We start from the raw sequence: 57,671 nt of genomic DNA, 5'->3' as shown, positions 1-57,671 counted from the left end.
CGATCCGGTGGTCTCGTTGTCGATGATGCCGTTGCTGGAGCCCGGTGCGGCCCCGGAGTTGAATGAGCCTCCGGCGCCTGGATCCATCACCGACGGGCACGTGGCTTTTGGGTTGTTGATGACGTCGCCGCAGCTATCACTTGTCGTTTGCGCCCAGCCCGCGCTGGCGCCGGCAATCAGCATGGCTGTTGCCATAAAAAGTGTTTTCATCAGAGCCTCCTAACGCTCTCACATGGCCACCAAGGACCGCTTATGGAGGCAACGCGTCAGGGCAGGCTTGGTTTCGGGCGAACTCAGCTTCGGTAGATCACTTGTCTGACATCGATATATTCGGCGCGGAAGCCTGCCTCGCAATAGTGCAGGTAGAATTCCCAGAGGCGGCGGAAACGCTCGTCGAAGCCGAGCGGCACGATGCGTTCCCAGGACGACAGGAACCGGTCGCGCCATTCCGCGAGCGTGCGTGCATAGTCCTGCGCAAAGATGCGCTCGCGCGCCAGCCGCAAGCCTTGCTCCGCGCCGAGCGACTGGAGAATGCGCGGGGTGGGCAGCATGCCGCCCGGAAAGACATAACGCTGGATGAAATCCGGGCGGCTGCGGTAGATCGGATAGGCGGCCTCGTTGATGGTGATGATCTGCATGCCGGCGGTGCCGCCAGCCTTCAGGCACTGCTTCACCTTCGAGAAGAACACCGGCCAGTATTTTTCGCCGACTGCCTCGAACATCTCGATGGAGGCGATGCGGTCATAGGTTCCGGTCTCGTCGCGATAGTCCTGAAGCTTGATGGTCACCTTGTCGGAAAGCCCTGCGTCGGCGATGCGCTTTTGCGCGAAGTCGTGCTGCTCGCGGCTGATGGTCAGCCCGGTGACGCGGCAGCCAATCTCGCGAGCCGCGTATTCGGCGAAGCCGCCCCAGCCGCAGCCGATCTCCAGCACATGGTCCTTGCCGGTGATGCCGATGTCGGTCGCCAGCGCCCGGTATTTCGCGCGTTGCGCGCTTTCGAGATCGTTGGCGCCCTCGGAGTAGATGGCCGACGAATAGGTCATCGTCGGATCGAGCCACTCGCTGTAGAAGGCGTTGCCGAGATCGTAGTGGGCGGAAATATTGCGCTTCGACCCTTTTCGCGTGTTGGCGTTGAGCCAATGCCGGAAACGATAAAGGGTGGAAAGTATCCGGCTGGCGCCGCCAGCGACCTTTTCGCCCATATCCATGTTGACGACGAAGAGTTCAAGGAAACTGGTCACGTCCGGGCTGTCCCAGTCGCCGTCGAAATAGGATTCGGCGACGCCGATCGTGCCGCCGGTGAAGGCGCGGCCGGGAAGGCGCCAATTGTGCAGGGTCACCTCGGCCGCCGGCCCTTCCACCTTGCCTTCGATCTTGAAGCGCCGGCCCTCCGGCGTGTTGATGACCAGCGATCCCTGCGGCAGATGCAGGGCCGTCGCCAGAACACGGCGCGCCTTGCCCGGCAGGCTGCGGGCTATCTCCGAAAAATTGCGTTCCGTCAGGGCGACCACGTCGCCGACCATTCCGCGTATGTTGCGTTCCCCGCCCATCGTCTGCCCTTGCGCCGAACTTGTAGCCTGAATGCCTCTCCGGACGCACAATGGTATGAGACCAGGATTCCTGCAACCTCGTCTTGCGTCTCAATCATTCGCCGGCTTCGATGGATTCGTCGTCAAGATAATTTGCCGTAGGGCTGGTGACGGACTGCGGGGAATTCGCGCCTTTCAGCCAGCGTCTCAGCGCTTTCCAATGAATGGCTCACTACCTACGGCGTCTGTGAATGCGAACCTCATGCCGTCCTGTCTGGCGGCACCAATACGAACGTTTTGGTGCGTTTCTATTTCGAATGGCAGGTGATGACGGATGCTTTACCCTTGGCATGGCATGATCCGGCTGGCCTTGCTTTGGCCCTGTCGATTCGTCGGGAACGGATATGCGTTACGTGATCGGTATTTGCATTCTCACCGGTCTCATCATCTGGGATGGGTTCAACAATGAGGGCCGCTATCTCGATATCGCGCTGCGCTCCGTAAGCTCGCTGATCCGCTCCGTTGTCGGTTGACCTTCCGCATCGCTGCGCCTCCGCGCAGGATAGCGACGATCCGCTGCATTGACCCCGTTCGTCCTGCGCAGCAAAAAGCCGCGATTGACGATCACGGAGGCCGGGTTGATCCGACACATCGTATTTTTCAGCGCCGGGCGTCCGGAAGATGTGGCTGCGGTTGAAGCCGGCCTGCGCAAGCTGGCTCGCATTCCGCATTCAAGCCTGTTCGAAGTCTCCCGAAACATGAAAGTCGACCCGCTTGGTGATGCGGTCGACGTCGTTGTCTATGCCGAGTTCAAAGACGAGGCGGCGCTCGCTGCCTACAAGGCGCATCCGCTTTATGCCGAGACGACCCGCGAGGTCAGACCGTTGCGCGAGCTGCGGTTTTCGGCCGATGTCGTAGCGGCCGGATCAGTGAACGGAGCTATCGCGGGATAGCAATCGACAGCCGCCGCTGGGAGTTCGAAATGGTGCGTTACCACAGCGGGACAGGCGTGCGGTACCCGGGATAGGGGCAGAACCCGGCGTCATAGGCTCTGTCGCCACAAGGCGGTGAATAGGCTTCTCCGCTCTGTTCGGTGACGCAACCGGAGAGTGCCGAGACGATGGCCAGCATGGCGAGGAACGTGGTGCGCATCCGGCAGGCTCCGTTCGATTCCATATAATCATCGTCTTTCCGAAACCGCCGGCATGGCTGAGGCGACGGTGGCCAATCCGCGTAACGTAGGTTAGCGGCCCGTGCATGACCATGATGGCGGGAGGTCATCACGACAGCTTGAGACACGACTTGCAGCATCGCATCGAGTCACAATCTTCGCCGTCAAGGCAAGGCGCCCAGGTGCGGTAAATCGTGCGCCGTGCAACTCGCGTTTCTGTTGGTGGCTAAGCGCCGCCTGTTGCTTCCGAATCCCTCCGTTATGATGCCCGGCAGGCCTTTCGCGACGCCCAAATTGACCTTGGGGAAGCTTGAGAAACGTGCGTTGTCACGCATGCGAGTTCGGCAAAAACGCCTCCACCAGACTCTCAAAAAGATTACAGAACATACAGGAATCATAAGATTTTTTCCGTATCTTGACACAGGTGGACGCTGGCGAAATTGCATACCTAATTTGCTTGTCATGCAAACCGCTCGTCTATACAAATTTGGCCAGAGGGAACATTCGGCCTCCGGCTCGCGGAAGTTGAATGGGTGCCACTCCGATGGGGTGTCGGGCTTCGGTGTGGCCGAAAAAAACGTCCAACCAAAAGAATGGGACACCCAAATGCCTGTAGAAAATCTCGAATGGATGAATATCGACCAGACGCCGGACAATCCGTTCGGCAAGAGCACCGATTATGAGGCGTTTCTCGATTATCTCGGCGCCCTCAATCGCGATCTGACGCCGGAAATGGCCCAGAGCCCGATCCGTGTGAACGTGTCGGAACTGAATGACCATCCGGACTACAAGGCAGCCGCCATCGGAGCGCTGCAGCAATGGTCCAAGACGACGCCGCTGCAATTCGAGATCGTCGACGACCGGCCATTCGACCCGGATCTGGACTATCTGGAAGTGGTGAGCCCCGAACTCGGCGAGGAGGACGACGGCAGCGCCTTTTCGGCCGGCCGCTATGTCAGTGTCGGACAGCGCTTTCACGATACCGAACCGAACAGCAGCGAACCCGGCGGCTATCTCTTCAACACCTTCGTCCATGAATTCGGCCACGAATGGGGCCTGAACCATCCGGGTGTCTACAATTATGGCGGCCCCGGCGGCGACCAGATCAACTTTCTCAACGGCGCGACCTGGATCTACGACCAGCAGCGCTACAGCATCATGTCGTATTTCGATGGCATCGACGTCGGCGGCACCACGCGCTGGACGTCGACCACCCCGTCGGTCGGCGACATCGAGGCGGTCATCCGCCATTATTTCGCCACCGTCGACGCGAACGGCGACCGAACCTACCAGGACATCCAGCTCAACACGGGCAATGACCGCTACGGCTTCGGCAGCAACAAGCTGGGCTACGAACTGACAGCGGATGGACCCGGGCACAATATCGGCTTCGTCATCCACGACACTGGCGGCACGGATACGATCGACTTCTCCGGATCGACCGCAGGCACGCTGCTCGATCTCAGGGCGGGGCACTGGTCGAGCGTCAACGGCCATGAATACAATGTCACCATCTTCGACGGCCACAACGCCGACGCGACCGAATATTACATCGAAAAAGGCATCGGCAGCGCCTTCGCCGATATCATCATCGGCAATGACGGCGACAACGCCCTGGTCGGTGGTGACGGCGCCGACAAGATCGCCGGCCTCGGCGGCAACGACAAGATCAATGGTGGCAACCAGACCGACGTGATCTATGGCGGCACCGGCGACGACTACATCATCGGCGGCCTCGACACGCTGGACAGCCGCGACCGCAACAACACGCTGCCGCCCGTTACCGGTCCCGAAACCAAGGACGGCAACGACCGCCTCTACGGCGAAGAAGGTAACGACACGATCGACGCCGGCGCCGGCGACGATATTCTGGACGGCGGCGACGGCAACGACATCCTGCGTGGCATGGCCGGCGTCGACGTGTTCAAGGGCGGCGCCGGTGTCGACACTGTCGACTTCAGCCGCGAGAGCCCGTTCCAGTTGCTGGTCAATCTCGAGCTCAACATCGCCAGCGGTGGCACGGCTTCGGGCGATACGTTCTACAGCATCGAGAACCTGATCGGCTCGGACGACCGCATCGACCGCTTCATTGGCACTGGCGACGCCAATTATTTCCGCGGCCTTGGCGGCGGCGACGTCTTCAACGGCGGCGGCGGCAACGACGTGCTGGACGGCGCGCGCGACGGCGACGTGCTTTACGGCGATGCCGGCAATGACCGGATCATCGGCGGAGCGGGCCAGGACTACATCAATGGCGGCGCCGGCAGGGATACGGCAGACTATACGACCGGTTCGGACTCCAAGGCGATCTCCGGCGTGACGGTCAACCTCGCCACCGGCGTGGCCAGCGGCGGCGACGCAGAGGGCAACACCACGAAGGGCGTCCAGGGCGACCTCCTCGTCTCGATCGAGAACCTGACCGGTTCGAAATTCGCGGACGTGCTGACCGGTGACGACGGCGTCAACATCATCCGTGGCGCCGGCGGCAATGATTCGCTCTCCGGCGGTGGCGGCAAGGACCTGCTCGACGGCGGCGACGGCATGGACATGGTCGCCTTCTACGACAGCACGGTCGGTGTCACCGCCGATCTCACCCAGCCGGGTGAGGACACGCTGGTCTCGATCGAGGGATTTGCGGGTTCGGCCTTCGACGACAAGTTCACCGGCGACGCCGGCGCTAACGCGCTGGTTGGCCAAGGTGGCAACGACACGTTGATCGGCGGCGACGGCGATGACGTGCTCGACGGCGACTTCACCCCGATCCCGCCCACCGGCATCGGCATGGGCAGCGGCTACGCCACGCTCGATGGCAAAGCGAAGAACAACTCGCTTGCCACCGCCTATGACATCACCAACAACTTCACCGCAGCGGCCGATCCTGACATCTTCGATTCCGACACGGTTCCGCACACCACCGTGAACGCCACGGGCAATGGGCAGTCGGGCTTCTACAAGCTGACGCTGGAGAAGGGCGCGACGCTGTCGGTCGACATCGACCACATCGCCGATCCCGACGTGCACGACAGTTGGATTCTGCTTATCCGCGACAACGGCGCAGGCGGCGTGCTTGTCGCCAACAATGACGACAATGGCGGCGATCCGGGCTCGGTCTCAGGACGCGATTCGGCGCTGAACTACACGGTCACCCAGGCCGGCACCTACTACATCCAGGTCGGCGCCTGGGTCGACGGCGCTTCGCCGAGCGGCTTCTCGCCGACGGTGCCGGTGGGATCGACCTACGAGATCAATGTTTCGGTGGCGCCCGCCGATGTCGGCATGCCGAATGTCGGCTCGGCTGGTAACGACACGCTGTTTGGCGGCGACGGCAACGACACGCTGCTCGGCCGCGCCGGTGCGGATGTGCTGAACGGCGGCAACGGCGCGGACACCGCGTCTTATGCCGGGTCGCTGGCAGCCGTGGTCGCCAGCCTCGTCAACCCCGCGATCAATACGGGCGATGCGAAGGGCGACAGCTACATCTCGATCGAGCACCTGACTGGGTCGAGCTTCGACGACACGCTGCAGGGTAATGACAGCCGCAACATTCTCATCGGCGGCGCCGGCGACGATGCCCTCAAGGGCAATGGCGGCAACGACACCCTGGCCGGCGGGCTCGGCCAGGATACGCTGCACGGCGGCGCCGGGTTGGATGCGTTCCTGTTCGATACCGTGCCCGTCGAGCCCGCCAATGTCGACCGCATCCTCGACTTCGATGCGGCCGACGACGCGATCTGGCTGGATAACGCGGCCTATACCGCGCTGACCGCGCTGGGTGGTCTTGCGGCGGCGTCGTTCAAGGATACCGCCGACGGCGCCAAGGATGCAAACGACCGCATCATCTACAATTCGGCCAACGGCAATCTCTATTACGACGCCGATGGTTCGGGTGATGCATTCGGCAATATCAAGATCGCCAGCCTGACCGGTACGCCCGGCCTGACCGCGGCCGACTTTATCGTCGTCTGAGATCATCTCGACAAAGGAAGCCGGCGCCTCGCGCGCCGGCTTTCTGCCAACCCGCCAAGGACAAATCTCCGGCCGTGGCGGGCTATTCTCAATGCCGACTTGTACTTGCTGGTCCCGGCTATCGGTAAAATCGCCAATCGAGATTTCCCGCGCGAAGCAATTAGCCGCGCCAGGAGCGAGACGGGTGGACGCGGCAGGGGCAGTGCACGCATCAGGCGTAACGCCGAGGAGACAGATGGCCCCGCACACCACAGGTGTCTCCGTGTAACTTACACTTTCGGCGCTGGCCGCATCATCGCGCAGCAGGCATCATAATCTCATACCAATGCCGCCGTTCTGCTCATGCGCAGGCGGATCGCCGATCGCAGAGAAAAACAATGACCGACGAAGTTCGCCACGAAGCGGCCGACAGACTGGTCTACGTGCAGGCCATGCTGCTGGACCTCAAGGCGATCTGCGATTCGGAACGGTGCACGTTTCTCGCTCATCTGCTCGAGATGGCATATATCGAGGCCAGCGACGGCCTGCGCCACGTCGGAACGCAATCCAGCGGCCGCATTAAAAACTGAGCATTGGTTCAATTCCATCGACAATGCTTCGTTTTGTCTATACAAGAATCACGTCTAGCCTTGGCCAGAAGGCATCGTGATGATTCCCAAAACCGAGACCGGTCTGATGCTGAACCGCGCCTTCTTCGAGGGCCGTGGCGACGATTTCCTGAACATCTTTGCCGAATGCGTCGGGCGGCAGGAAATTGCCATAAGCGAGGAAGCGGTAGTCAATCTGCTGGAAACGGTCAGAAGCATCTCGCATACGAAGGCAAGGGCCGCAAGATTCGGCTGCTGACAGTCGGCTTGGCTATACCTGTCGGCATCGACCGGCAAAAAGCCCCGCCGCGGGGCTTTTGACGTTCTAGAGATCAGACTCCCACCAAAATCGACCGTCGCCATCGACGCTGCCATCCGGCCCGGATGTATGGCGAGAATCAGCTTACCGCCACGGAATCTTCGCGTCACAGAGCCCCGAAGAGGAGCAATGTCTGCAGCGGTTCGAGCGCACTCATGACATCCTCGCGGGGAAGCGGCAACGCGGAAACCTGCGTTCGAAACGTGACCTGCATGCCGTCGAAAAGCGGAGCTTTCGTAAGAAAATTATTTTTATGTGACTTGAAAGTTATAAAATTTGCTTTTATATCGAGTCATCGCCTGAAGGGAGGACGCTTTGGCCGAGATTGCGAGCGCTGAACGGCCCGTCGATCGGATACTGCCAGTCATCGCCGCCGGCCGGCTGTTGCCGGTGGTGGTTCTGGAGCGGTCGCAAGACGCGGTGCCGCTTGCCAGGGCGCTGGTCGAAGGCGGGCTTCTGGCCGCCGAGGTGACCTTTCGCACCGCTGCCGCCGCCAAATCCATCACGGCGATCCGCGAGGCGGTTCCCGAGATTCTGGTCGGCGCCGGCACGGTGACCTCGCTCGCCCAGCTCAACGAAGCGGTGGCGGCAGGTGCTGCCTTTGTGGTGACGCCCGGCTTCAACCCGCGCATCGTCGGCCGCTGCCTGGAGATCGGCATGCCGGTGGTGCCAGGCGTCAACGCGCCCGGCTTTGTCGAGATGGCGATGGAGTTTGACGTCGACCTGTTGAAATTCTTTCCCGCCGAAGCGTCGGGCGGCCCGGCCTTCATCACGGCCCTGGCCGGACCATATCCCGGCATCCGTTTTATCCCGACCGGCGGGATCGGCAGGAAAAACCTTTCGGACTATCTCGCGGTGAAGACCGTCATTGGCTGCGGCGGCTCATGGATGGTCGACCCTGCACTGACCGCCGCCGGAGACTTTGCGGCCGTCGCGCGGCTGACGCGCGAAGCGGTGGGGCTGGCCAAGGCGGCGCGACCGTAGCGCACGGCTGACGGCAGAAATTCCATCCCAGGATACTGAAACACTTCCAGGAGCAGGACATTATGAACAGCGGCAAGGAACTCAGCGGCAGGGTTGCGATCATCACCGGCGCCGCCTCAGGTATCGGAGAGGCTGTCGCGCGCATCTATTGCGAGAACAAGTGCAAGGTGCTGGGGGTCGACATCGACGCCGCGAGGCTCGAACGCGTCGCCGCGGAAATCCAGGCGGCCGGCGGCGAGTTCGTGCCTGTCGTCGCCGACGTGACCGGCGAAGAAACGGTGATGGCGTTCTTCAAAAAGGCGCACGACCTCTGGGGCAGCATCGACCTCTTGGTCAACAGCGCCGGTCGCGACTCGCTGGCGCCGCCCGTCACCCAGGTGACGCTGGAAGAATGGAACAAGACCATCGGGCCGAACCTGACGGCGGTGTTCCTGTGCTGCCGCGAGGCCTTCCGCTACATGGAAAAGCAGGAGAATGGCGGCCGCATCATCAACATGGGCTCGTCCTCGACCAGGGTGGCTTCCGGCCCCGGCCACAGCCCGTACCGCGCCTCGAAACACGGCATGCTGGGCTTTTCCAAGAACATCCTGCTCGAAGGCAAGGACAAGAAGATCGGGGTCACGGTGCTGAACCCGTCACATGTCAAGACGCCGATGACCGAGATCATCGACAAGGGCCTCTATGACGGCGACCTGCCGGCCTATGTCGACGGTTGGCTCGACGAAAAGGAGATGAAGGAGGGCATCCACGCCTCTTGCATCGAGGTCGACAGCGTCGCCTGGCTGGCGCTGTTCGTGGCCACCCGCACGCCTGACGTGACGATTCCGACAATCGCGCTCTATCCGACCCACAAGGCCCACCGCTACGGCATGGAAGTTTAGGGCACCGGACGGTTCGAGGATCAGCCATGAAAGCCGCAGTCTACCACAAGCCGGCCGACATCGCCGTCGAGGAACGCGATGTCTACGACATCCTCGACGACGAGATGCTTTTGAGGACACGGGCGGCTTCGATCTGCGGCACCGACCTCAGGATATTCAAGGCCGGTCATTTCAAGATACCTGGCGGGTCGAGCCGCGTGCTCGGCCATGAGGTGTCGGGCGAGATCGCTAGGGTTGGCAGCCTGGTGCGTGGCTTTCGCGAAGGCATGCGGGTGTCGTTCACACCCAATATAGGCTGCGGCCGCTGCGAGATGTGCCGGCAAGGCTACAACAACATGTGCCCCGACTACGAGGCTTTCGGCATCAGTGTCGACGGCGGCTTCCAGGAATACATGGTCGTGCCCAATATCGCGATCCGCGGCGGCAATGTGTTCGAGGTTGCAGAAAACCTGTCATTCGAGGAAGCCGCGGTCGTCGAGCCGCTGTCGTGCTGCTACAACGCCTTTTCCGGGCTGAAAGTGACGCCGGAAGACACCGTCCTCGTCATCGGCCCCGGACCGATCGGCGCCTGTTTCGTCCAACTTGCGAAAGCCTCCGGCGCGCGCAAGATCATCGTGGCCGGACGTCGCGACGAACGTCTGCGCGAGATGGAGAGGTTCGGCGCAGACATTACGGTCAATTCGCGCGACAAGGACCTCAAGGCCGAGATCGACAGGATCACTGCCGGACGCGGCGTCGACGTGGTCATCACCGCCGCTTCGTCGCCGGAACTGCAGCCGCTCGCCGTTGAATTGCTCGCCACGCACGGACGGGTGAATTTTTTCGGCGGCCTGCCCAAGGGCTCGCTTGCCGAGATCGACACCAACCGCGTCCATTATCGCGGCCTGACGCTGACTGGCACGACCGGCTCGTCGAACGAGGATTACTACCGCTCGATGCAACTGGTCGCCAACGGCCAGATCAACGTTCGCGACATCGTCAGCCACCGCTTCCCCATCGACGACATCGGCGCTGCCTTCGCGCTGGCGCAGACCGGGACGGTGATGAAGTCGATGATCGTCCACCACTGAGAGGCCCAGACGCGATGAGCGCAACGATCAGCGACTTCATGCAGGCGGCGGTACTGCATGCGCCCGGCGATCTTCGCGTCGAGCAGGTTCCGCTGCCGAAGAACCTTGGTGACGACGAGGTGCTGGTGCGGGTGATGGCGGCGGGCATCTGCGGCTCTGACATCGCCCGCGTCATGGTCACCGGCACCTACCGTTTCCCGACCATTCCAGGCCACGAGTTTTCTGGTATCGCCGAGGAGATCGGCCGCGGCGTGACCTCGGTGAAGAAGGGCGACCGCGTCGCCGTCGCGCCGCTGATGCCGTGCTTCGAATGCGACTCCTGCCGGCGCGGCAACTATTCGCTCTGCGACACCTACAACTTCCTCGGCTCGCGCACCGATGGCGGCTTCGCCGAATTCGTCAAGGCGCCTGCCAGCAACGTGATGAGGTTTCCCGACAATATCGGCTTCATGGAGGCGGCGACCATCGAGCCGGCCGGCATCATCCTGCACGGCATCCACAAGATCGACCTCAAGGCCGGGGATTCTGTCGCGGTGATCGGCGTCGGCGCGCTCGGTTATTTCGGCGTGCGCTTCGCAAAACTGTCCGGCGCCAAACCGCTGATCGCCATCGACATAGATGACGCCAAGCTGGAACTGGCGAAACAGGCAGGAGCCGACGTCTGCATCAATCCGGGCAGGGAGGATGCGGTCGCCCGGATTTTCGAGGAAACCGGCGGGCGTGGCGTCGACTTGGCGCTGGAGACGGCTGGCAACAATGCCGGGCGCGAATTGTCGATCGCAGCAGTGAAGAAGCAGGGCATGGTGCTGGTCTACGGCTCGGCGCATCACGACGTCGTCTTCAAGCCGGAACTGTTCGAGAAGATTCTGCGCCGCGAAATTCATGTTCTGGGTTCGTGGAATTCTTACTCCGTGCCGTTTCCAGGCAAGGAATGGTTCGACATCGTCAACTTTATCGCGGCGGGCGACCTGTCCAGCACGCCATTGATCACCCATGTGCTGCCGTTGTCGGAAGCGCCGGAGACGTTCAGAAAGCTCGCGGACCGCAGTTTTGGTCCCTACGGAAAGATCCTGTTCGCGCCGAACGGCGTGGACGCACTGAAGCAATGACGGCTGCCGGGAGGAGCCTGCACGCGCAGGCCGGCGGACAGGACGGGAGGGACGGATGCCCCAGAAGAAATATGTGATGGCCTTCGATGCGGGAACGTCGAGCAGCCGCGCGATCATTTTCGACCGGCAGGGCGACATCGTGGCCATCGGGCAGCGCGAGTTTCCGCAGATCTATCCCAGGCCGGGTTGGGTCGAGCACAACCCGATGGACATCTGGCACACCCAGCTTTCGGTCGCCGCCGAAGCGCTGAAGAAGGCCGATATTCGCCCCGACGAGATCGCGGCGATCGGCATCACCAACCAGCGCGAGACGACGGTGGTCTGGGACCGCGCCACCGGCAAGCCGCTGATGAACGCCATCGTCTGGCAGGACCGGCGCACCGCCGGCTTCTGCGACGAGTTGAAGGCGAGGGGGCTGGAGACCTATGTCCGGGAAACCACCGGGCTGGTCATCGACGCCTATTTTTCCGGCACCAAGATCAAGTGGATACTCGACAACTTGCCCGGCGCCCGCGAGCGGGCGGAGCGCGGCGAACTAGCCTTCGGCACCATCGATTCCTGGCTGATCTGGAACCTGACCGGCGGCAAGGCGCATGTCACCGACCACTCAAATGCCTCGCGCACGCTGCTGCTCGACATCCGCTCGGGCACCTGGGACGACCGGTTGCTCCGGGAGATCGACGTTCCCCGGCAGGTGCTGCCGGAGATCAGGAACTCCAGCGAGATTTATGGCGTCACCGACCCCGATCTGTTCGACGGCGTGAAGATTCTCGTGGCGGCGGCGATCGGCGACCAGCAGGGCGCGCTGTTCGGTCAGTCCTGCTTCGAGGGCGGCATGGTGAAAGTGACCTACGGCACTGGCGGGTCGCTGCTGATGAACACCGGCCCCAGGCCGATGCCCTCGACCAGCGGCCTGCTGACGACCATCGCGTGGAGCCTCGACGGCAAGATCGAATACGCGCTGGAGGGCCTGCTGTTCACCGTCGGGTCGGTTGTCCAGTGGCTGCGCGACGAGTTGCAGATCATCCACGATGCGGCTGAATCCGAACACAGCGCCAGCCAGGTGCCCGACACCAACGGCGTCTATGTGGTGCCGGCCTTTACCGGCCTCTCGGCGCCTTATTGGGACCAGTATGCGCGCGGAACCATCGTAGGCATCACCCGCGGCGCCAACCGCGACCACCTGATCCGTGCCGCGCTGGAATCGATGGCCTACCAGATCCGCGACGTCATCGGCTGCATGGAGGCCGATTCGGGCATCCGCAACACGGAGCTTAAGGTGGATGGCGGCGCGGCGATGAACAATTTCATCCTGCAGTTCCAGTCCGACCTGCTCGGCGTCAACGTGCTGAGGCCGAAGATCGTCGACACGACGGCCAGGGGCGCGGCCTTCCTGGCCGGCCTGGCGACCGGATTCTGGAAGAGTCGCGAAGAGCTCTCGCACGCTTTTTCGCTCGACCGCGAATTCACCCCGGCAATGTCGCGCTGCGATGCCGACCGACTCTATGCCGGCTGGCGGCGCGCCGTCGAACGCTCCCGCGACTGGGAAGAGCACGCATAGAAGGATTATTGGCCGCATGACCGCCAATCAGCAACAAACGCTCTATTTCGTCGGCGTGACGACCGGGCAATCGTCGATCCTGAAAGTGTTTCCGCGCTGGTGCCAGGCGTTGGGTCTCGACGCGGCGATCAAGGGCATCGACATAGCGCCCAATTCGGCGCCGGAAATCTACCGCGAAGCAATCATGCGCATTCGCGACGATGTCCGCTCGCCGGGCGCGCTGATCACCACGCACAAGCTCAACGTCTGGCAGGCGGCGCGCGACCTGTTCGACGACGTCGACGACACGTCGCAGACGCTGGAGGAGATCAACAGCGTCTCGAAACGCGGCGGCAGGATGATCGGCCACGCCAAGGACCCTATCACCGTCGGCTTTGGTCTGGAGGCGATCGTCGAGGCCGGATACTGGAAGAGATCCGGCGGGCACATGCTGATCCTCGGTTCGGGCGGATCCGCGCTGGCGCTGACTCTTTATCTGCACAATCGCAGGGCGGCGGGCGGCGACGTGCCGGAAAGAATCGTGGTGACGGCGCGCCGCCAGCTTAGGCTGGACGAGATGCGGGAGGTCCACCGCCGCATCGGTTTCTCGATCCCGATCGACTATCGGCTGGCGCCGTCGGCCGAGGACGGCGACGCGGTCGTCGCGGAGCTGCCGGAGGGATCGATGATCATCAACGCCACCGGGCTCGGCAAGGACGCGCCGGGATCGCCGCTCTCCGATGCCGTGGTCTTTCCGCGGCATGGCATCGCCTGGGAGTTCAACTATCGCGGCAACCTTGTCTTTCTCGATCAGGCGAAGCGCCGCGCCGCCGCCGACGAACTCAGGGTCGAGGATGGCTGGGTCTATTTCATCCACGGCTGGACGCGGGTCATCGCGGAAGCCTTCGACATCGACATCCCCGTTGCTGGGCCGGAATTCGGCCGGCTCAGCCGGATCGCCATGGAAGCCACAAGGAGCTGAAAAATGTTCAACGTCGCCAACGTCAAATCCACGCTCATCGACTTCGACCTGGTCTCAGGCCTGTCCAAGGGCAAGGAGCCGATCCGCCGCAACCTGTCGAAGATGAAGGGCATCTTCTACGACCGCGACGCCTTCGATGCCGAGGTCAGGAAGGACGACCGGCTGGTCTACGAGTTCTTCGATATGGGCGTTCCGGAAACCTCGGGCGACGTCGCCTACGGCACAAGCATCACCTATCCCGGCAAGATCGGCGACGAGTTCCACATGACCAAGGGACATTTTCACACCGTGCTCGACACCGCGGAGGTCTATTACTGCCTGCGCGGCCACGGCCTGATGATGATGGAAAACCCGGAGGGCGAGGTCGAGGTGCAGGAACTGGTGGCCGGCAAGGCGGTGTATGTGCCCGGCCGCTATGCCCACCGCTCCATCAACGTTTCGGCGAACGAACCGCTGATCACCTTCTTCGCCTTTCCGGGGCATGCCGGCCACGACTACGGCACCATCGAGACCAAGGGATTCCGCAAGCTGGTGGTCGAGCGCGACGGCAAGCCGACGCTGATCGACAATCCGCGCTGGCAGAGCTGACCTCTTCATCCGGAGCGACGATCATGAAGGGGCGGGTCGCGATCACGCCGCGCTCGATGTCCGAGGCCGGGCATCCGGCGCTGGGGCTCCTGTCGCAAAGCGGCTACGAACTGGTGTTCCCGGCGCCGGGACGTCAGCCGACCGAGGCCGAGTTGATGGCCTCGCTGCCTGGCTGCGTCGGCTATCTGGCCGGTGTCGAGCCGGTGAGCCGAAAAGTCATCGAGATGAGCCGCGACCTTCGCGTGATCAGCCGCAACGGCGTCGGCATCGACAATATCGACCTCGATGCCGCCCGCTCCCGGGGCATCGTTGTGGAGAAGGCGCTCGGCGCCAACACGCGTGGCGTGGCCGAACTCGCCATGGCTCTGATGATGTGCGGCCTGCGCCATGTCTCCTGGTCTGACCGCGTGCTGGGTGCGGGAGAATGGAAACGCAGGAAGGGCCGCGAGGCGTTCGGCCGGACGCTGGGCATCGTCGGCTGCGGCGCGATCGGCCGGGCGCTGGCGCAGATGTGCCTGTCCATCGGCATGAAGGTGCTGGGCTACGACCCGGTTTGGAAGAACGACGGTTCGCTCGGCCCGTATTTCAGGCTGGTTGGGCTCGACGAACTGTATGCGGAGGCGGAGATCGTCTCGCTGCATTGTCCGCCCGGCGCTCGACCACTGGTCGACGCGGCGGCGATCGATGCGATGCGTCCGAACGTGCTGCTGATCAACACGGCGCGGGCCGAACTGATCGACGGCGAGGCGCTGCTTGCGGGGTTGAATTCCGGCAAGGTGGCAGCCTTCGCCACCGACGTCTACCAGACCGAGCCGCCGATGCTGAACGACCTGCTCCGGCATGAGAACGCGATCCGCACGCCGCATGCAGGCGGGCTGACCGAGGAGAGCGTGGATCGAGCCACACGGATCGCGGTGGAGAACCTGCTGCGGGTGCTGGAAGGGCATGGAAGCGCATAGCTGACCAGTCGGTGATGTAGCGGCCGCACTACGGGCTTCGGTTTGCTTGAAGCGGCGAGGGCGCACCCCAATCGAGAACGGAACCACCATGGCAGTCACCAAAACGCCGATCGAGGACGTTGCCGGGGATTTCCACCGGCCCGCCGAGCACGACGGCGTCGCGCTGTGGTGGCTGGGACAGGCCGGTTTTCTGCTCCGCCACAATGATCTCAGACTGGCCGTTGATCCCTATCTTTCGGACTCGCTCGCCGAAAAATATCGTGGCACGCCGTTTCCGCATCGCCGCATCATGGCGGCGCCGGTGGCGGCGGGCGCGCTGACAGAACTCGACTTTGTGTTCTGCACGCATAGTCATACCGACCATATGGATCCCGGCACCTTGCCGGACATGGCGCGGGCCAGCCCGCGCTGCCGTTTCGTCGTGCCAGCGGCCGAACGCATGAAGGCGATGGAGCGTGGGGTTCCGCCGGACCGGCTGATACTGGTCGCTGCCGGCGACGTGGTCGTCCTGTCCGGAAATTTTTCGGCCGCGGTAGTACCCGCCGCGCATGAAGAGCGCTGGCAGGACGGGGAGGGGCACGACTTCTTCCTCGGCTACAAATTCCGGGCGGGCGAGAAGGCCGTCTATCATTCCGGCGATTGCGTTCCGTTCGACGACCTGGGGGATTGGCTCGGCGTCGACTCGATCGACGTCGCGCTTCTGCCGGTCAACGGCCGCGACGCGCGCCGCAAGGCGAACGGCATTCCCGGCAATTTTCACCTTTTGGAGGCGATCGCCCTCTGCCGGAACGCCGCCATCCCGCTGCTACTCGGGCATCATTTCGGCATGTTCGATTTCAACACGATCGAAGTTGAGGCCGCCCGGTCTGAAATCCGGTCGCTCGGTGCTTCATCGTATGCCGAACTCATCCAGCCGATGACGCGATACGACATCCGGTAACTTACGATCACTCGATACAAAAGTTAATTTTATTCCTGTTGACAGGTAAGGAAGTTAATTTCATACTGATGCCGACTGATGAAAGTCCGGCCCGGGAGACGGCCGATCGCGGAGGAGATGACAGTGAAACGAGCTACCCGATTCCTGGCCCTTGCGGCCTTCCTGGCAACGTCGACCGCAGCGCTTGCTCAGACGGCATGTGACTATACGGCGCCGACACCGCTCAAGGCTGGCGCGCAGGCGGATATCGCTACGGCGAAATATGACGGCGGCAAGATCAGGATCGCCTATCTGCCGATGGGCACCGAGTTCAACTACCACGTCGCGCTGAGCGAGGGCATCAAGAGCGTCGCGGCGGCCAGCGAGGGTGTCGAATCCTTCCTGCTGTCACCCTATTCGGGATCGGACCTGGCGGGCCAGATGGGCATGCTGCAGGACGTGACGGCCCAGGCCGATGTCGACGCCATCATCCTGATCAGCTTCGACGAGCACGCGCTGGCCCCTCTGGTCAAGGAAGCGGTCAACGCCGGCAAAGTGGTGGTCATCATCAATTCCGACATTCCGGATTTCCCGACCCCGGTGCATGGCGTGATCGGCGTCAATCAGCGCAAGGTCAACGCTGAACTGGCAAAATGGGCGCAAAAGCGCGACGGCGGCGAAGCCCGCAATGTCGGCATCCTTGACGGCGAGCCCGGCTATCTCGCCACGGAGCGCGCCGGCGGCTTCACCGATGGCATCGAGGGCAGCAACTGGACGGTCTCGGCGCGCATCAACGGCGGTTGGAGCGTCGAAAAGGGCAACACAGCCGCCATGGACCTCATCCAGGCCAATCCCGGCGTGCAGGTCATCTATGCGTCGAACGACTATATGGCGCTGGGGGCCGCCCTTGCCGCGAAGGCGCTCGGGCGGAGCGATCTCGAAATCTACGGGTATGACGGCGACACCGGCGCGCTGGAGAATGTCGCCGCGGGCGAAGGGATAACCGCCACGACCGATACGTCGCCGGTCATCATGGGCCGGCAGGCCGCATGCTTCGTCATAGATCTGCTGCGCAACAGGAAGCAGGGCGGATACGTCAACACGCCGACCCGCATCGTCAGCAAGGACAATGCGGTCGAGGTGCTGAAAAAGGCCCAAGACCTCTTCCCGCAGCCGGCCAAGGCTTACTGATTTCTCCCAGGCAACTCGGGTGGCCGATCTTCCGGCCACCGTCTTTTCCAGTCGGGCTGAGGAGGGCCGGACCATGCAGACGGTGCAAGCCCCGCTCTGGGAACTGGTCGGCATAACCAAATCCTATCCGGGTGTGCGCGCCAATAACGGCATCTCGATCACGCTCCGCTCGGGCGAGATCCATGCGCTGCTCGGTGAAAACGGCTGTGGCAAGTCCACGCTGATCAAGATCCTGTCCGGCGTCGTTCAGCCGGACGGCGGTGAAATCCGGCTGCGCGGCAGGCCGGTGACCCTGGCCAATCCCATCGCCGCGCGGCGCGACGGCGTGGCGACGGTGTTCCAGGAATTCTCGCTGGCGCCGACGCTTTCGGTGGCCGAGAACATCTTCCTTGGCTGCTACCCGAAGCGTGGTCCGCTGATCGATTGGAAGAGGATGCGCGGCGAGGCGCGCCGCATCCTCGACGGCCTCGAGATCGGCATCGACCCTGACCGGCTCGTCGCGGAGCTTTCGGTTGCGGAGCAGCAACTCGTCGAAATCGCCAAGGCTGTGTCGATCGACTCGACGCTGCTGATCCTCGACGAGCCGACCACCGCCCTCGGCCAGCAGGAGATCGCCGCGCTGCACGTGCTCCTGCGCCGCATGAAGGCACGCGGCGTCGCTATCCTCTACATCTCGCATCGCCTCGACGAAGTCATCGACCTGGTCGACACGGCGACCATTCTCAAGGACGGGCGCGTCGTCTGCTCGGCCGCGGAATCGACGCTCGACATTGGCGACATCGTCGAAAAAATGATCGGGCACGACGTCAAAGAACACTATCCGAAGCAACGCAACGCGCGGCAGGCGATCACGCTCGAGGCGCGCGGCCTGAGTTCGGACCGCGGCGCGCGCGACGTGACCTTCTCGCTGAAGCAAGGCGAGGTCTTCGGCCTTGGCGGCGTCATCGGGTCCGGCCGCACCGAGATCGCCCGGGCGCTGTTCGGCGCCGACCGGATCACCGGCGGCGAGATCGTGATCGACGGCAAGCCGATGGTGCCGCGCTCCACCCGCGATGCGATCGCCGCGGGCCTGGCCTTCGTGCCGGAGAACCGAAAGTTCGACGGCCTGTTCTTCAACTTTTCCGGCGGCCCCAACATCACCTCGGCGCGCCTCGCCGCGATCTCGAAAATGTTCCTGCTCGACAAGCGCAAGGAGCGGGCGGCCGGCCGGCGCTACATTGAGGAGCTGGAGATTTCGCCGCTCGCCGCAAGCAAGTCGGTCGGCCAGCTTTCCGGCGGCAACCAGCAGAAGATCGTCATTGCGCGCTGGCTGTTCGCCGGCTCGAAGGTGCTGATCCTCGACGAACCAACGCAAGGAATCGACATCGGCGCCAAGCTCGCGGTCTACCGGCTGATCAACGAACTGACGCGGCAGGGCCGCTCGGTGATCCTCATCAGTTCCGACCACGCCGAGCTGATCGCCATGAGCGACCGCATCGGCATCGTGCGCCACGGCACCATCATCGACATCCGTGACGCCGCCGAGGTCGATCATGCGATGCTTGTACGCGCCTCGACGCATTCATCCAGCCACGAAATGCAATTCGAGGAGGAGCCCGCATGAAACGCCGCTCTGTGCTGAGCCGCATCGCAGGCCAGGATTTCATCGGCCCGCTGCTGGCGCTGCTGGTCATCGTGGCGATCGTCGCGATCACCACGCCGGCCTTTCTCGAGTTGCAGAATTTCCGCAACATCGCGCTGCAGATCTCGATCCTGTCGATTGTGGCGATCGGCTCGATCATCGTCATCATCACCGGCGGCATCGATCTCAGCCCCGGTTCGATGATCGCGTTCCTGACCATGTGCCTGGCGGTCTTCATCAAGAACCAGGATATGGATTTGGCGCCGGCGATCGTTCTCACCATCCTCATCGGCTGCGCGCTCGGCCTGCTCAACGGGTTCCTGGTGGCCTATCTCAGGATTCCTGCCTTCATCGTCACGCTGGCCGGCCTGTCGGGTTTCAAGGGTCTGGCGCTGATGCTGAACGGCGGCACGCCCGCCTTCTCATTGTCCGAGCAGCTTGGGCAGGTCTTTTACGGGACGTTCCTCGGCCTGCCGCTGCCGTTCTATTATGTCGTTGGCTGCTATGCGCTGTTCACCGTGATCATGGAGCACACAAAACTCGGCCGCGAGATCTACGCCGTCGGCGGCAACGAGTCGGCGGCGCGGCTCTCCGGCATCAATGTGTCACGGGTGCGGTTACTGGCCTTCGTGTTCGCCGGCGCCTGCACCGCCTTCGCCGCCGTGCTGCTCGCCTCGCGCCTGAACTCCGGCTCGCCCAACTATGGCAGCCTGATCGAGTTGCAGGCAATCGCGGCCGCCGTGGTCGGCGGGGCGAGTCTTGCCGGCGGCCGCGGCCGTGTCGTCTCCACGCTGATCGGCGCGCTGATCATCATCATCGTGCAGAACGGCCTCAACCTCAACGCCGTCTCGACCTCGATGCAGAGCCTGACCATCGGCCTGATCATCCTGATCGCCGTCGGCCTCGACGTCTGGCGCGGGCACCTTGCGCGCTACATCAGGCCGGGAAGCCTGGCCTGAAGCCCCAAAACGAAGGAAGCAAAAGATGGATTTCGGCATCACCGGCAAGGTGGCCATCGTCACCGGCGGCAGTTCGGGCATCGGCAAGGCGATCGCCCAGGCCTTTCACGACGAGGGCGGCATCATCATCATCAACGGCCGCGACGAGGCCAAGCTCATGGCCGCCTGCGCCGACATTGGGCCGCGCGCCCACGGCATCGTCGCCGACCTGGCCAAGCCGGACGGTGCCGGCATACTCAACGCCTTCGCCAAGAAATTCGGCGACGTCGAGTATCTGGTCAACAACATCGGCATCTTTGAATCCCAGGATTTTTTCGAGATCCCCGACGCGCGCTGGCACGAGTTCTTCGAGGCCAATGTGATGACCGGCGTGCGCATAACCCGCGCCGTGATGAAGGACATGCTGGCGCGCGATTCCGGCTCGATCGTCTTCATCTCCTCCGACGCCGGCGTCCGGGGCATTCCGTGGATGGCGCACTATGCCATGACCAAGGCGGCGCAGTTCGGCGTCTCGCGGTCGCTCGCCGAACTCGCCAAGGGCACCAATGTCCGCGTCAACAGCTTTCTGCCGGGGCCGACGGCGACCGATTCCGTGCAGACCTATTTCGGCGGCATCGCCGAGCAGGAAGGCAAGACGGTCAACGATGTGATGACCGGCTATTTCAGGGACCATGAGCCGAGTTCGCTGATCCAGAGGCTGATCGATCCGGCCATGCATGGCCGCGCCGTGGTGGCTCTGGCGGCCAACCCCGCCATGACCGGCACCGCGCAGCGCTGCGACGGCGGCATCATCCGCTCGTCGATCTAGAAGGAGAGGGCTGCATGACCAACAAGCTCGGCGTGCACGGCCTGGTTTTCACCGACGACTGGAGCGAGACGAATGCCAAGGCGGCGATCGATGCCGCGGCGCGGATCGGCTTCGACCTCATCGAGGTGCTGATCTTCGATCCGGCCGCCACCGACCCGAAGCTGATAAAGCGGCTGGCCCAGGACGCCGGCATCGATGTGGCCGTCGGCATGGCGCTGTCGCGGGAAGCCGATATGTCGAGCGTCGACGCCGCCGTCGCCGGAAAGGCCGAGGAGACGGTCGAGCGCTGCCTGGAGATATCGGCCGAGATCGGCGCGCCGGCGTTGAGCGGCCTGGTTTACGCTGGGCTCGGCCGCTACACGGCACCGCCGACGGAGATGCAGCGCAAGCTGGTGTCAGAACGCCTTGCCGGGCTGGACCGCAAAGCTATGGCCAAGGGACTGAAGCTTGGGCTCGAAGCGATCAACCGCTACGAAACCAACATGGCCAACACGCTCGACGAGGCCGGCGACATCATCCGGGCCGTTGGCTCGAAGAATATGTTTATCCATCTCGACACCTACCACATGAACATCGAGGAGAGCGATATCGCCGGCGCCATCCTGCGCAACCGCGCGCTGATCGGCTATGCGCATCTCGCCGACAATCATCGCGGCGTGCTGGGCACAGGCACGTTCGACTTCACGACCCTGTTCCGCACGCTGGCGCATATCGGCTATGCCGGCGCCTACACCGTCGAGAGTTTTTCGCCGGCGGCACTTTCGGCGGACACGGCCGGCGCCATCTCGCTGTGGCGGCGGTCATGGGATAGCGCCGACGCCGCGGCGGCGGCAGCGCTCGCCTTCATGCGGGTGAATCTTGAGGCCGCACGGTCGGCGCAGGCAGTGTGGTAGCGCTTCTAGCCCCATGTTGCAGTTGTCGCAGCGGCGCGCATGCCGAGACCGGCGGCGAGCGCCTGGCGAGACCGATGCGGGCCGCCGCGAACGGTCCAAAACGACCCCATCTTTGCAGGTCCGGCTGTTCATGAAACTTAATTCCGCGTAGGATAGCGGCTGCAAAAGCCTGGTCTTGGCTTGGCCGATTGAAAGGGGCGCAAAAATGGATCAGGCGGCGGACAAACCGGACCAGATCCTGCCGCGAATCCGGTGGATCCGTCCCTATCTCAACCCGGCGCTGCGGCGGATCGCCGAATTTATCCTGAAGAACCCGGAGATGGCGAAATCCAGCGCCATCAAGGATCTGGCCATCGCCTGCGAGGTTTCCGAATCGACGATCACCCGATTCGTCAAGACGGTGCAGGTCCCGAGCTTCCAGCAGTTGAAGATCAAGATCGCCGAGGAACTGTCGCAAAAATCCGATGGTGACAAAGCTGGCGGCGAGCGGCAACTGGTCTATGAGGATATCACGCCGGAGGATGGAACCTCGGCTATCCTCGACAAGATTTCCGGACGCTATGTCGAGACGGTGCGCGACACCCAGCGCGGCATCAGTGTCCATGAGATCGATCGGGCGGTCGAGGCGATCCAGAAATGCGAGCTGATCGCCTTCTTCGCGCTCGGCTCCTCGATCATCGCTGTCGAGAACGCCCTGATGCGCTTCATGCGGGTGGGCAAGCAGTGCCAGTTCTTCCGCGACTTCAGCGTGCGCCAGATCTCCACGGCGACGCTGAACGAGCGCTCGCTGGCCATCGGCATCAGCAATTCCGGCCGCACCACCACCACGGTTGAATCGCTGCAGCAGGCGCAACAGCGGGGCGCCACGACAATCTGCATCACTTCCTTCGCGGATTCGCCGATCACCGCCTATGCAGACATAAAACTGTTCACCCCAACGGTAACGGCGGCGAGCGGTTCGGCGGCCTATCACGAATCGATGGTGTCGAAGATCGCGCAGATCCACGTCATCGATGTGCTGTACTCGTGCTTCGCGGTGAAGAACTACGACAAGTCGATCGATGCTCTGGAAAGGACCGACGTCTACTCGACCGGGACCAGGATCTAAACCGGCACGATCGTGATCACTTCGAAATATCCCACGGGTGGCAGTTCGAGCGTGACGGTCTCCCCGCCATCCGGACTTCCCGCTGAAATCTCGACATCGGCAACCAATGCGTGCGCCTTGCCTGCGGCAATCCCGCGCAACGTCAACACCAGCCCGTGCGCCGGAATTGGTTCAGCGTAGGAATTGTCGCTCTGGCCGGAATAGTTGACGAGGTGGACGACAAGCGTGCCGTCCGTCCTGTGGCGTTGCAGGGTCAATTCCATCCGGTCGGGACGATTGAGCGCCACGGTCGGCGCTCCCGCGCCGCGCCCGGCGAGGCTGGCAATCAGCGCCCGATGCTCGAGCAGGCTGTGCTCGTGGTAGAGCGCATCCGGCTGCCAGGGAACGAAGATCACCTGTCCCTTGCCCGTTGCGCAGATGAGGACGCCGGGCAGGTCCGAGACGAGGTCCGGATCGGGAAAACAGAGTTCTGGTGGCCCGAAACGCTGCGTCGGCAGCATGCCGTAGAGTCGTTCCGCTCCGGGCTTTGGCTCCACCGCCTGGTAAGGTCCGTCAAGCAGGATCAGATCGGTATCGAGGCCCGGCAGCGGGTTGGCGTCGATACCCAGATAGCCGCCGCGGGTGCTGGCGATGATCTCGCGCACCTCGGTATAGGGTAGGGTGGTCAAAGCCGAAGCGGGGCGGGAATTGCCCGTCTCGTCATAGGCGCCGGCGGGGCCAAGCACGAGGAGCGCGCCGCCATTTTTTGCAAACGCATCGAGATTGGCGGCTTCGGCATCGCTGAGGCAGGTGACGGCCGGCAGGATCATGGTGGCATAGCGGGAATGGCGCTCGACGAAATCAGCGTCGGGGCCGCGATCGTCGGCAATAAGATCGAAGGCCAGGCCGGACTCGAGGAGGGCGCGATAGGCGCCGCGGAAGGCTCGCTGCGGCAGGCCGCCGGCTTCAGGGTGGTAGCGCCGGGATTTCGCTGAGTTGTAGAGCCCGATCCGCGCCGCTGAGACCAGCCCGCCGTATAGCCCCGCGTGCTTCTTGTAGAACGCGAAGATGTCGCGCACGGTCGGCAGCGCCTTGCGGTCAGGCTGCTCGGGCGGTCCCATGAAATAATAGTGCGGGTCGGCGCCGTTCGCGAGCTGCTGGGCGAGGCGAAGCGCCTGGGTGGCCGCACTCTCGGCGCTGTAGCGCCATGGGAAATCGATGAAATGGGTGAGGGCGGACGAGTGGCGAATCTCGCCGCCGCCGATCGAGTTAAATGTCTTCGCCTGCTCGCCGGAATAGTGCACCCATTCGGGGTGCGGGCGGTCGAGGCGGCGATTGACCTCGCCGCGGAAGAAGTCGGATTTCCGGCCCATATTGGAGATGGCGACGCCCGGGCGAATGGCCTTGGCGCGCTGATAGATGCTGGCGGCGAGTTCTTTGCTGGTGACGTCCTGGAACCGCAGATACTGCCGGAAGACGGGATTCGAGGTGACGGCGTCTTCCGGGATATCGTGCCCCGAGAAGGCGCGGAAACCGCGCTTGCAGTTCTCGCAGTGACAGAGCCCGTAGCTGCGGTAGCTGTAGTCGGTGGCGAGGTAACCGAACATATTGAAGAACATGCCGTCGATCTCGTAGCGGCCGAGGCTCTCCTCCAGAACTTTGGGCGACTGCTCGCGGTACCAGCCGCCGTTGACGCAGGCCTGATAGGTGCCGTTGTATTCGAAGGGATTGCCCTTGCCGTCGCGGCAGAACCATGAGGGCTCAGCATCGAAGGCGATCTTCGTCGCCTTGGAAAGGTCGTAGCGGCCGATCACCTTGATGCCGTGCCGGTGAGCGGCGGCGATCATCTCGCCGAGCAGGTCGCGGTCGAGTCGCGGGTTCGGCGCCTGCAGGGGCAGTTTGCTCGGATACCAGGCGAAGATGCCGCCGACGTTGAAGAGCATCGCCGTTGCGCCGAAATCAACCAGCGACTTCGCGACTGTCTCGGGGTCGAGGCTTGCGTCGGTCAGTCTGAGATTGGTCTGCACGATCCGCTGCGGCTGGCGCCACCATTCCGTCATCAAATTTCTCCGACATCGATTCCGGAGGGCGGTTAGGCCACCCTTCCATTCCTGCCAAGGTTGGCTGATTGCCGGCGGCGCTTGATCACCATCGGAAAAGCACATAAGTGCTCAATGATTATGTACGATATGTCAATGACGAGTTAGAATTTCTGCAAGGCCTGTGCTATCTAATGGCGAATGGCCTAGGCGAGGGAGAACACGTAGTGGCGGCAAAACTGGATCTTCTTGACGAGGATGAGGTCGTTTCCGTTGGTCGCCGCGCGTCCAGGCGCGAGCCCGGATACGGGCGGCTGCAGCAGTTGCTGCGCGACGAGATCCTCGAAGGCCGCATTCCCGCCGGGGCCCGTCTGAAGGTCAGCGATATCGCCGCACGCTTCAACACCAGCACCAATCCCGCGCGCGAAGCGCTGCAGGGGCTGGAAGGCGAGGGGCTCATCGTCATTACCCCCAATCGCGGCGCGCGGGTGCGGCTGATCGACGAGGACATGGTCAGAAACATATTTGATATCAGGGCCTTGCTGGAACCGTATATCATGCGGACCTTCGTCGAATTCGCCCGTCCGGAAGACGTCGCGGCACTGAGGGCATTGCAGGAAAAGTGCCAGTCGGCATGCGATGCAGCGCTCTACCCCGAGTTCCACGCGGCCAATGTCGATTTCCACGACTACATCACCGATCGTCACTTCAACGTCGAGGCGGTGCGGATCATGAAGCAGCACAATTCATGGCTGCGCGCTTTGTCGCTTAAGAATCCGCTGACGCTCGCGCATATGCGCGCCTCCTGCGCCGAGCATTGGGAATTGGTGGCGGCCGTCGAGAACGGAGATCCGGACGCCGCGGTGCAGGCGATCGGCAAACACATGGCGCGTTCGCGTGGAATCTTCCTCGCGCACATGCGGCGCGATCGCATGCGTGGTGCTTCCGCAGCAGGTATTTCTGCCTGAAAGACAAGATTTTCCAATAAGTTGTTCGCCTTCTGGCGTGACGGGGCGTGCAGGTCCGATTTCGTCCGTCGGCCGAAAATTTGCGATTTCGACGCAAAATTTCAGATTCTCGATTGCAGATCGCACATAATTTGCCTTAAGAAATGTGTTATGTGAACTTTCGCCTTGAGGAGGCTGCGAACCGTGACGGTTCGGGCGGGCGAAAGACGCAACCTGTTCATGCCGGCTGGCTCGATGGCCGCGGCGGAAACAAACCATGCGGTTTGAATCGGGAGGAATGGATGATCACACGATACAGGACCAGGTTGCTGACGTCGGCGATTGCCGCATGCGCCCTTGCAATGCTGTTGCCGAACACCGCGCTGGCGGGCGAGGCGCCGATGCTGGCCGAGCAGGTCGCCGCCGGCAAGCTGCCGCCGCTCGAACAGCGCATTCCCGAAAAGCCGCTCGTCGTCAGCCCTGTCGACCGGGTGGGCGACTATGGCGGGCACTGGCGGTCGGCCATGGTCGGCGGTTCGGACGACGGCTGGGTGCTGCGCACGGTCTCCTACGAGAACCTGATGCGCTGGTCGCCAGACTGGAAGGAAGTCATCCCCAACATCGCGGAAAAGGTCGACGTCAGCCCGGACGCCAAGGAATACACTTTCACATTGCGGAAGGGCATGAAGTGGTCGGACGGCACGCCATTCACCGCCGAAGACATCAAGTTCTGGTTCGAGGATCTGTTCCTCGACAAGCAGTTCACGCCCTCGCCGCAGGAGCCCTTCATCAATTCGGACGGATCGACCTGCGGCTTCGAGATGATCGACGAGACCACGGTCAAGTTCACCTTCAAGAACCCCAAGGGCCTGTTTCTGCAATATCTTGCCACCGCGCGCCCGCTCGACAATGCCGCGGTGCGCTATCCCAAGCACTACCTCCAGAAGTTCCACCCCAAATACAATCCGGATGTGCAAGCCGAGATCAAGGCCGCCGGCCAGACCGATTGGGTGGGCCTGATGGTCAACAAGTCGAACTTCTGGGCCAATACCGAAGTGCCGACGATCAACCCTTGGGTGTTCACGCAAGGCTACGGCTCGGGCTCGGCAACTCGCGCCGTGGCCGAGCGTAACCCTTACTACTGGAAAGTCGACACAGAGGGTAACCAACTGCCCTATATCGACGTGCGCGACTTCGACGTGCTGTCGGACCCGCAGGTGCTGGTCACCAAGACGCTCGCCGGCGAGATCGACTTCCAGGACCGCAGCCTGGCGACCACCGCCAACAAGCCGGTGCTGTTCGAAGGGCAGGCGGCGGGCGGATACGAGTTCTTCGAGGAGACGCCGGTCAGCCCGAACTACATCGTGATGATGCTCAACCTGAACCACAAGGATCCCGCGACCCGCGCGCTCTTCCAGAACAAGGATTTCCGCATCGGGCTCTCATACGCGATGGACCGGCAGGAGGTGCTGGACGTGATCTGGCTGGGGCAAGGCGAAGTGGCGCAGACATCGCCTCTTTCAGGCTCGGTCTATTACAATGAGAAACTCGCCAAGCAGTTCACGGAATACGATGTCGCCAAGGCTAACGAGTATCTCGACAAGGTGCTGCCCAACAAGGACGCGAACGGCGTTCGGCTCAAGCCCGACGGCAGTCCGTTCGTGTTGAGCTACGCCTACAGCGCCGCCAACCCCGTCTTCGGCGATGCGCTGGAACTGATCGCCGCGCAGTGGGCGAAGGTCGGCATCAACATGGTGCCCACCCCGCTCGACCGCACGCTGATCCAGACCCGCCAGGACGCTGGCGAACTCGAGGGCGTCGCCTGGGAGCGCGGCGGCGGCGACGGCGCCGAGGTGGTGCTCGATCCGCGCTGGTGGTTTCCCGCCAACAACGACAGCTATTACTGGGCGCCTGCCTGGACGGCGTACTATCTCGGCGTCAATCCAGAAACGTCCCAGGTAAAGCCGGAGGAGCCGCCGGCGGCGGCCAGGAAGCAGATGGAGCTCTACGGCCAGTTGCAGGCGAGCCCCGACGCCGTGGAGCAGGCCAAGATCATGAACCAGATCCTCGACATCGCCGCCGACGAGTTCTGGACCATGGGCGTCGCCTGGCCGGGCAGCGGCTATGGCGTGAAGAAGACAAACTTCCTCAATGTGCCGAAATCGATGCCCGCTTCATGGATCTATCCAACGCCGGCGCCGACCAATCCCGAGCAATATTTCATCGCAAAGCAATAGGCTTCCGACCCGCTTCGTCCGGCCTCCTCGGGCGAAGCTCCTCCCGGTCGGCGGGCGGACCACGGCTTCATGCCGCGTGTCCGCCCGTTCCGGCAAGCTGATGAAAACTGGAAGAAAAATGACCGAACGCGTGGTGGTGGTGGATACCGAGGTGCCGTTCAAGGGCGCGCATTGGCAGCGGCTCGTCGACGCGATCATGCCCGACCGGCTCGTTGCCGTCTCGCCCAAGGACGGAGCCGCTGTCGCCGCAGCACTTGAACAGGCCGAGATCGCCATCCTCGCCGGCGACCTCGACGAGCGGCACGTCAAGGCACCCAGGCTCAAATGGGTGCATTGCGACCACGCCGGACTGACCAAGTCGGCGCGCGCCGATGTTTTCACGCGCGGGCTGGTCGTCACCGGCTCCGCCGGACGCTCCGGGCCGGCGCTCGCCGAGCACGTGCTGATGTTCAGCCTGATGCTGTGCTCCCGCTATCCCGATTTCTACGAAGCCCAGAAGCGGCGGGAGTGGCGCCGTTCCCCCGAGATGAACGATTTGCGCGCGCTCTACGGCCGTACCATCGGCATTCTCGGCATGGGCCATACCGGCGTCGAGCTTGCGAGCCGCGCCAAGGCATTCAACATGCGGGTGCTCGGCTATCGCCGCCGCGACCTGCCCAACCCGCCGGGCGTCGACCGTATGTACTCGGCCCACAAAGGCGAGACGATCGATCCGATCTTGGACGAGGCCGACATCCTGGCGCTGGTGCTCAACCTGTCGGACGCCACGCACCATCTGATCGACGGTCGTGCCCTCAATCGCATGAAGAAGAGCGCCATCATCGTGAACCTCAGCCGGGGCGGGGTGATCGACCAGGCCGCGCTGATGGCCGCGCTTCGGGAGGGCCGGCTCGCCGGTGCCGGTCTCGACGTCACCGATCCCGAACCGCCGGCAAGGGACGACCCGATCTGGGATACGCCGAACCTTCTCATCACCCCGCATTTCACCGCGGCGGTGCCCGACAAGATCGACCGTTCGCTTGACGTCATCACGGAGAACTTCCGGCGCTATCGTGCGGGCGAGCCGATGCTCAACCGCATGACCGAGGAAGACCTCTGGACCAAGGGCGCCGGCCGCTAGGCGGGACGTCGAAGATGCTCGGCTATATCCTCAAGCGCATCCTCTTCATGATCCCGACATTGTTCGCGATCTCGGTGGTGTCGTTCATCCTCATCCAGTTACCGCCCGGCGATTTCGTCACCACGCTCGCCGCCCAGATGTCGCAACAGGGCGACACCATCGATCCGGCCACGCTGGCACAGTTGCGCGCCGCCTACGGGCTCGATCAGCCGGTCTGGGTGCAATACTGGATATGGATCACCAAGATCCTGTTCGCGGGTGATTTCGGCCGCTCCTTCGACTGGGATGCGCCGGTGTCCGACCTCTTATGGAACAGGCTCGGGCTGACTTTTGTGCTCTCCTTCACCGCGCTGGTCGTCACCTGGATGATCGCCCTGCCGGTCGGCATCTATTCGGCCGTCAGGAAATATTCGATCGGCGACTATGCCGCGACCTTCTTCGCCTTCGTCGGGCTCGCCGTGCCCAACTTCCTGCTCGCGCTGATCCTCATGTACCTCGCGCTGCGGTTCTGGGGCGTCAGCGTCGACGGGCTGTTCTCGGCGCAATATGTCGATGCGCCTTGGAGTTGGGAGAAGGCCGCCGACCTCGCGCAGCACCTCATCGTGCCGGTCTTCGTGCTCGCCGCCTCGCATATCGCGTCGCTGGTCCGCATCATGCGGGCCAATCTCCTCGACGAATTGTTCAAGCCCTTCGTCGTGACGGCACGAGCCAAAGGCCTGTCCGAGTGGCGGCTGATCTTCAAATACCCGGTCCGGGCCGCACTCAACCCGTTCGTCTCGACGATCGGCTGGACGCTGCCCGAACTGGTTTCCGGCGCGACAGTGACCGCGATCGTGCTCAACCTGCCGACCACCGGGCCGCTGCTGCTCAGGGCTCTGGTGGCGCAGGACGTCTACCTCGCCGGCGCGATGATTCTGATGCTCTCGGTGCTGACGGTCATCGGCACGCTGATCTCCGACCTGCTGCTGGCGTGGCTCGACCCGCGCATCCGCTACGGATGAGGGCGGGCCGATGAGCATCAACGACAACGATCTGACTTTGAACACGCCACCGGCGCCCGAAACCGGCGTGCCGGAGGCCGCTCCGGTCGGAACGGTGAAGTTCCAGCGTGCCGGTCAGTGGCAGCTTGCCTGGTGGAAGTTCAAGCGTCACAGGCTGGCGGTGGTCGGCGGTCTGGTGGTGATCCTGATCTACCTCGTCGCGATCTTCGCCGAGTTCCTCGCGCCTCATGATGCCGGAGCCTATTCGGCGCGCTACACCTATGCGCCGCCGCAGCAGTTGCATTTCTGGGACGAGAGCGGCTTCGGGCTGTTCGTCCACGGCTACAAGGTGCAGGTCAACAAGGAGAGTTTTGCGCGGGAATTCGTCATCGACCCCGAGGCCAGGATACCGGTCGGCCTGTTCGTCAAGGGCGCGCCTTACCGACTCTGGGGCCTGATCCCCGCTGACATCCGCCTGATCGGGCCGCTCGATCCCAAGCAGCCTATGTATCTGTGGGGCGCCGACAGGCTCGGCCGCGACATGCTGAGCCGCGTCATCCACGGCACGCGCATCTCCATGACGATCGGCCTCGTCGGCGTAAGCCTCAGCCTCTTCTTTGGCATCCTGCTCGGCGGATTGTCGGGCTACTATGGCGGGCAGGTCGACAACGTCATTCAGCGCGCCATCGAGTTCCTGCTGGCGATCCCGACCATCCCGCTCTGGATGGGACTGGCGGCGGCGATCCCGCCTTCGATGTCGCCGCTCCAGGTCTATTTCATCATCACCGTCATCCTCTCGCTGGTCGGCTGGACCGGGCTGGCGCGCGTCATCCGCGGCCGCTTTCTTGCGATCAAGAACGAGGATTTCGTCGTCGCGGCACGGCTCGACGGCACCAGCGAGCTCGGCATCATCCTGCGTCATATGGCGCCGAGCTTCGCCAGCCACATCATCGCGTCGGTGACGCTTGCCATTCCGGTCATGGTGCTCTCCGAGACGGCGCTCAGCTTCCTCGGCATCGGGCTCCGTCCGCCGGTGGTGTCCTGGGGAGTCCTCCTCCAGGAGGCGCAGAACATCCGCTCCGTGGCGACCGCGCCCTGGCTGCTTTCACCCGGCATCGCGGTGATCGTCACCGTGCTTGCCCTTAACTTCTTCGGCGACGGCCTGCGCGACGCGGCCGATCCTTATTCGGAATAGGGGGCTGGAGATGGAAACCGCGGCCCAAGCGGGCGATGTCGTGCTGACCGTCAACGGCCTCTCGCTCGACTTCGACAACAGCAAGACCGTCTTCCACGCCGTGAAGAATGTCAGTTTCCAGATGACACGCGGCAAGACGCTATGCCTTGTCGGTGAAAGCGGCTCGGGCAAGTCGGTCACCGCCCGCTCGCTGATGCGCATCGTCGATCGGCCGGGCAAGATCACGTCCGGACGCATCGTGCTTCATGTCGACGGCAGATCGATCGACATCACCGCGCTCGATCCGAAGGGCAGGGAGGTGCGGCGGCTGCGCGGCGCCAAGATCGGGCTGATCTTTCAGGAGCCGATGAGCTCGCTCTCTCCCTTCCACACGATCGGCAACCAGATCGACGAGGTGACGGAACTCCACCTCGGGCTCGACAGGAAGGCCGCGCGGGCGCGCACCATCGAACTGCTCCGGCAGGTCGAGATCGCTAATCCCGAGGCGATGGCGGAGCGTTATTCGTTCGAATATTCGGGTGGCATGCGCCAGCGCGTCTGCATCGCCATGGCGCTGGCCTGCAATCCGGACTTCCTGATTGCCGACGAGCCGACGACGGCGCTCGACGTCACCACGCAGGCCGAGATTCTCGACCTGATCAAGCGGCTGCAGGTCGAGCGCGGCATGGCGATGCTGCTGATCACCCACGACATGGGCGTCGTCGCCGAGGTCGCGGACGAAGTAGCTGTCATGCGCCATGGCGAGATCGTCGAGACCGGGCCGGTCGACGACATCTTTCACGCGCCCAGGCACGCCTACACAGGGCAACTCCTCGCCTCGACGCTGAAGCTCGAACACAAATCCGAGCGTCGGATCGCCATGGAAGCTGCGATGCCGGTGGCGAAAGAGCCGATCCTCTCGGTCCGCGGGCTCACCAAGCGCTATGGCGACGTCAAGGGCTTCTTCGGCTACGGCGTCGCCGAGGGCATGAAGGCGGTCGACCGTGTCGATCTCGACCTCTATCCCGGCGAGAATCTCGGGATCGTCGGCGAAAGCGGCTCGGGCAAGACCACCGTCGGCCGGCTGATCCTGAGGATCGCCGAGCCGACAGCCGGCACCATTCTCTATCGCGGCAAGGACGGCGCAAAGGTCGATGTCGCGGCGATGACGAAAACCGAGCTGCGGAAATTCCACTCGGAAGTGCGGCTGATCTTCCAGGATCCCTTCGCCTCGCTCAATCCGCGCATGACGGTCAAGAAGATCGTCGGCGACCCGCTTTATGTGAACAGGCTGGCCCATGGTTCCGAACTCGACGACCGGGTGGCGGACCTGTTGCGGATCGTCGGGCTCGACCCTGCCATGATGGACCGCTATCCGCACGCGTTCTCCGGCGGGCAGCGGCAGCGCATCGGCATCGCCCGGGCGCTGGCGCTGGATCCGCGCATCATCATCGCCGACGAAGCGACGTCCGCGCTCGACGTTTCGATCCGTTCCCAGATCCTCGACCTGTTGCTCGGCATTCAGGCGCGGCTCGGCCTGTCCTTCATCTTCATTTCGCACGACATCTCGGTCGTGCGCTATTTCTGTGACCGCGTCGCGGTGATGCACAAGGGCCGCGTGGTCGAGATCGGCGACGCCGACAAGATCTGCACCAACCCGGACGAGCCCTACACTAGGGCGCTGATTTCCGCGGTCCCCAATCCCGACCCGCGCAACAAGCGCATGCTGCACCGGCACCGTTTCGACGCTGCCGCGGCTCAAGCCTGACCATCTTCGGAGACCGAGACCATGAACGAGGCCACGACAAATGGCGCCGACGCGCGGCAATGGTGGCAAAAGCCGTTCCGCATGGTGCAGACCAATCTCAGGATGACGGACGCGGCACTCGACCCCGAAACCCTGGCGCAGCAGACCGTCGACCTCGGCTGCGACGTGCTGCTGTTCAACATTGGCGGCATCTTCGCCTTCTATCCGACCGAACTTGAACTGCACGCCCGCAACCCTCTCCTCGATCGCGATCTGCTCGGCGACATGATCGAAGCCGCGCATGCGAAAGGCCTGAAGCTGGTCGGCCGCTTCGACATGTCGAAGGCGACGCGCATCGCCTATGAGCGCCATCCCGATTGGTTCGTGCACAATCGCGAGGGAAAACCGCTCGAATACAACGGCACCTACCAGGCCTGCGTGAACGGCGGCTGGTACCAGGAGTACGCGCCGAAAATCATCGCCGAGGCGCTGGGCAAATACCCGGTCGACGGCATCTTCTTCAACATGTTCGGCTACCGTAGCACCGACTATTCCGGACGCTATTTCGGCATCTGCGTGTGCGGTAATTGCCGTCGCCGGTTCGGGGAGATGTACGGCAAGGACCTGCCGCTCAAGGAGGATTTCTCCGATCCCTCGTACCGCGACTATCTCGAATTCATGGACGTCACTACGCTCGAACTCGGCGACAGGATGTATGCGGCGATCAAGGCTGCCCGGCCGCAGACCGCTGTGATGGGTCAACGGACCCGGAACGACCTGATCCGCATGGAGGTGCAGCGGGCGGTCGACCGGCCCGCGCCCGAATGGCCGCATCAGTCCGGCGAACAGGCGCGTTGGGCCGCGGCCTACGGCAAGGGCAAGATGTTCGGATCGGCTTCGGCCAATTTCATCGACTTCGCATGGCGTTTCGTCGCCGAGACGGGCGCATGCCACGACCTGCGTTTAGCGCAGCAGATCGCCAACGGCGCGGTGCTCGACTACTATCTCCTCGGCGTCATCGACCAGGACGACAAGAAGCCGCTAGGGGCGGTGCGCGACCTCTTCCGCTGGTACGGGAACAATTCCCGGCACTATGCCGGGCTGCGGTCGGTGGCGAGGACGGGCCTCTATCAATCCAGGAAGACCGGTGTCTACGGCCGGGCCGCGGCGTCCGCCAAATATTTGCAGGGTTCGTTTCGCGGCATGTATCGCGCGCTGCTCGATAGCCGCGTGCCTTTCGACTATGTGATCGACGAGCAGGCGGGCGAGCCTGACTTCGCCGAGACGCTTCGCCGCCACGACACGATCTATCTGCCGAGCGTCGCCTGCATGAGCGACGCCGAGGCGGCAGCGCTCGACCGGTTCGTCGAGGAGGGCGGCACGCTGGTGGCGACCGGCGAGACCGGATTCTACGACGAGAAGGGCCGGCCCCGCGCCGTCAACGCATTGGCCTCGCTGCCGGTCGCCAGCGTTGCTCTCCTGCGGCCCGATATGCGCGGCGCCTATTTCCGCATGGGCGAGGAGGAGAACGCGCATGCGCCCGACGCGAGCCTGATGTATCTCGACGGCTTGTACCTGACGCCGCGGCTTGTCGAGGGCGCGTCGACGTCGATGACGCTGCTGCCGCCGCAGCGGTTCGGGCCGCCGGAACTCTGCTACCCCGAAGTCGAGTCCGACCTGCCCGGGGTGGTGAGCCGGTCCTATGGCAAGGGCCGCACGGTATTCCTGCCCTGGCTGCCGGACTGGCTCTATCACCGCGACAGCATTCCCGATTTCCGCCATCTGCTGACTTCGCTCGGCGGCGGCAAGGCGCCGGTGAAACTTCTGGGCAAGGGCAGGGTGGAACTGACGGTGAGCCGGGCCGGGACGGACGGGCACTTCATGGTACATGTCGTCAACTACACCGGCCAGAGCCACAATCTCTACGATGAGCCGGCGGACATCCACGGGCTGAGGCTGGGCCTGGGCGCATCCAGCGCAGGTGAGGCCCGCGCCTTGGTCGCCGATCGGGAGCTTGCGGTCTCGCCGGTCGACGACGAGGGCTTTGTCTGGGTTGACTTGCCGCCCGTAGGCGCCTTCGAGGCGATCCGCTTCGAGGCGGTCAGCCGCTAGCGGACAAGCTCGCCATCCTGTAGGTCGCATTCCGGACCCCGCTGGAGGCAGGTGAGATGTTCTGGGCAAATGACTGGCTGTGGGGTTTGCCGCTGCTCGTCGCGACGGTCGTTGTCCACGTCTCGATGTTCATGATCGTCACCCGGGCGTTGATCCGTGAGATCATTCCCTCAAAGCGCACGCGGTTCGACTTCATCGCCTCCGTCGCGCTCCTTGCGTTGTTTGCCGCCACCCTTCACTCGCTCGAAGCGCTAGCCTGGGCACTTCTTTACGTGGCGATCGGAGCTTTGCCGGACATCTCCATTGCAATGCTCTATTCCCTGAGCGCGATCACGAGCTACGGCCACGAGCATGTCTCCCTTGAGAAGGGGTGGCGACTGCTGGGAGCGATCGAGGCCGTGAACGGACTGATTCTGTTCGGCCTGACGACCGCGTTTTTCTTCGCGGCCATCCAGAACGCCTGGCCGGCCCGCGAACGCTGACCGGCGCTTGGCCGCGAGAGGGCCGATCCGTCTGCTAGTTGGCCCGGGCCTTCTTTGCCCTGCCACGTTTCGCGGGTTCCGGCTCTGGTGCGGAAGGAGTGCCTAGTCCTATGGCCTTCGCCAATTCCGACCGCCTAACCGAGTAATCCGGCGCCGTCATCGGATATTCCGGGCCCAGATTCCACTTTTGCCGGTATGCCTCGGGCGTCATTCCGTGACTGGTCATCAGGTGGCGCTTCAATGAACTGAATTTTTTCCCGTCCTCCAGACAGACGATATGATCGGGATGGACCGACTTCTTCGGATTTACGAAGGGCTTTTGCGGCTCCTTCGCTTCCGGCTCGGGTCCCTTGGCGTCGGCCAGGGATGCAAGCGTAGAGTGAAGACTTGCGATGAGGGCCGCCAGATCGGCAGCCGGCACAGGATTGTTGGCGACATAGGCAGCGACAATATCCGCTGTCAGCTCAATGAGTTCGTCTTGTCCGGTCATCGTTCCTTCGCCAATGTTTAATGCTCTTCAGCATCATCCAATCATCCACCAACGTCCAGTTCGGATTGAGCAAAATGTCAATTGATGCGCAAGGAATCGGGTGACCCATAGGAAACCCGGTGGGACGTCTGGGGAACAGCCTGCGAATATTTGCCGTCAATGCCCGCTGCTCGGCGTCTCATGTGCACCGGTGTGCCGATAGTGGTTGCGCCCAGCCAACTGCAACGACTCTTCTGCCGCCGCGTTGACCCAGAAAACGGACAATCGCAATGGCCGATCAACCAGCAGAAAAGAGCCGCCTGGCTTCCAAAGGAGATGAGGCGAAAGCCCTTCATCTGGCCGAGACGACCGATCTGTCTCCGCAGCAAGCCAAAGAGTTGCTGCACAAGCACGGAGGCGACATGAAGAAGGCGCAAAGGGAGGCCGAGAATTTCAAGGCGGAAGGCTAGGGCGCAGCGGAAACGAAGGCCTGATGACAGTAGCTTGCGGACCTGACGCAAGTGGGAAGGGCGGCTAAGTCTTTGAAAATATTGGCTCCCCGGGCCGGATTCGAACCAGCGACCAACCGGTTAACAGCCGGTTGCTCTACCACTGAGCTACCGGGGAACGGATGCTCGTTTCAGCATTGCGCGTGCCTATAGCAAACCCCTTTCGGCTTTGCAAAGCGGTGCGGAGCATTTTTTTGGCCGGCTTACCCAGTGATGTGGCGGGCGGCATGTGTCGGCATCATATGATGCCGGTCTATTGTCGGTCGATACGAGCGGCATTGTCCTCGGCTGGAGAAGAGATGGATGGGCGGAAAGACCAGGCGCAACGCGGACGCGGAAGGGCCCGAGACTGCAAGCGGCGATGATGGCGCGCGCAGGATAAAGGTTCTCGGCCGCGAGGTCCGGATGCCGCAGTCCCGCATTTCGCGCGTTGCGATCGGCGTGCTGCTGGTCTTCTTCGGACTGCTCGGCTTCCTGCCGGTGCTGGGCTTCTGGATGATACCGCTGGGCCTGCTCGTCCTGTCCTACGAATTCGCCTCGGTGCGCCGGCTGCGCCGCCGAACCGTGGTCTGGTGGGAGCGGAGGAGACGTCCGCCCGCGCGATAGTCCGTGGTGCCATGCCCCATTTCGGGGCGGGAGCCCGCACGCTGCCGGCGTCGGGTTCCCGCGGCCGGGCCTCCCGGGTGATGCGCAAACGGCACGTTTCGAATCGATGTTGACAATGGAACCGGGCAGCCACTTCAGAACGTCCTTGTCACTTGACCGGCCCCCGATGGGTAACCTATTGAGCGTGCCTAGAACGGCGGGGCGGCGAGGCCTCGTGGCGGAGTGGTTACGCAGAGGACTGCAAATCCTTGCACCCCGGTTCGATTCCGGGCGAGGCCTCCATCCTGTCGTTTGATGCGGACGGACAACGGTGCATTTCGCCGGGTCCGTCATGCGGGTCATAGCCAACACGGCGTGAACCGACGGCCATTTCCCTCTATTTCTGCGCTGTTCATGCTGGATGTGGCTTGCGCCGCCGCTTTTTGTTGCGACGAATCAAGCCGGGAAGCTTTAAGGTGAGGCGCGAGCGCCACGCCCGTGAAAAATCGCGGCCGCAGTCTGGACATTGGAAAATCGATGACCGACATAGGCTGCGAATACGGGTTACACATCGTTAACGGTAGAGGCCCATCCTAGGTGTCGCGTTGCACCAAAAGCTTTGAGTTCTCCAGTTTGTGGAAATCCGGGCGAGGTCTCCATCCTGTTGTTGCCGGTTTGCATGGCCGGCGCTCGCGTTCGAACAGCAATGCGCGCCACGTGGCGCAGGGAACGGACCGGTTTTGAGATGGAAGCAGACTACGCCCAGCGGCGAATTCGCATGGTCGATGGCCAGGTGCGCACCACCGATGTGACCAGCCCGGCGCTGCTCGACGCGATGCTTGCCGTTCCGCGCGAGAAATTCGTCGCCGCCAGTCGCCGTAACCTTGCCTACATCGACGAGGACGTCGAGATCGCCCCGGCGCAGGGCGGCGGTTCGCCGCGATATCTGATGGAAGCGTCGCCCTTCGCCAAGCTCGTGCAGCTCGCCGAGGTCTTGCCGTCGGATTTCGTCCTCGATGTCGGCTGCGGCACCGGTTATTCGGCGGCGGTCCTGTCGCGTCTGGCGAGTTCGGTGGTGGCGTTGGAGGCCGACCAGACGCTTGCCGACCTCGCGACGGAAAATCTCGCCGGGCTCGGCTGCGACAATGTGGCCGTGGTGCGCGGTCCGTTCCACGAAGGGTATGCGGCGGAAGCGCCTTACGACGTGATTTTTGTCGGCGGTGCGGTGGAGGTTCCGCCGGAGACGCTGTTTTCGCAACTCAAGGATGGTGGACGGCTGGTCGTGGTCGAGGGGGGCGGAAACGCCGGCAAGGCGCGGCTTTATTCCAAATGGAACGGTGTGGTCACCGGACGCAGCGCATTCAACGCGGCAATTAAGCCATTGCCGGGGTTCGAGCGCGCTTATACGTTTCAGTTCTAGGACGGTTGGGACTGATCCGAACGGGTTATAGGATTTTTTGCTGGCTCTCGGGGTTGGATGAGAGTGGGTGACAGGTAACGTGGTGGTTGAGTTGACGGACCGCGCCGGATGATCCGGGCGGAGCGGGCTTTCGCTGCTACGATAGAGGGATGCGCTGTGCAGTTTGTTCGCAAGTCTTTGTTCGCTGCCGCCTTGCTGTCCGTGACAGCATTGTCGACCGCCACGGTTTCAGCTGAGACCATCACCGGCGCGCTGATCAAGGCCTATCAGCTCAATTCAAGCTTCAATTCGGCGCGTGCCGGAGCGCGGGCGACCGATGAAAACGTGGCGATTGCCAAGTCCGGATATCGGCCGGTCATCGTTGGTACTGGCTCCATCAACTATACGTCGACCAACGTAAACCCGCGTCTGAAAGGCGTGGGAAATTCGAGTTCGCGCATCACCACCGGATCGTTCGGCGTCGAAATCCAGCAGACTCTCTTCGACGGCTTTCAGACCAAGAACAACGTGCACTCGGCCGAGGCGCAGGTGCAGGCGTCTTTCGAGAACCTGCGCAACACCGAGATGAACACGCTGTTCAATGCGGCAAGCGCCTACATGGACGTCATCCGCGACCGGCGTATCGCGGTGTTGACGGAGCAGAATCTGGAATTCCTGAACGAACAGGCCCGCGCAGCGCGCTCGCGCCTCGAAGTCGGCGAAGGCACGCGCACCGACGTTGCCCAGGCGGATGCAAGCCGCTCGGAAGCCGTCGCCCAGCTCGCGGCGGCGCGCGCCAACGCCTTGGCCAGCGCCGCCAACTACCGCGCAATCGTCGGCGAGGAACCGGGCAATCTCAAGCCGGCTTCGCCCCTGGCGAAGCTCCTGCCCAAATCCGTTGACGCTGCTTACGGCATAGCCGAATCCCGGCATCCGGCGATCCTTTCAGCGCAGCATGTGGTCGATGCAGCCGGATTCGCGGTGAAGTCGGCGGAAGGCCAGTTGCTGCCGCAGATCACCGGTGTGGCGAGCGTCGACAGTGGTTTCACCAACACGCAGCCCTTTGTTCCCGGAAGCGGCCTGTTCGACCAGGGCAGGAATACCAGCGGCGGCGCCAACGGCAGCAACACCTCCGCCAGCATCGGCGCGCAGATCAACATTCCACTCTACCAGGCTGGCCGCGTGTCCGCTCAGGTCCGGCAAGCGAAGGAACAGTTGGGGCAGGCCCGCATCGACGTCGACGTGTCGCGAGACCAGGTGCGGCAGGCGGTGACCTCCGCCTGGACGAGCTACACCGCTGCGCGTGAGAACGTGACCGCCAATCGGGAAACCGTCGCGGCGACGCAGCTTGCGCTTAACGGTGTTATCGAGGAGCGCAATGTCGGCCAGCGCACGACGCTGGACGTTTTGAACGCACAGCAGGACGTCATCACTGCCCAGGTCAATCTTGCCAGCAGCGAGCGCGACGTGGTGGTCGGCAGCTACGCCATCCTTTCGGCGATCGGCGCGCTCGGCGCCAAGCGACTTGGTCTCCAAGTGGCGGAATACAGGCCGCAGGAACACTACAATGCCGTCAAGGACAAGTGGTTCGGCCTGCGCACGCCGGACGGCCGGTAATTCAGGCCGTAAGCCCCTTCTACCCTTTGGAAATCGTTTCGAATCCGCTCTTTGGGGATTCTCGCCTGCGCCTGCCTCCGCTACGCTGATGCCATGATTCGTGGGCGGCTTTCTCCGAAAGCCGTTTTCAGCGGCGGTCACAAAGGCGGCGGATGTGACGATGGCACAACTCGGCAGCGCTCAGCGCGAACCCTCGATGGAAGAGATTCTGGCTTCCATCCGCAGGATTATCGAGGATAGCGACACGGTTCGCCGTCCGGACGACGGCAGTCAGCCGGTGCGGCCCGACAATGATGTTTCGCCTTCGGCCGGTGCCGGCCAGGCCGTGTCGGCGGCGGCGCAGGAAGGCACGGTGATCGAAGTCGATACGTTCCGCACAGCTCCTCGCGCCGACGTTCCCGCGACCGAATCGCGCAGGCCCGTTACCCTCGCAGAAGTGCAGGCGCAGGTCGTTGCGGAAAGAGCCGCCGCACGTGAGGCCGCAGAGCAGGATTATCAGCAGGCGGCATCTCCCGTCGCGCCGGATGCAGGTCTGGCCGCAGTCGCCGCGCAGCCGCTGTTCGAGCCGGAAGAGGCGTCGATGACGACCGTTTCCGCAACGCCCAAAATCCCCGAAATGACGGAATGGCAACTCGGCGTCTCCGAGCCGGAAGCGATCGAACCCGTCGAGCATGACGATTTCGACCTCGACGAGGTGGCGAACGCCGTTCTCCAGGATATTGCCGACTCGCAGGCAAATCACGCTCCGGCGGACGAGATGGTCGCGGATGCGCCGGCGCCGTTCGCCGAATCGGTGCGTCCGGCCATCATTTCGGACCATACCGGGCGACAGGTGGCCGCCGCTTTCAATGAATTGTCCGAAGCGCTGGCGGCTCGCAACCGCAAGAGCCTCGACGAGATGGCCGAGGAGATGCTGCGGCCAATGCTGCAGGACTGGCTGGACAACAATCTCCCGACGCTTGTCGAGCGGCTGGTGCGCGAGGAAATCGAGCGGGTCGCGCGGGGCGCGAGTTAGGCTCCTATCGCCGTCGCGCGGTTTGGCAAACGGGGACGGCTTGTTCTATTTTTATTTTGTTTTCGCGTAAAAATGCAGCTTCGGCGAATTGATACCCGGTAGAAAAGGTAACTATTTCAGGCGCTTACCTTTTCGTCATATCTCGTGAAAAAATTCAACGGCACGATTTTTCACTCGATCTCATCCCCGTCCCCAAAAACCTGCCTCATAATCCTCCGCAGTTTCTCCTGCCGGGAACGCTTCCGGAGTCGTTCGAAAGTGGGGAGGAACCGGCGCCTCCGCCATGCTGCCGACGAAGCGGCATGGCCGGGGAGGCCGCGTCCGAAGGTTCCTCCCCCGGCACTACGGTCGGGGCGCACTGGACGAGTGCTTAAGACCGGGCCAGCCGAGGCACAAAAATGCCGGAGCCGGAGCAAGGCGAAGCGGAACAGGACGAGGCCAAAAATCGCCGGCGGGCGCAGGAAGCTGCGCCATATTGTTAGTCTGTGAGGCAAGGCTTTTTGCGCCCGCTTCCCGACTTCTCCCTCCGCGGCAGGGAGCGTTCTTTGAAAATGGCCAGGGCCGAAGGGCAGCGTGGCAACGGGGAAGCTTGGCATCCGCGGTTGACTTGCCTCTTGCCATTCGATTTACACCGGCCTTTCGAATTTCCGGACAATGGCAGGCGGTTTCCCATGCTCGACAAGACCTATGACGCAAAAGCCGTCGAACCACGGATCGCCGAACGCTGGGAGGCTGAGGACGCATTTCGTGCCGGGGCGGGTGCGGAGACTGGCGCGGAGCCTTTCTCCATCGTCATCCCGCCGCCCAACGTCACCGGCTCGCTGCATATGGGGCACGCGCTCAACAACACGCTGCAGGACATTCTTGTCCGCTTCGAGCGCATGCGCGGCAAGAACGTGCTCTGGCAGCCCGGCATGGATCATGCAGGCATCGCCACGCAGATGGTCGTCGAGCGCCAACTAGCCGAAAGCGGCATCTCGCGCCGCGACATCGGCCGCGACGAGTTCATCAGTCGTGTGTGGACCTGGAAGGAGCAGTCGGGCGGCGCGATCATCCATCAGTTGAAACGCCTTGGCGCGTCCTGCGACTGGTTGCGCGAACGCTTCACCATGGACGAGGGCCTGTCGGAGGCCGTGCTCGAAGTGTTCGTGCGGCTCTACAAGGAAGGGCTGATCTATCGCGGCAAGCGGCTGGTCAACTGGGATCCGGCTTTCGAGACGGCGATCTCCGACCTCGAAGTGGAGAACAAGGAAGCCGACGGCCATATGTGGCATTTCAAATATCCGCTGGCCGGCGGCGAGACCTACACCTATGTCGAGAAGGACGCTGACGGAAACGTCGTGCTGGAGGAAGAGCGCGACTATATCTCCATCGCGACGACGCGGCCCGAAACCATGCTGGGCGACGGCGCGGTGGCCGTGCATCCATCCGACGAGCGCTACGCGCCGATCGTCGGCAAGCTTTGCGAAATCCCGGTCGGGCCGAAGGAACACCGGCGGCTGATCCCGATCATCACCGACGAATATCCCGATCCCACTTTCGGTTCGGGCGCGGTGAAGATCACCGGCGCGCACGACTTCAACGACTACCAGGTCGCCCGCCGCAACAACATTCCGCTCTATCGGCTGATGGATACGCGCGCGGTGATGCGCGCCGACGGCGAGCCCTATGCCGACCACGCGGCGCAGGCGCTGCAGATCGCCAAGACCGGCAACACGCCTAGCGAGGCGGAGGTGGACGGCATCAATCTGGTGCCGGACGAATATCGCGGCCTCGACCGTTACGCCGCCCGTAAACTCATCGTCGAGGCGATCACCGCGGAAGGGCTCGCCGTCACGGTCAAGGACGCCGAGGGCAACGACGTTCCGTTCGTCGAGGCCAAGAAGATCATGCAGCCGTTCGGCGACCGCTCCGGCGTGGTGATCGAGCCGATGCTGACCGACCAGTGGTTCCTTGACGCCAAGGTGCTGGCGAAGCCGGCGATCGCCTCGGTGCGCGAGGGCCGAACCAACTTCGTGCCGAAGCACTGGGAAAAGACGTATTTCGACTGGATGGAGAACATCGAGCCGTGGTGCGTGTCCCGCCAGCTCTGGTGGGGTCACCAGATCCCGGCCTGGTACGGGCCGGACGGGCATGTCTTCGTGGAAAAGACCGAGGAAGAGGCGCTCAGTGCCGCGGTCGAATATTATCTGGCGCTCGAAGGCCCGTGGAAGGCATGGGTCGAGGACAAGCTCGAAAACTTCAAGCCTGGCGAGATTCTCACCCGCGACGAGGACGTGCTCGACACCTGGTTCTCCTCGGCGCTGTGGCCGTTCTCGACGCTGGGCTGGCCGGACAACACGCCGGAACTGAAGACCTATTACCAGACCGACGTTCTGGTGACTGGCTTCGACATCATCTTCTTCTGGGTCGCCCGCATGATGATGATGGGCCTGCATTTCATGGACGAGGAGCCGTTCCATACGGTCTATGTCCATGCGCTGGTCCGCGACAAGACCGGCGCAAAGATGTCGAAGTCGAAGGGCAACGTCATCGACCCGCTCGACCTGATCAGCGAATACGGCGCCGACGCGGTACGCTTCACGCTGACCATCATGGCCGCGCAGGGCAGGGACGTTAAGCTCGATCCGGCCCGCATCGCCGGCTATCGCAATTTTGGCACCAAGTTGTGGAACGCGACCCGCTTCGCGCAGATGAACGGCGTGGCGCGCAACGACGATTTCTGGCTGAACGACGCCAAGCTCACCGTCAACCGCTGGATCCTGACCGAGCTGACGCACACGGCCCGCGCCGTGACCGAAGGGATCACCAGCTACCGCTTCAACGAGGCGGCGGGCGCGGCCTACCGGTTCGTCTGGAATTTGGTCTGTGACTGGTATGTCGAACTGCTGAAACCCGTGTTCATGGGCGACGACGAGGAGGCCAAGGCCGAAAGCCGCGCCTGCATGGCCTTCGTGCTCGACGAGATCTACAAGCTGCTGCACCCGATCATGCCGTTCATGACCGAGGAGCTCTGGGCGCATACGGCGGGCGAGGGCAAGGAACGGTCGACCCTGCTCTGCCATGCGCGCTGGCCGCAGCCGGATTTCGACGACGCGGATGCGGCGGCCGAGATCAACTGGCTGGTCGACCTGGTTTCGGGCATCCGTTCAGTACGCTCGGAGATGAACGTCCCCGCCGGCGCGGTTGCGCCGCTGGTCGTTGTCGGCGCGGATGCGACCACGATGCGCAGGCTCGAACGCCAGGACGCCGCGATCAAGCGTCTTGCGCGCGTCGACGCCATCACCCACGCCGCCGCGCCGCCGCCGGCGTCGGCGCAGATCGTGCTCGGCGAGGCGACGGTCTGTCTGCCGCTTGGCGGCCTGATCGACCTCGCGGTCGAAGCGACGAGGCTGCAGAAGGAACTGGCCAAGGTCACGGAAGAGGTGGCGCGCATCCGCAAGAAGCTGTCGAACGAACGCTTCGTCGCCAACGCAGCGCCGGAGGTCGTCGAGGCCGAGCGCGAGAAACTTGCCGAGTATCTGCTGACGCAGGAAAGGCTGGCCGTCGCGCTCTCGCGGGTGCGCGACATCAAGGCTTGATGGTGAGTCGCGGGACGGCGCCTTGCCGTTCCGCGACGCCTCGAAAAACACACCGCGGCGTTATTCCGCAGCGGCAGTTCAACCACATCTGGCGATTTTCCGCCCCATTGTTGCCGCAAAGTTACAAGTCGGCCCAATTCGCGGAAATTGCGTGCTGGTTTGGGCGTTTTTCCTTTTTTCCTTATCGTTTTTTACCGAATCCCTGCGAAACTCGATCCCATCGGCGTGCTCCGACGGGGGAGTCGGGAGAACTCGCCGGTACGGTCGGCTCGTCGGGGCGAGATGCTGGTTGCACCCTTCCCGTGAATTCGATCAAGGTTGCGTGAAGTACTGGGGAGAGGACATTCATGAGCCGGACGCTGCTGTCGTCACTGATCGGCGCAAGCTTGCTTGCCACCGTGGCCGTCGGCCCCGCAATGGCGGGCGGCCTGGAACGCGGCGGCTATAACATCGATCTCCTGTTCGACCCTTCGCGCTTCGCCGCTGAGGCGACAGCCACTTACGTCATGCCGGACCGCAAAATTGAGAACGCGGTCGATACCGACCCGACGACGGCGCTTGTGCCTCCCGGAAGCCCGGGCTTCGGACGGGGCGGCGGAAATCTGAACGGTCGTTCCACGACTGCCGACGACTCCGAACCCTACTGGGTCCCGCGAATCGGTATCAAGGCCGGGATGGCGGGTTTCGATTGCATGATCGATTATTCCCAGCCCTGGGGCGTCCACAGCAATCCCGGCCTCAACTGGGCCGGCGCCAACAGCAACATCGAGACCAAGATCGACAGCGACAACTATGCCGGCACGTGCTCCTACAAGTTCGATGTCGGCAAGGGCGGCCAGTTGCGCTTGATCGGCGGCGTCTTCTACCAGGAAGTCGACGGCTTCAAGACGCGCCTCGTGCAGGATTTTACCGGGATTCCGGTGCCGTTCACGGGTATCGGGCGGATTGACCTTGAAGGCGACGGCGTTGGCTGGCGCATCGGTGCGGCATACGAAATCCCGGAAATCGCCTTCCGCGCCAGCCTGGTCTACAACAGCGAAGTCGACCTCGGCGACGTGACGGGGACCGTGGACCTTACGCAGGCCGGGCGTACCGCCATCCCGGTATTTGGCACGGCCAGCATGCCGGCCTCGGTGGAGTTCAAGATTCAGACGGGCATTGCGCCCGACTGGCTGGCTTTCGGTTCAGTGAAGTGGGTCGACTGGAGCGTCCTTCAGGTCGTGAGCTTCTGCTCCACCGCGGTCAAGTCGCTTGGTTGCAGCTACCAGGGACCGGGTTTTGTCACGTCGCTCGATCTGCTCTATCGCGACGGCTGGACGGTGCAGGGCGGTGTCGGCCACCGGTTCAACGATCAGTGGAGTGGCGCGGTTTCCTTGACCTGGGATCGCGGAACGACAACCGGTCTCAGTTCGCAGACCGATACCTGGACCGTCAGCGCCGGTGCGGCCTATACGCCGAACCAGAATGTCGAGGTCAGGCTGGGCGGCGCGCTTGGTATCCTGACCAGCGGTTCCGTCGGCGCTGTCGAGAGCGACGGCAACACGTTCGGAACCGATGTGTCCTACGACTTCGGCAACGACCTCGTCAGCGCGCTGTCCGGCAGCCTCAAGGTCAAGTTCTGATATCCGGCAGTCTGGCTGTCATCGCTTCGTATGAACGGCGCCGATCGGCGCCGTCATCATTTGTGTCCGGCGCATGCGGAATCGTCGGGGTGCCGTATGAATCTCGCGCCACAAGCCTGTTGCTGCCGTCAGGTTTCGCCTAAGTAGGCACCGAGCTCGCCGGTACCTTCGCCATTGACGCATGGGTCGTTCGCGGGCTGGATGGCCTCTGGCCGACACTGAAATCTGGTTTGATGGAAGCGGATATGAGCGAACTGCACGGCAATCTGATCGACGGCGAATGGGTGAAGGGCGACGCGGTCCCCAACATCAATCCGTCCGACACCGACGACGTCGTCGGTACCTATGCCCGGGCGACCAAGGCCGACGCGCTTGCGGCCATCGCCGCGGCCAAGGCCGCCTTCCCGAAATGGTCGCGCTCCGGCCCGATGGAGCGCCACGCTGTGCTGCGAAAGGCCTCCGACGAGATTCTTGCGCGCAAGGAGGAACTCGGAAAACTCCTGTCGCGTGAAGAGGGCAAGACGCTCGTCGAAGGCATTGGCGAGACTATCCGCGCCGCGCAGATTTTCGACTTCTTCGCCGGCGAGGCGCTGCGCCTGACCGGCGAGACGGTCCCGTCGGTGCGGCCCGGCGTCGGTGTCGAGATCACCCGCGAGGCGGTCGGCGTCGTCGGCATCATCACGCCATGGAATTTCCCGATCGCCATCCCGGCCTGGAAGCTCGCCCCGGCGCTGTGCTACGGCAACACCGTCGTGTTCAAGCCGGCCGACCTTGTTCCCGGCTGCTCGTGGGCGATCGTCGACATATTGCACCGCGCCGGCCTGCCGAAAGGCGTGCTCAATCTGGTTATGGGCAAGGGCTCGGTCGTAGGCCAGGCGATGCTGGATAGCGCCGACATCAACGCCGTCACCTTCACCGGCTCGGTCGGCACCGGCAAGCGTGTGGCGGCGGCGAGCATCGAGCACAACCGGAAATTCCAGCTCGAGATGGGCGGCAAGAACCCGCTGGTGGTGCTGGACGACGCCGATCTCGCGATCGCCGTCGATTGCGCGGTCAATGGCGCCTTCTTCTCGACCGGCCAGCGCTGCACGGCATCATCGCGGCTGATCGTGCAGGACGGCATCCACGACAAGTTCGTCGCTGCGGTCACCGACAAGCTGAAAAACCTCGTCGTCGACAATGCTTTGAAGGCCGGCACGCAGATCGGCCCGGTGGTCGACCAGAACCAGCTCGACCAGGACGAGAAATACATCGCCATCGGCCGCGACGAGGGCGCGAAACTTGCTTTCGGCGGCGAGCGGCTGAACCGCGAGACGCCCGGCTTCTATCTGCAGCCGGCGCTGTTCACGGAGGCCACCAATGCCATGCGCATCAGCCAGGAAGAGATTTTCGGGCCGGTCGCGTCGGTCATCCGGGTCAAGGACTATGAGGAGGCGCTGCATGTCGCCAACGATACGCCGTTCGGCCTGTCGTCCGGCATCTGCACGACCAGCCTGAAATACGCCACGCATTACAAGCGCAACGCCGAGGCGGGTATGGTAATGGTCAACCTGCCGACCGCTGGCGTTGATTTCCATGTGCCGTTCGGCGGCCGCAAGGGTTCGAGCCATGGCTCGCGCGAGCAGGGCCGTTACGCCGCCGAGTTCTACACCACCGTCAAGACGGCCTACACGCTGGCCTGACCGGCGGGCGCTCGCGGCAGAGTTTCGCCCTGCCGCTGGCGCCACGCAACGCCGGCACCGTCTGTCGGCGAACAATCCACAAAGCGGGCCAGGCGTCCTTGACTTGGCCCGCCGCCGCATCCTATATCGCGGCTCGCTTCGGCCTTGGGCCGCTGGCGGGCGATTAGCTCAGCGGGAGAGCACACCCTTCACACGGGTGGGGTCGCAGGTTCAATCCCTGCATCGCCCACCATTTTCCTTGCCGGTCAGGCTTGGGCTGCTTCAACCAGATCACCGCACAATTCCACGGTCAGCTCGTCGAAATGCGAGATGATGCGCGACGGACCGAATTCACGGACATGCCGGTCCGTGTAGCCGAAATCGACGGCCACGACCGGAATGCCTGCGGCCTTGGCCGTGTCGATATCGGTCTGCGAATCGCCGACCATGATTGCATGACTGACGTCGCCGCCTGCCAGCGCGATGGTTTCAGTCAGGTGCCGTGGATCCGGCTTGCGGAACGCAAAACTGTCCGAGCCGCAGATCGCTGCGAACCGGCCAGCGAGACCCAGACCTTCCAGCAGGCGCTTCGAAAAGCCTTCGGTCTTGTTGGTGCAGACGGCGAACAGGTAGCCTGCCGCGGCAAGTCGCGTGAGTGCGGCCGGCACTCCCGGATAGGGCTGCGACCGGCCCGGAATGTTGCTACCGTAGTGGTCGAGGAACAGGTTGAACAGCCGGTCGTGCTCGGCAGGTTCCAGCATGCGCTTCTGCGCGGCATAGGCGCGCTCGATCATCACCCGCGCGCCATGGCCGACGAACTGGCGGATACCGTTGTTGTCGGCGAGCGCCGCGCCGCCGGCCAACAGGCTGTGGTTCAGGCTGTCCAGCAGGTCGGGAGCCGTGTCGACGAGGGTTCCGTCGAGATCGAAGACGACAATCGGGCGGTTCATGAAAAGGCTCGCATGGCTAAGGATGGATCGCGCCCGAAGTACCGCGCGGGCCAGCCCGGCGCAACCCGGCCGAATCGCCACGTTGTCCAGGGTTTGCCCGGCGTGGCAAAGATGCTAAGCGCGACGCTCGAGATGATGGCGAGCGGCCCATGGATGCGCGGACACTGAAGATCGAAGCGGCACGGGCGGCGCTCGCCCATGTCGAGGACGGCATGCGGCTTGGCATTGGCAGCGGCTCCACGGCGGAAGAATTCGTGCGGCTGCTTGCAAAGAGGGTCGGGGAGGGGCTGTCGATCATCGGTGTGCCGACCTCCGAGCGCACCGCAAAACTCTGCAACGAGACCGGCGTGCCGTTGACGACGCTCGACGATACGCCGGAGCTCGATCTCACCGTGGACGGCGCCGACGAATTCGATCCGAATCTAGTCCTGATCAAGGGCGGCGGCGGCGCGCTGCTGCGTGAGAAGATCGTCGCGGCGGCGTCGAAGCGGATGATCGTGATCGCCGATGAAAGCAAGGCGGTCGAGGTGCTCGGCCGCTTCCCGCTGCCCATCGAAGTCAATCCGTTCGGCCTGCGCGCCACCGAGATCGCGATCCGCCGCGTCGCCGAGGAACTCAGTCTCGCGGGGTCGATCACATTGCGGATGACGAAGGATGCGCCATTTGTTACAGACGGCGGGCATTTCATCCTCGACGCATCTTTTGGCCGCATTCCCGATCCAAGAGCGCTGTCAAATGGTCTTCATTCCGTGCCTGGCGTTGTCGAGCATGGTCTGTTTCTAGGCCTGGCGCGCATGGTGGTGGTGGCCGGCGCAAGCGGCGCGCGGACGATCCTCGCGCAACAATAAACAGGAGTTGCCCTTATCATGATCCGGCTGAATTCGATCCGCCGTCTCGCTCTCGCCGCCGTCGCCTCGGCGGCCGTCTTCACGGCGCTGCCGGCATTCGCGCAGGACATTTCCGAAGACCATCTGAAGGCCGCGCGCGCCGCCATCACGGTGATCGGTGCGACCGAGGTCTATGATGGAATCCTGCCTGACGCCGCCGCGGCGCTGAAGCAGTCGCTTATCCAGAAGAATCCGGATCTGCAGGAACTGATCGTCAAGACGGTCGACGAGACGACCATCTCGCTGGCCCCGCGCCGCGCCGACCTCGAGAAGGAAGCGGCTCTTGTCTATGCCAAGGCTTTCTCGGCCGACGAACTCAATGCCATCGCCGCCTTCTACGGGACCGAGGCGGGGAAGAAGCTGCTCGACCAGGGGCCGACCCTGATCCGCAGCGTCGCCCAGGCTGCGGAAATCTGGCAGCGCGGCGTCGCGCGCGATCTGGCGGACAATGTCGGCAAGGCCATCAACGCGGCGGTCCCGAAGAAGCCGGCGGAAGCAGCGGCGCCGGCAGACGCCCAGCCGAAGGCCAACTGATTCAAGCCCGCCGCCGTTGCCATGCTCAAGCCCGGCTTCGCGCCGGGCTTTTCATTTCGGCGCACGCTGCATAAGTGTGACTTCGCCATCCGGAAGCGATTTGGAGACGACCCATGTCCCAATACGACTATGATTTGTTCGTGATTGGCGGCGGTTCGGGCGGGGTGCGCGCCGCACGGGTCAGCGCCGGCCTCGGGAAGCGGGTGGCAATCGCGGAAGAGTACCGGTTCGGTGGCACATGTGTCATCCGCGGCTGCGTTCCGAAGAAGCTGCTGGTCTATGCCTCGCAATTCTCCGAACAGTTCGAGGATGCCTCGGGTTACGGCTGGAGCGTCGGCGAAACGTCGTTCGACTGGCCGACGCTGATCGCCAACAAGGATCGTGAGATCGCGCGACTGGAGAGCATTTATCGGTCGGGCGTCGAGAAGGCGGGTGGCACGGCCTTCCACAGCCGCGCCGAGCTTGTTGACGGCCATACGATCCGGCTCATTTCCGAAGGCCGGACGGTGACGGCCGAAACCATCCTGATCGCCACCGGCGGCCGGCCGAGCCCGCATGAAGCGCTGCCGGGCCATGAACTGACGATCACCTCCAACGAGGCCTTTCACCTGCAGGAACTGCCGAAGGCGATCGTGATTGCCGGCGGCGGCTACATCGCCGTCGAATTCGCCAACATCTTCCATGGGCTCGGCGTCGACACGACGCTGATCTATCGCGGCGCCGAAATTCTTTCGCGCTTCGACATGGATCTCAGGCGCGGCCTGCATGAGGCGATGGAGCGCAAGGGTATAAAAATCCTGTGCCACGACGTGTTCGCCGGCATCGAGAAATGCGGGGGTGAACGGCTCTTGGCGCGCACTGCCAAGGGGCGGGAACTCGTTGTCGACCAGGTGATGCTTGCGCTGGGCCGCACACCCAACACCGAAAATCTCGGGCTGGAAAATGCCGGCGTGGCGCTTGGGCCGGCTGGCGATATTCTCGTCGACGATTATTCGCGGACCAATGTCGACAACATTTTTGCTCTGGGCGACGTGACCAACCGGCTGCAATTGACACCGGTGGCGATCCACGAGGCGATGTGTTTCGTCGAGACCGTCTTCAGGAACAACCCGACAAAACCCGATCTCGACGACGTTCCGACGGCGGTGTTCTCGCAGCCGGAGATCGGCACGGTCGGTCTTAGCGAAGAGGCGGCGGCGAAGAAGCTGGGTGATCTCGATATCTACCGGGCGGCGTTTCGGCCGATGCGCAACATCCTTCCCGGACGCGACGAACGCACGATCATGAAGCTGATTGTCGAGGCCGGCTCGAACCGCGTCGTCGGCGCGCACATCCTCGGGCCTGATGCCGGCGAGATGGCGCAGCTTCTCGGTATCGCCGTCAAGGGGCGGCTGACCAAGGATGTGTTCGACCGCACCATGGCGGTTCACCCGACGGCCGCGGAGGAACTGGTGACCATGTACCAGCCGAGCTATCGGATCAGGAGTGGCGAACGGGTCGCGTGAGGGGGCGGCGAGATCTCGGCCAGGCGACATCGACGGATTTGCCAAGTCGCCGAAAGCGAGGCGGCTTGCTCTGTGGTCAGCCCCAGCACTCCCGGCACGGCAGGTCGAGCGGCGCGCCCGCCAAAAATGCTTCGATTGCCGGAATGTGAGGGGCAGGGTCCAACTGCCTCTCGGCCAGCCAGTCGTCGGAATAATAGGTGTTGGCGTAGCGCTCGCCGGAATCGCAGATCAGCGTGACGATCGACCCACTCTCGCCAGCCGCGGCCATGCGTGACGCGGCTAGGCACATGCCGGCGAAGTTCGTGCCGGTCGAGCCGCCGACACGGCGGCCGATACGCTTCGACAGCACACGCATCGCCGCCAGCGACACCGCGTCGGGGATGCGCACCATATGGTCGATGACGCCGGGCACAAAGGACGGCTCGACCCGTGGCCGGCCAATGCCTTCGATGCGCGAAGGCTGCTCGCAGCGGCAATCGGGGTTTTTTGTCGCATAGCCGTCGAAGAACGCCGAGCGTTCGGCGTCGGCGACCGACAGCCGGGTCGGGTGGCGCTTGTAGCGGATGTAGCGGCCGATCGTCGCCGTGGTGCCGCCGGTGCCGGGGCTCATGACGATCCAGGCCGGGATCGGATGATGTTCGTCGCGCATCTGACCGAAGATCGATTCGGCGATGTTGTTGTTGCCGCGCCAGTCGGTGGCGCGCTCGGCGTAGGTGAACTGGTCCATGAAATGACCGCCGAGCCTCGCCGCCAGTTCGGCCGATTCGGCATAGATGCGGCGGCCGTCGTCGATGAAATGACTGGCGCCGCCAAAATGCTCGATCGCGGCGATCTTTTCCGGCGACGTGGTGCGCGGCATCACCGCATAGAAAGGCACGCCGATCATGCGGGCGAAATAGGCCTCGGACACGGCGGTCGACCCCGACGACGCCTCGATCACCGGCGCGCCTTCGCGGATATGGCCGTTGCACAGCGCATAGAGGAAGAGCGAACGCGCCAGCCTGTGCTTGAGGCTTCCGGTCGGATGGGTGGATTCGTCCTTGAGATAGAGGTCGATGCCGGAAAGGGCAGGGACCTCGAGCTTCCACAGATGAGTGTCGGCCGAGCGGCGCTGGTCGGCCTCGATCTGGGCGACGGCCTCGTCGGCCCAGCCCCGCGACGACAAGCTTTGCGATATGTCCATCGATCCTCCGTGGCCTGAGCCTATCAGATGTCCTCCTCGAAGGTAACGATCGACACCTCGCCCTCCAGCGCGCCCTGATAGGCGGAGGCGTGCGGCTCCTCGTCCGGCGGACCGTCCATATCGCCGATCTGGTCGAGTTCGGCCTCGGCATAGCCTTCCTTCGCCAGCGCATCCAGGGCGGTGCGAACGGCGGAATCGTCGTCGGGCGCGACGAGGAAAATGTGCACGCCTTCCGACTCGCCGCCCTTGGTGCGAAAAACCCGGCCGGTAATGATGGTGACGGGTTTCGGTTCGTTGTCGTTCATCGTGATTCTCTAGAGAAGGATGGGATTTGAGGCTGCCCAAGTATCGAACTAAGCGCGTTTCGGGAAATGGAAAGGACCGACATCGTCCGGCAGGACATATTCGTTTCTCTCGGCAACGGCGAACGAAAGAAAATTGCCGCATGTTGCGCGCCCAGCGCATGGCACCTATCTCCGCGCCACATTTCGCGTTTCGCGCTTGACGCCCAAGGACTCAGCGAGTAGAAGCCGCCTCGTCTGAACCGATGTGAGGTCTGACGTTTCGGGTCGTCGCGACCTGAAGTTCGCCTCAAACAGGGTTCGTTCTACGAGCGAAAACACATTTCCGGCATGCATGAAGCGCTCAGCGCTTCCTCTGCTTTTTGTTCGGGCAAAACCGCAAGACGCGGTTTCATGCCCGAATTTGCGTATGGAAATGGCGTTCGAAACCGCCCTGGACGGGCCCTGGATACGGACTAAGAAAGACAAGAGGATTTAATGCCTGCCGTCAACCAGCTGATCCGCAAGCCGCGCCAAGCGCCGGCGACGCGCAACAAGGTTCCGGCCATGCAGCAGAACCCGCAGAAGCGGGGCGTCTGCACGCGCGTCTACACGACGACGCCGAAGAAACCGAACTCGGCGCTGCGCAAGGTCGCGAAGATCCGCCTTACCAACGGCTTCGAAGTGATTGGCTACATTCCGGGCGAGGGTCACAACCTCCAGGAGCACTCGGTCGTCATGATCCGCGGCGGCCGCGTAAAAGACCTTCCGGGCGTGCGCTACCACATCATCCGTGGCGTGCTCGACACCCAGGGCGTCAAGAACCGCAAGCAGCGCCGTTCGAAGTACGGCGCGAAGCGTCCGAAGTAAGGGCTTTTCCCCCGGCTTCGGCGCTTTCTTTTTAGAGCGCCAGGCCGTCGAGAGTGAGAGATCAAAAAGATGTCCCGTCGTCACAGTGCAGACAAGCGCGAAATCAACCCGGATCCCAAGTTCGGCGATCTGGTTGTCACCAAGTTCATGAACGCCATCATGTATGACGGCAAGAAGTCGGTCGCCGAGACGATCGTCTACAGCGCGTTCGAGCAGGTCCGCTCCAAGGCCAAGCAGGAGCCGGTGGTGGTCTTCAAGCAGGCGCTCGACAATGTCGCGCCGCATGTCGAAGTCCGCTCCCGCCGCGTCGGCGGCGCCACCTACCAGGTGCCGGTCGACGTCCGTCCGGAGCGCCGCCAGGCGCTCGCCATCCGCTGGCTGATCACGGCTGCCCGCAACCGCAACGAGACCACTATGGTCGATCGCCTGTCCGGCGAACTCATGGATGCCGCCAACAATCGCGGCACGGCGGTCAAGAAGCGTGAAGACACCCACAAGATGGCCGAAGCCAACCGCGCCTTCGCGCACTACCGCTGGTAACGGCGCGGACAGGACATAAAGAGGCACTCCCATGGCTCGCGAATACAAGATCGAAGACTACCGCAATTTTGGTATCATGGCGCATATCGACGCCGGCAAGACCACGACCACGGAACGCGTCCTCTATTACACCGGCAAGTCCCACAAGATCGGCGAAGTCCATGACGGCGCCGCCACCATGGACTGGATGGAGCAGGAGCAGGAGCGCGGCATCACGATCACGTCGGCCGCGACCACGACCTTCTGGAAGGGCCGTGACGGCAAGCTGCGCCGCTTCAACATCATCGACACCCCCGGACACGTCGACTTCACCATCGAGGTGGAGCGCTCGCTGCGCGTGCTCGACGGCGCTATTGCGCTGCTCGACGCCAATGCCGGCGTGGAGCCGCAGACCGAGACGGTGTGGCGCCAGGCCGACAAGTATCATGTGCCGCGCATGATCTTCTGCAACAAGATGGACAAGATCGGCGCCGACTTCTACCGCTCGGTGGAGATGATCGGTTCGCGTCTTGGCGCGCAGGCCGTCGTCATGCAGTTGCCGATCGGCGCGGAGACCGAGTTCAAGGGCGTCGTCGACCTGGTCGAGATGAACGCGCTGGTCTGGCGTGACGAGACGCTGGGCGCTGCCTGGGACGTCGTCGAGATCCCGGCCGACCTCAAGGCCAAGGCGGAAGAATACCGCGAGAAGATGATCGAGGCCGCCGTCGAAATGGACGAGACGGCGCTCGAGAATTATCTCGAAGGCAAAATGCCTGACAACGACGAGATCCGCGCCCTCATTCGCAAGGGCACGATCGCGGTGAAATTCTTCCCGATGTTTTGTGGCTCGGCCTTCAAGAACAAGGGCGTACAGCCGCTGCTTGATGCGGTCGTCGAATACCTGCCGTCGCCCATCGACGTGCCTGCCATCAAGGGCATCGACGCCAAGACGGAAGCTGAGATCGAGCGTCACGCGGACGACAACGAGCCGCTGTCGATGCTGGCCTTCAAGATCATGAACGACCCGTTCGTCGGCTCGCTGACCTTCGCCCGCATCTATTCGGGCAAGCTCTCCAAGGGCGTGTCACTGGACAACACCGTGAAGGGCAAGAAGGAGCGCATCGGCCGCATGCTGCAGATGCATGCGAATTCGCGCGCCGACATCGACGAGGCCTTCGCCGGCGACATCGTGGCGCTGGCCGGCCTCAAGGACACGACGACGGGCGATACGCTTTGCGATCCGCTGAAGCCGGTCATTCTGGAGCGGATGGAGTTCCCCGATCCGGTCATCCAGATCGCCATCGAGCCGAAGACCAAGGGCGATCAGGAGAAGATGGGCCTGGCGCTGCATCGTCTCGCCGCCGAGGATCCGTCATTCCGCGTCAAGACCGACGAGGAGAGCGGCCAGACCATCATCGCCGGCATGGGCGAACTTCACCTCGACATCATCGTCGACCGCATGCGCCGCGAGTTCAAGGTCGAGGCCAATGTCGGTGCGCCGCAGGTGGCCTATCGCGAGACCATCACCCGCTCCCACGAGCAGGACTACACCCACAAGAAGCAGACCGGCGGCACGGGCCAGTTCGCCCGCGTCAAGCTGCTGTTCGAGCCGAATCCGGGAAGCAGCGAATTCCTGTTCGAATCGAAGATCGTCGGCGGCGCGGTGCCGAAGGAATACATTCCGGGTGTCGAGAAGGGCATCAACAGCGTCATGTCGTCCGGTCCGTTCGCCGGCTTCCCGATGATCGGCGTCAAGGCGACGCTCATCGACGGCGCTTTCCACGACGTGGACTCCAGCGTGCTGGCGTTCGAAATCGCCGGCCGCGCCTGTTTCCGCGAGGCCGCGCCGAAGCTCGGCGTGCAACTGCTTGAGCCGATCATGAAGGTCGAGGTGGTGACACCGGAAGACTATGTCGGTTCGGTCATCGGCGACCTGAACGGCCGCCGCGGTCAGATCCAGGGCCAGGAGGCGCGCGGCGTCGCTGTCGTCATCAACGCGATGGTGCCGCTCGCCAACATGTTCAAATACGTCGACAATCTGCGTTCGATGTCGCAGGGCCGCGCCCAGTACACGATGCAGTTCGACCACTACGAGCCGGTGCCGACTGCCGTCGCGCAGGAAGTCCAGAAGAAATACGCGTAAGCCCAAGGGCATCTGCGCAAAACTTGATCCATTGCCTTAGCGGGCGAAGCAAGACGGAGACCTCACATGGCCAAGAGCAAATTCGAGCGGACGAAGCCGCATGTGAACATTGGGACGATCGGCCATGTCGACCATGGCAAGACGTCGTTGACGGCGGCGATCACCAAGTATTTCGGTGAATACAAGCGTTACGACCAGATCGACGCGGCGCCCGAAGAGAAGGCGCGCGGCATCACGATCTCGACGGCGCATGTCGAATACGAGACGCCGGCCCGCCACTACGCGCATGTCGACTGCCCCGGCCACGCCGACTATGTGAAGAACATGATCACCGGCGCCG

General features: G+C 63.1%; 51 protein-coding genes and 3 tRNA genes (1 of these 54 running past the window's edge). 45 read left to right on the top strand and 9 right to left on the bottom strand.

Going from position 1 to position 57,671, the window contains the following annotated elements; genetic code table 11:
• On the bottom strand, nt 1-210 hold the 5' portion of the coding sequence (locus ACH196_RS03920) for a hypothetical protein (protein WP_396645107.1). It extends 201 nt beyond the left edge of the window; the window shows 210 of its 411 coding nt (coding positions 1-210); its start codon is at nt 208-210; the stop codon falls past the left edge of the window.
• Between the two features lie 83 nt (nt 211-293).
• The gene (locus tag ACH196_RS03915) at nt 294-1,550 is read right to left on the bottom strand and encodes a class I SAM-dependent methyltransferase (RefSeq protein ID WP_396645106.1); all 1,257 of its coding nucleotides are present in this window, start codon (nt 1,548-1,550) and stop codon (nt 294-296) included.
• A gap of 383 nt (nt 1,551-1,933) precedes the next feature.
• Here ACH196_RS03915 and ACH196_RS03910 point away from each other — a divergent pair, with 383 nt between their 5' ends.
• Together ACH196_RS03910 and ACH196_RS03905 are read left to right on the top strand one after the other, a co-directional pair.
• The gene (locus tag ACH196_RS03910; protein WP_396645104.1) at nt 1,934-2,062 is read left to right on the top strand and encodes a hypothetical protein; all 129 of its coding nucleotides are present in this window, start codon (nt 1,934-1,936) and stop codon (nt 2,060-2,062) included.
• A gap of 105 nt (nt 2,063-2,167) precedes the next feature.
• On the top strand, nt 2,168-2,482 hold the full coding sequence (locus tag ACH196_RS03905; RefSeq protein ID WP_396645379.1) for a Dabb family protein: 315 nt from the start codon (nt 2,168-2,170) through the stop codon (nt 2,480-2,482).
• Between the two features lie 37 nt (nt 2,483-2,519).
• Here ACH196_RS03905 and ACH196_RS03900 read toward each other — a convergent pair whose 3' ends face one another.
• Nucleotides 2,520-2,681 carry a hypothetical protein gene (locus ACH196_RS03900; RefSeq protein WP_396645103.1) on the bottom strand — a complete coding sequence of 54 codons (162 nt, stop codon included), beginning with the start codon at nt 2,679-2,681 and terminating at the stop codon, nt 2,520-2,522.
• A gap of 625 nt (nt 2,682-3,306) precedes the next feature.
• Between ACH196_RS03900 and ACH196_RS03895 the strand changes: the two genes are divergently transcribed.
• The 18 genes from ACH196_RS03895 to ACH196_RS03810 all read left to right on the top strand — a co-directional run bounded on the left by ACH196_RS03895 (nt 3,307) and on the right by ACH196_RS03810 (nt 23,184).
• A complete protein-coding gene (locus ACH196_RS03895; RefSeq protein ID WP_396645102.1) occupies nt 3,307-6,666 on the top strand; it encodes a M10 family metallopeptidase C-terminal domain-containing protein in 3,360 nt (1,119 codons plus the stop codon).
• A gap of 377 nt (nt 6,667-7,043) precedes the next feature.
• Nucleotides 7,044-7,235 carry a hypothetical protein gene (locus tag ACH196_RS03890; protein ID WP_396645100.1) on the top strand — a complete coding sequence of 64 codons (192 nt, stop codon included), beginning with the start codon at nt 7,044-7,046 and terminating at the stop codon, nt 7,233-7,235.
• 79 nt (nt 7,236-7,314) lie between these two features.
• A complete protein-coding gene (locus tag ACH196_RS03885; RefSeq protein WP_396645098.1) occupies nt 7,315-7,512 on the top strand; it encodes a hypothetical protein in 198 nt (65 codons plus the stop codon).
• Nucleotides 7,513-7,887: 375 nt separating this feature from the next.
• A complete protein-coding gene (eda, locus tag ACH196_RS03880; RefSeq protein ID WP_396645096.1) occupies nt 7,888-8,556 on the top strand; it encodes a bifunctional 4-hydroxy-2-oxoglutarate aldolase/2-dehydro-3-deoxy-phosphogluconate aldolase in 669 nt (222 codons plus the stop codon).
• A gap of 62 nt (nt 8,557-8,618) precedes the next feature.
• Nucleotides 8,619-9,437: an SDR family oxidoreductase gene (locus ACH196_RS03875; RefSeq protein WP_396645095.1), complete on the top strand. Its 819-nt coding sequence runs from the start codon at nt 8,619-8,621 to the stop codon at nt 9,435-9,437.
• A 26-nt stretch (nt 9,438-9,463) separates the two neighbouring features.
• Nucleotides 9,464-10,507 carry a zinc-dependent dehydrogenase gene (locus ACH196_RS03870; protein ID WP_396645094.1) on the top strand — a complete coding sequence of 348 codons (1,044 nt, stop codon included), beginning with the start codon at nt 9,464-9,466 and terminating at the stop codon, nt 10,505-10,507.
• Nucleotides 10,508-10,521: 14 nt separating this feature from the next.
• On the top strand, nt 10,522-11,616 hold the full coding sequence (locus ACH196_RS03865) for a galactitol-1-phosphate 5-dehydrogenase (protein WP_396645093.1): 1,095 nt from the start codon (nt 10,522-10,524) through the stop codon (nt 11,614-11,616).
• A gap of 55 nt (nt 11,617-11,671) precedes the next feature.
• Entirely contained in the window at nt 11,672-13,177 is a 1,506-nt protein-coding gene (glpK, locus tag ACH196_RS03860) for a glycerol kinase GlpK (protein WP_396645091.1), read from the top strand.
• 16 nt (nt 13,178-13,193) lie between these two features.
• A complete protein-coding gene (locus ACH196_RS03855) occupies nt 13,194-14,138 on the top strand; it encodes a shikimate dehydrogenase family protein (protein ID WP_396645089.1) in 945 nt (314 codons plus the stop codon).
• 3 nt (nt 14,139-14,141) lie between these two features.
• Nucleotides 14,142-14,726 (top strand): glucose-6-phosphate isomerase, encoded by a 585-nt coding sequence (locus tag ACH196_RS03850; protein WP_396645087.1) that lies wholly within the window; start codon nt 14,142-14,144, stop codon nt 14,724-14,726.
• Nucleotides 14,727-14,749: 23 nt separating this feature from the next.
• Nucleotides 14,750-15,685, top strand: coding sequence for a phosphoglycerate dehydrogenase (locus ACH196_RS03845; protein ID WP_396645085.1), 936 nt, complete (start codon nt 14,750-14,752; stop codon nt 15,683-15,685).
• Nucleotides 15,686-15,773: 88 nt separating this feature from the next.
• The gene (locus ACH196_RS03840) at nt 15,774-16,625 is read left to right on the top strand and encodes an MBL fold metallo-hydrolase (RefSeq protein WP_396645084.1); all 852 of its coding nucleotides are present in this window, start codon (nt 15,774-15,776) and stop codon (nt 16,623-16,625) included.
• A gap of 123 nt (nt 16,626-16,748) precedes the next feature.
• Nucleotides 16,749-17,795: a sugar ABC transporter substrate-binding protein gene (locus ACH196_RS03835; protein WP_396645082.1), complete on the top strand. Its 1,047-nt coding sequence runs from the start codon at nt 16,749-16,751 to the stop codon at nt 17,793-17,795.
• A 73-nt stretch (nt 17,796-17,868) separates the two neighbouring features.
• Entirely contained in the window at nt 17,869-19,398 is a 1,530-nt protein-coding gene (locus ACH196_RS03830) for a sugar ABC transporter ATP-binding protein (RefSeq protein ID WP_396645080.1), read from the top strand.
• Complete coding sequence (locus ACH196_RS03825; protein WP_396645078.1) at nt 19,395-20,375, top strand: ABC transporter permease; 981 nt, start codon at nt 19,395-19,397, stop codon at nt 20,373-20,375. The genes ACH196_RS03830 and ACH196_RS03825 overlap by 4 nt, the downstream gene beginning before the upstream one ends.
• A gap of 25 nt (nt 20,376-20,400) precedes the next feature.
• The gene (locus ACH196_RS03820) at nt 20,401-21,183 is read left to right on the top strand and encodes an SDR family NAD(P)-dependent oxidoreductase (RefSeq protein ID WP_396645077.1); all 783 of its coding nucleotides are present in this window, start codon (nt 20,401-20,403) and stop codon (nt 21,181-21,183) included.
• A gap of 14 nt (nt 21,184-21,197) precedes the next feature.
• Complete coding sequence (locus ACH196_RS03815; RefSeq protein WP_396645076.1) at nt 21,198-22,076, top strand: TIM barrel protein; 879 nt, start codon at nt 21,198-21,200, stop codon at nt 22,074-22,076.
• Between the two features lie 205 nt (nt 22,077-22,281).
• Entirely contained in the window at nt 22,282-23,184 is a 903-nt protein-coding gene (locus ACH196_RS03810) for a MurR/RpiR family transcriptional regulator (RefSeq protein ID WP_396645075.1), read from the top strand.
• Here ACH196_RS03810 and ACH196_RS03805 read toward each other — a convergent pair.
• Entirely contained in the window at nt 23,181-25,223 is a 2,043-nt protein-coding gene (locus ACH196_RS03805; RefSeq protein ID WP_396645074.1) for a hypothetical protein, read from the bottom strand. The two genes, ACH196_RS03810 and ACH196_RS03805, sit on opposite strands and share 4 nt — an antisense overlap.
• 206 nt (nt 25,224-25,429) lie before the next feature.
• On the opposite strand from ACH196_RS03805, the gene ACH196_RS03800 reads away from it, so the two are divergent.
• The 8 genes from ACH196_RS03800 (at nt 25,430) to ACH196_RS03765 (ending at nt 36,001) form a co-directional block, all read left to right on the top strand.
• Complete coding sequence (locus tag ACH196_RS03800) at nt 25,430-26,170, top strand: GntR family transcriptional regulator (RefSeq protein WP_396645072.1); 741 nt, start codon at nt 25,430-25,432, stop codon at nt 26,168-26,170.
• 281 nt (nt 26,171-26,451) lie between these two features.
• On the top strand, nt 26,452-28,386 hold the full coding sequence (locus tag ACH196_RS03795) for an ABC transporter substrate-binding protein (protein ID WP_396645071.1): 1,935 nt from the start codon (nt 26,452-26,454) through the stop codon (nt 28,384-28,386).
• Between the two features lie 118 nt (nt 28,387-28,504).
• Nucleotides 28,505-29,506, top strand: coding sequence for a D-2-hydroxyacid dehydrogenase (locus ACH196_RS03790; RefSeq protein ID WP_396645069.1), 1,002 nt, complete (start codon nt 28,505-28,507; stop codon nt 29,504-29,506).
• A 14-nt stretch (nt 29,507-29,520) separates the two neighbouring features.
• The gene (locus ACH196_RS03785) at nt 29,521-30,507 is read left to right on the top strand and encodes an ABC transporter permease (protein ID WP_396645067.1); all 987 of its coding nucleotides are present in this window, start codon (nt 29,521-29,523) and stop codon (nt 30,505-30,507) included.
• A 10-nt stretch (nt 30,508-30,517) separates the two neighbouring features.
• Complete coding sequence (locus ACH196_RS03780; RefSeq protein WP_396645065.1) at nt 30,518-31,681, top strand: ABC transporter permease; 1,164 nt, start codon at nt 30,518-30,520, stop codon at nt 31,679-31,681.
• Between the two features lie 10 nt (nt 31,682-31,691).
• Entirely contained in the window at nt 31,692-33,428 is a 1,737-nt protein-coding gene (locus tag ACH196_RS03775; RefSeq protein ID WP_396645064.1) for an ABC transporter ATP-binding protein, read from the top strand.
• A 21-nt stretch (nt 33,429-33,449) separates the two neighbouring features.
• On the top strand, nt 33,450-35,519 hold the full coding sequence (locus tag ACH196_RS03770; RefSeq protein ID WP_396645063.1) for an alpha-amylase family protein: 2,070 nt from the start codon (nt 33,450-33,452) through the stop codon (nt 35,517-35,519).
• Between the two features lie 56 nt (nt 35,520-35,575).
• Complete coding sequence (locus tag ACH196_RS03765; RefSeq protein ID WP_396645061.1) at nt 35,576-36,001, top strand: hypothetical protein; 426 nt, start codon at nt 35,576-35,578, stop codon at nt 35,999-36,001.
• A 34-nt stretch (nt 36,002-36,035) separates the two neighbouring features.
• Here the strand turns inward: ACH196_RS03765 and ACH196_RS03760 are convergent, their stop codons facing one another.
• Nucleotides 36,036-36,491: a MucR family transcriptional regulator gene (locus tag ACH196_RS03760; RefSeq protein WP_396645060.1), complete on the bottom strand. Its 456-nt coding sequence runs from the start codon at nt 36,489-36,491 to the stop codon at nt 36,036-36,038.
• A 269-nt stretch (nt 36,492-36,760) separates the two neighbouring features.
• On the opposite strand from ACH196_RS03760, the gene ACH196_RS03755 reads away from it, so the two are divergent.
• Nucleotides 36,761-36,940, top strand: coding sequence for a hypothetical protein (locus ACH196_RS03755; protein ID WP_396645058.1), 180 nt, complete (start codon nt 36,761-36,763; stop codon nt 36,938-36,940).
• A gap of 82 nt (nt 36,941-37,022) precedes the next feature.
• Here the strand turns inward: ACH196_RS03755 and ACH196_RS03750 are convergent.
• Nucleotides 37,023-37,097 (bottom strand) — tRNA-Asn (locus ACH196_RS03750).
• A gap of 185 nt (nt 37,098-37,282) precedes the next feature.
• On the opposite strand from ACH196_RS03750, the gene ACH196_RS03745 reads away from it, so the two are divergent.
• From ACH196_RS03745 to ACH196_RS03705, 9 genes are all read left to right on the top strand, one after another.
• A complete protein-coding gene (locus tag ACH196_RS03745) occupies nt 37,283-37,585 on the top strand; it encodes a PGPGW domain-containing protein (RefSeq protein WP_396645056.1) in 303 nt (100 codons plus the stop codon).
• Nucleotides 37,586-37,793: 208 nt separating this feature from the next.
• A tRNA-Cys gene (locus ACH196_RS03740) sits at nt 37,794-37,867 on the top strand.
• Between the two features lie 442 nt (nt 37,868-38,309).
• A complete protein-coding gene (locus tag ACH196_RS03735) occupies nt 38,310-38,984 on the top strand; it encodes a protein-L-isoaspartate O-methyltransferase (protein ID WP_396645054.1) in 675 nt (224 codons plus the stop codon).
• Nucleotides 38,985-39,140: 156 nt separating this feature from the next.
• A complete protein-coding gene (locus ACH196_RS03730; RefSeq protein WP_396645052.1) occupies nt 39,141-40,580 on the top strand; it encodes a TolC family outer membrane protein in 1,440 nt (479 codons plus the stop codon).
• Between the two features lie 160 nt (nt 40,581-40,740).
• On the top strand, nt 40,741-41,595 hold the full coding sequence (locus tag ACH196_RS03725) for a DUF2497 domain-containing protein (protein ID WP_396645050.1): 855 nt from the start codon (nt 40,741-40,743) through the stop codon (nt 41,593-41,595).
• A 671-nt stretch (nt 41,596-42,266) separates the two neighbouring features.
• The gene (locus tag ACH196_RS03720; RefSeq protein WP_396645048.1) at nt 42,267-45,176 is read left to right on the top strand and encodes a valine--tRNA ligase; all 2,910 of its coding nucleotides are present in this window, start codon (nt 42,267-42,269) and stop codon (nt 45,174-45,176) included.
• 347 nt (nt 45,177-45,523) lie between these two features.
• On the top strand, nt 45,524-46,798 hold the full coding sequence (locus ACH196_RS03715; RefSeq protein WP_396645046.1) for an outer membrane protein transport protein: 1,275 nt from the start codon (nt 45,524-45,526) through the stop codon (nt 46,796-46,798).
• Between the two features lie 245 nt (nt 46,799-47,043).
• On the top strand, nt 47,044-48,480 hold the full coding sequence (locus ACH196_RS03710; RefSeq protein ID WP_396645045.1) for an aldehyde dehydrogenase family protein: 1,437 nt from the start codon (nt 47,044-47,046) through the stop codon (nt 48,478-48,480).
• Nucleotides 48,481-48,637: 157 nt separating this feature from the next.
• Nucleotides 48,638-48,712 (top strand) — tRNA-Val (locus ACH196_RS03705).
• 13 nt (nt 48,713-48,725) lie between these two features.
• On the opposite strand, the gene ACH196_RS03700 is transcribed toward ACH196_RS03705, so the two are convergent.
• Complete coding sequence (locus ACH196_RS03700) at nt 48,726-49,409, bottom strand: HAD family hydrolase (RefSeq protein ID WP_396645044.1); 684 nt, start codon at nt 49,407-49,409, stop codon at nt 48,726-48,728.
• 149 nt (nt 49,410-49,558) lie between these two features.
• On the opposite strand from ACH196_RS03700, the gene rpiA reads away from it, so the two are divergent.
• The 3 genes from rpiA to gor all read left to right on the top strand — a co-directional run bounded on the left by rpiA (nt 49,559) and on the right by gor (nt 52,335).
• Nucleotides 49,559-50,257 (top strand): ribose-5-phosphate isomerase RpiA, encoded by a 699-nt coding sequence (gene rpiA, locus ACH196_RS03695; protein ID WP_396645042.1) that lies wholly within the window; start codon nt 49,559-49,561, stop codon nt 50,255-50,257.
• An 18-nt stretch (nt 50,258-50,275) separates the two neighbouring features.
• On the top strand, nt 50,276-50,830 hold the full coding sequence (locus ACH196_RS03690; protein ID WP_396645040.1) for a DUF2059 domain-containing protein: 555 nt from the start codon (nt 50,276-50,278) through the stop codon (nt 50,828-50,830).
• A 113-nt stretch (nt 50,831-50,943) separates the two neighbouring features.
• Nucleotides 50,944-52,335, top strand: coding sequence for a glutathione-disulfide reductase (gene gor / locus ACH196_RS03685; protein WP_396645039.1), 1,392 nt, complete (start codon nt 50,944-50,946; stop codon nt 52,333-52,335).
• Between the two features lie 76 nt (nt 52,336-52,411).
• Here the strand turns inward: gor and ACH196_RS03680 are convergent, their stop codons facing one another.
• Nucleotides 52,412-53,518: a PLP-dependent cysteine synthase family protein gene (locus ACH196_RS03680; RefSeq protein ID WP_396645037.1), complete on the bottom strand. Its 1,107-nt coding sequence runs from the start codon at nt 53,516-53,518 to the stop codon at nt 52,412-52,414.
• Nucleotides 53,519-53,541: 23 nt separating this feature from the next.
• Entirely contained in the window at nt 53,542-53,823 is a 282-nt protein-coding gene (locus tag ACH196_RS03675) for a transcriptional regulator (protein WP_396645036.1), read from the bottom strand.
• 474 nt (nt 53,824-54,297) lie between these two features.
• On the opposite strand from ACH196_RS03675, the gene rpsL reads away from it, so the two are divergent.
• The 4 genes from rpsL to ACH196_RS03655 all read left to right on the top strand — a co-directional run.
• Nucleotides 54,298-54,669 carry a 30S ribosomal protein S12 gene (rpsL, locus tag ACH196_RS03670; protein ID WP_396645034.1) on the top strand — a complete coding sequence of 124 codons (372 nt, stop codon included), beginning with the start codon at nt 54,298-54,300 and terminating at the stop codon, nt 54,667-54,669.
• 69 nt (nt 54,670-54,738) lie between these two features.
• Nucleotides 54,739-55,209, top strand: coding sequence for a 30S ribosomal protein S7 (rpsG, locus tag ACH196_RS03665; protein WP_349007001.1), 471 nt, complete (start codon nt 54,739-54,741; stop codon nt 55,207-55,209).
• A 31-nt stretch (nt 55,210-55,240) separates the two neighbouring features.
• Nucleotides 55,241-57,331: an elongation factor G gene (gene fusA, locus ACH196_RS03660; RefSeq protein ID WP_396645031.1), complete on the top strand. Its 2,091-nt coding sequence runs from the start codon at nt 55,241-55,243 to the stop codon at nt 57,329-57,331.
• 66 nt (nt 57,332-57,397) lie between these two features.
• The coding region (locus tag ACH196_RS03655) for a GTP-binding protein (protein WP_396645030.1) at nt 57,398-57,671 on the top strand (274 nt) is incomplete at its 3' end.

Origin of the sequence: Mesorhizobium sp. IMUNJ 23232 (assembly GCF_044326205.1) — a bacterium.
In the GTDB taxonomy this organism is placed as follows: Bacteria; Pseudomonadota; Alphaproteobacteria; order Rhizobiales; family Rhizobiaceae; genus Kumtagia.
The sequence above is the reverse complement of the archived record's forward strand: the minus strand, read 5'-3'. Positions and strand labels throughout refer to the sequence as shown.

Bases quoted from the DNA above. Each gene is read 5' to 3' on its own strand.
- ACH196_RS03680 (WP_396645037.1), bottom strand. From the start codon at position 53,518: ATGGACATATCGCAAAGCTTGTCGTCGCGGGGCTGGGCCGACGAGGCC.
- ACH196_RS03720 (WP_396645048.1), top strand. From the start codon at position 42,267: ATGCTCGACAAGACCTATGACGCAAAAGCCGTCGAACCACGGATCGCC.
- ACH196_RS03885 (WP_396645098.1), top strand. From the start codon at position 7,315: ATGATTCCCAAAACCGAGACCGGTCTGATGCTGAACCGCGCCTTCTTC.
- ACH196_RS03840 (WP_396645084.1), top strand. From the start codon at position 15,774: ATGGCAGTCACCAAAACGCCGATCGAGGACGTTGCCGGGGATTTCCAC.
- ACH196_RS03755 (WP_396645058.1), top strand. From the start codon at position 36,761: ATGGCCGATCAACCAGCAGAAAAGAGCCGCCTGGCTTCCAAAGGAGAT.
- ACH196_RS03825 (WP_396645078.1), top strand. From the start codon at position 19,395: ATGAAACGCCGCTCTGTGCTGAGCCGCATCGCAGGCCAGGATTTCATC.
- ACH196_RS03735 (WP_396645054.1), top strand. From the start codon at position 38,310: ATGGAAGCAGACTACGCCCAGCGGCGAATTCGCATGGTCGATGGCCAG.
- ACH196_RS03895 (WP_396645102.1), top strand. From the start codon at position 3,307: ATGCCTGTAGAAAATCTCGAATGGATGAATATCGACCAGACGCCGGAC.
- ACH196_RS03775 (WP_396645064.1), top strand. From the start codon at position 31,692: ATGGAAACCGCGGCCCAAGCGGGCGATGTCGTGCTGACCGTCAACGGC.
- ACH196_RS03745 (WP_396645056.1), top strand. From the start codon at position 37,283: ATGGGCGGAAAGACCAGGCGCAACGCGGACGCGGAAGGGCCCGAGACT.
- ACH196_RS03855 (WP_396645089.1), top strand. From the start codon at position 13,194: ATGACCGCCAATCAGCAACAAACGCTCTATTTCGTCGGCGTGACGACC.
- ACH196_RS03710 (WP_396645045.1), top strand. From the start codon at position 47,044: ATGAGCGAACTGCACGGCAATCTGATCGACGGCGAATGGGTGAAGGGC.
- ACH196_RS03900 (WP_396645103.1), bottom strand. From the start codon at position 2,681: ATGCGCACCACGTTCCTCGCCATGCTGGCCATCGTCTCGGCACTCTCC.
- ACH196_RS03770 (WP_396645063.1), top strand. From the start codon at position 33,450: ATGAACGAGGCCACGACAAATGGCGCCGACGCGCGGCAATGGTGGCAA.
- fusA (WP_396645031.1), top strand. From the start codon at position 55,241: ATGGCTCGCGAATACAAGATCGAAGACTACCGCAATTTTGGTATCATG.
- ACH196_RS03805 (WP_396645074.1), bottom strand. From the start codon at position 25,223: ATGACGGAATGGTGGCGCCAGCCGCAGCGGATCGTGCAGACCAATCTC.
- ACH196_RS03815 (WP_396645076.1), top strand. From the start codon at position 21,198: ATGACCAACAAGCTCGGCGTGCACGGCCTGGTTTTCACCGACGACTGG.
- ACH196_RS03765 (WP_396645061.1), top strand. From the start codon at position 35,576: ATGTTCTGGGCAAATGACTGGCTGTGGGGTTTGCCGCTGCTCGTCGCG.
- ACH196_RS03675 (WP_396645036.1), bottom strand. From the start codon at position 53,823: ATGAACGACAACGAACCGAAACCCGTCACCATCATTACCGGCCGGGTT.
- ACH196_RS03845 (WP_396645085.1), top strand. From the start codon at position 14,750: ATGAAGGGGCGGGTCGCGATCACGCCGCGCTCGATGTCCGAGGCCGGG.
- gor (WP_396645039.1), top strand. From the start codon at position 50,944: ATGTCCCAATACGACTATGATTTGTTCGTGATTGGCGGCGGTTCGGGC.
- rpsL (WP_396645034.1), top strand. From the start codon at position 54,298: ATGCCTGCCGTCAACCAGCTGATCCGCAAGCCGCGCCAAGCGCCGGCG.
- ACH196_RS03910 (WP_396645104.1), top strand. From the start codon at position 1,934: ATGCGTTACGTGATCGGTATTTGCATTCTCACCGGTCTCATCATCTGG.
- ACH196_RS03690 (WP_396645040.1), top strand. From the start codon at position 50,276: ATGATCCGGCTGAATTCGATCCGCCGTCTCGCTCTCGCCGCCGTCGCC.
- ACH196_RS03830 (WP_396645080.1), top strand. From the start codon at position 17,869: ATGCAGACGGTGCAAGCCCCGCTCTGGGAACTGGTCGGCATAACCAAA.
- ACH196_RS03780 (WP_396645065.1), top strand. From the start codon at position 30,518: ATGAGCATCAACGACAACGATCTGACTTTGAACACGCCACCGGCGCCC.
- glpK (WP_396645091.1), top strand. From the start codon at position 11,672: ATGCCCCAGAAGAAATATGTGATGGCCTTCGATGCGGGAACGTCGAGC.
- ACH196_RS03795 (WP_396645071.1), top strand. From the start codon at position 26,452: ATGATCACACGATACAGGACCAGGTTGCTGACGTCGGCGATTGCCGCA.
- ACH196_RS03850 (WP_396645087.1), top strand. From the start codon at position 14,142: ATGTTCAACGTCGCCAACGTCAAATCCACGCTCATCGACTTCGACCTG.
- ACH196_RS03700 (WP_396645044.1), bottom strand. From the start codon at position 49,409: ATGAACCGCCCGATTGTCGTCTTCGATCTCGACGGAACCCTCGTCGAC.
- ACH196_RS03890 (WP_396645100.1), top strand. From the start codon at position 7,044: ATGACCGACGAAGTTCGCCACGAAGCGGCCGACAGACTGGTCTACGTG.
- rpsG (WP_349007001.1), top strand. From the start codon at position 54,739: ATGTCCCGTCGTCACAGTGCAGACAAGCGCGAAATCAACCCGGATCCC.
- ACH196_RS03785 (WP_396645067.1), top strand. From the start codon at position 29,521: ATGCTCGGCTATATCCTCAAGCGCATCCTCTTCATGATCCCGACATTG.
- ACH196_RS03875 (WP_396645095.1), top strand. From the start codon at position 8,619: ATGAACAGCGGCAAGGAACTCAGCGGCAGGGTTGCGATCATCACCGGC.
- ACH196_RS03810 (WP_396645075.1), top strand. From the start codon at position 22,282: ATGGATCAGGCGGCGGACAAACCGGACCAGATCCTGCCGCGAATCCGG.
- ACH196_RS03760 (WP_396645060.1), bottom strand. From the start codon at position 36,491: ATGACCGGACAAGACGAACTCATTGAGCTGACAGCGGATATTGTCGCT.
- ACH196_RS03715 (WP_396645046.1), top strand. From the start codon at position 45,524: ATGAGCCGGACGCTGCTGTCGTCACTGATCGGCGCAAGCTTGCTTGCC.
- rpiA (WP_396645042.1), top strand. From the start codon at position 49,559: ATGGATGCGCGGACACTGAAGATCGAAGCGGCACGGGCGGCGCTCGCC.
- ACH196_RS03820 (WP_396645077.1), top strand. From the start codon at position 20,401: ATGGATTTCGGCATCACCGGCAAGGTGGCCATCGTCACCGGCGGCAGT.
- ACH196_RS03865 (WP_396645093.1), top strand. From the start codon at position 10,522: ATGAGCGCAACGATCAGCGACTTCATGCAGGCGGCGGTACTGCATGCG.
- ACH196_RS03790 (WP_396645069.1), top strand. From the start codon at position 28,505: ATGACCGAACGCGTGGTGGTGGTGGATACCGAGGTGCCGTTCAAGGGC.
- ACH196_RS03915 (WP_396645106.1), bottom strand. From the start codon at position 1,550: ATGGGCGGGGAACGCAACATACGCGGAATGGTCGGCGACGTGGTCGCC.
- ACH196_RS03870 (WP_396645094.1), top strand. From the start codon at position 9,464: ATGAAAGCCGCAGTCTACCACAAGCCGGCCGACATCGCCGTCGAGGAA.
- ACH196_RS03725 (WP_396645050.1), top strand. From the start codon at position 40,741: ATGGCACAACTCGGCAGCGCTCAGCGCGAACCCTCGATGGAAGAGATT.